Source organism: Undibacterium sp. Ji83W (genome assembly GCF_049340385.1).
In the GTDB taxonomy this organism is placed as follows: domain Bacteria; phylum Pseudomonadota; class Gammaproteobacteria; order Burkholderiales; family Burkholderiaceae_D; genus Undibacterium.
Genome location: NZ_JBMPOZ010000030.1, coordinates 1 through 54,242, shown reverse-complemented (window position 1 = coordinate 54,242; position 54,242 = coordinate 1). Strand labels below are relative to the sequence as shown.

General features: G+C 49.4%; 62 protein-coding genes. 8 read left to right on the top strand and 54 right to left on the bottom strand.

Going from position 1 to position 54,242, the window contains the following annotated elements:
* Positions 1 to 383: 383 nt before the first annotated feature.
* The 14 genes from ACO0LD_RS29475 to ACO0LD_RS29410 form a co-directional block, all read right to left on the bottom strand.
* The gene (locus tag ACO0LD_RS29475) at positions 384 to 1,340 is read right to left on the bottom strand and encodes an alpha/beta hydrolase family protein (RefSeq protein WP_423012679.1); all 957 of its coding nucleotides are present in this window, start codon (positions 1,338 to 1,340) and stop codon (positions 384 to 386) included.
* A 121-nt stretch (positions 1,341 to 1,461) separates the two neighbouring features.
* Positions 1,462 to 2,190, bottom strand: coding sequence for an ABC transporter ATP-binding protein (locus ACO0LD_RS29470; RefSeq protein WP_422976243.1), 729 nt, complete (start codon positions 2,188 to 2,190; stop codon positions 1,462 to 1,464).
* A 10-nt stretch (positions 2,191 to 2,200) separates the two neighbouring features.
* Positions 2,201 to 4,150, bottom strand: coding sequence for an ABC transporter permease subunit (locus ACO0LD_RS29465; protein WP_423012677.1), 1,950 nt, complete (start codon positions 4,148 to 4,150; stop codon positions 2,201 to 2,203).
* 9 nt (positions 4,151 to 4,159) lie between these two features.
* Positions 4,160 to 5,050 carry a branched-chain amino acid ABC transporter permease gene (locus tag ACO0LD_RS29460; protein ID WP_423012674.1) on the bottom strand — a complete coding sequence of 297 codons (891 nt, stop codon included), beginning with the start codon at positions 5,048 to 5,050 and terminating at the stop codon, positions 4,160 to 4,162.
* A gap of 150 nt (positions 5,051 to 5,200) precedes the next feature.
* Positions 5,201 to 6,358, bottom strand: a complete 1,158-nt coding sequence (locus ACO0LD_RS29455; RefSeq protein WP_423012672.1) for an ABC transporter substrate-binding protein — start codon at positions 6,356 to 6,358, stop codon at positions 5,201 to 5,203.
* Positions 6,359 to 6,752: 394 nt separating this feature from the next.
* Complete coding sequence (locus ACO0LD_RS29450) at positions 6,753 to 7,454, bottom strand: DUF4197 domain-containing protein (RefSeq protein ID WP_423012670.1); 702 nt, start codon at positions 7,452 to 7,454, stop codon at positions 6,753 to 6,755.
* A 166-nt stretch (positions 7,455 to 7,620) separates the two neighbouring features.
* On the bottom strand, positions 7,621 to 8,772 hold the full coding sequence (locus tag ACO0LD_RS29445; RefSeq protein WP_423012668.1) for a deoxyguanosinetriphosphate triphosphohydrolase: 1,152 nt from the start codon (positions 8,770 to 8,772) through the stop codon (positions 7,621 to 7,623).
* Positions 8,773 to 8,777: 5 nt separating this feature from the next.
* Positions 8,778 to 10,424: a bifunctional shikimate kinase/3-dehydroquinate synthase AroKB gene (gene aroKB, locus ACO0LD_RS29440; RefSeq protein ID WP_423012683.1), complete on the bottom strand. Its 1,647-nt coding sequence runs from the start codon at positions 10,422 to 10,424 to the stop codon at positions 8,778 to 8,780.
* Between the two features lie 160 nt (positions 10,425 to 10,584).
* Positions 10,585 to 12,960: a beta strand repeat-containing protein gene (locus ACO0LD_RS29435; RefSeq protein ID WP_423012666.1), complete on the bottom strand. Its 2,376-nt coding sequence runs from the start codon at positions 12,958 to 12,960 to the stop codon at positions 10,585 to 10,587.
* Positions 12,961 to 13,035: 75 nt separating this feature from the next.
* Entirely contained in the window at positions 13,036 to 15,186 is a 2,151-nt protein-coding gene (gene pilQ / locus ACO0LD_RS29430; RefSeq protein ID WP_423012664.1) for a type IV pilus secretin PilQ, read from the bottom strand.
* Positions 15,183 to 15,722, bottom strand: coding sequence for a pilus assembly protein PilP (locus tag ACO0LD_RS29425; protein WP_423012662.1), 540 nt, complete (start codon positions 15,720 to 15,722; stop codon positions 15,183 to 15,185). The genes pilQ and ACO0LD_RS29425 overlap by 4 nt, the downstream gene beginning before the upstream one ends.
* The gene (locus tag ACO0LD_RS29420; RefSeq protein ID WP_423012660.1) at positions 15,719 to 16,372 is read right to left on the bottom strand and encodes a type 4a pilus biogenesis protein PilO; all 654 of its coding nucleotides are present in this window, start codon (positions 16,370 to 16,372) and stop codon (positions 15,719 to 15,721) included. Before ACO0LD_RS29420 ends, ACO0LD_RS29425 begins: the two co-directional genes overlap by 4 nt.
* Positions 16,373 to 16,409: 37 nt before the next feature.
* Positions 16,410 to 17,096, bottom strand: coding sequence for a PilN domain-containing protein (locus ACO0LD_RS29415; RefSeq protein WP_423012658.1), 687 nt, complete (start codon positions 17,094 to 17,096; stop codon positions 16,410 to 16,412).
* On the bottom strand, positions 17,096 to 18,175 hold the full coding sequence (locus ACO0LD_RS29410) for a pilus assembly protein PilM (protein WP_423012656.1): 1,080 nt from the start codon (positions 18,173 to 18,175) through the stop codon (positions 17,096 to 17,098). The genes ACO0LD_RS29415 and ACO0LD_RS29410 overlap by 1 nt, the downstream gene beginning before the upstream one ends.
* Positions 18,176 to 18,489: 314 nt before the next feature.
* Here ACO0LD_RS29410 and ACO0LD_RS29405 point away from each other — a divergent pair, with 314 nt between their 5' ends.
* Positions 18,490 to 20,802, top strand: a complete 2,313-nt coding sequence (locus ACO0LD_RS29405) for a penicillin-binding protein 1A (RefSeq protein WP_423012654.1) — start codon at positions 18,490 to 18,492, stop codon at positions 20,800 to 20,802.
* 14 nt (positions 20,803 to 20,816) lie between these two features.
* On the opposite strand, the gene cyaY is transcribed toward ACO0LD_RS29405, so the two are convergent.
* Positions 20,817 to 21,128, bottom strand: coding sequence for an iron donor protein CyaY (gene cyaY, locus ACO0LD_RS29400; RefSeq protein ID WP_423012652.1), 312 nt, complete (start codon positions 21,126 to 21,128; stop codon positions 20,817 to 20,819).
* A gap of 62 nt (positions 21,129 to 21,190) precedes the next feature.
* On the opposite strand from cyaY, the gene lptM reads away from it, so the two are divergent.
* Positions 21,191 to 21,316: an LPS translocon maturation chaperone LptM gene (lptM, locus tag ACO0LD_RS29395; RefSeq protein ID WP_423012650.1), complete on the top strand. Its 126-nt coding sequence runs from the start codon at positions 21,191 to 21,193 to the stop codon at positions 21,314 to 21,316.
* On the opposite strand, the gene ACO0LD_RS29390 is transcribed toward lptM, so the two are convergent.
* The 6 genes from ACO0LD_RS29390 to ACO0LD_RS29365 form a co-directional block, all read right to left on the bottom strand.
* Positions 21,307 to 21,936 carry a 1-acyl-sn-glycerol-3-phosphate acyltransferase gene (locus ACO0LD_RS29390; RefSeq protein ID WP_423012648.1) on the bottom strand — a complete coding sequence of 210 codons (630 nt, stop codon included), beginning with the start codon at positions 21,934 to 21,936 and terminating at the stop codon, positions 21,307 to 21,309. The genes lptM and ACO0LD_RS29390 overlap by 10 nt on opposite strands.
* Positions 21,937 to 22,064: 128 nt before the next feature.
* A complete protein-coding gene (locus ACO0LD_RS29385; protein WP_423012646.1) occupies positions 22,065 to 22,691 on the bottom strand; it encodes a sulfite oxidase heme-binding subunit YedZ in 627 nt (208 codons plus the stop codon).
* Positions 22,692 to 22,704: 13 nt separating this feature from the next.
* The gene (gene msrP, locus ACO0LD_RS29380; protein WP_423012644.1) at positions 22,705 to 23,685 is read right to left on the bottom strand and encodes a protein-methionine-sulfoxide reductase catalytic subunit MsrP; all 981 of its coding nucleotides are present in this window, start codon (positions 23,683 to 23,685) and stop codon (positions 22,705 to 22,707) included.
* A 109-nt stretch (positions 23,686 to 23,794) separates the two neighbouring features.
* Positions 23,795 to 24,943, bottom strand: coding sequence for a c-type cytochrome biogenesis protein CcsB (ccsB, locus tag ACO0LD_RS29375; RefSeq protein WP_423012642.1), 1,149 nt, complete (start codon positions 24,941 to 24,943; stop codon positions 23,795 to 23,797).
* 51 nt (positions 24,944 to 24,994) lie between these two features.
* Positions 24,995 to 27,190 carry a cytochrome c biogenesis protein ResB gene (locus ACO0LD_RS29370; RefSeq protein ID WP_423012640.1) on the bottom strand — a complete coding sequence of 732 codons (2,196 nt, stop codon included), beginning with the start codon at positions 27,188 to 27,190 and terminating at the stop codon, positions 24,995 to 24,997.
* 349 nt (positions 27,191 to 27,539) lie between these two features.
* Positions 27,540 to 28,238 carry a c-type cytochrome gene (locus tag ACO0LD_RS29365; RefSeq protein ID WP_423012638.1) on the bottom strand — a complete coding sequence of 233 codons (699 nt, stop codon included), beginning with the start codon at positions 28,236 to 28,238 and terminating at the stop codon, positions 27,540 to 27,542.
* A gap of 218 nt (positions 28,239 to 28,456) precedes the next feature.
* On the opposite strand from ACO0LD_RS29365, the gene yihA reads away from it, so the two are divergent.
* The 6 genes from yihA to sbcB all read left to right on the top strand — a co-directional run bounded on the left by yihA (position 28,457) and on the right by sbcB (position 34,984).
* Complete coding sequence (gene yihA / locus ACO0LD_RS29360) at positions 28,457 to 29,251, top strand: ribosome biogenesis GTP-binding protein YihA/YsxC (protein WP_423012636.1); 795 nt, start codon at positions 28,457 to 28,459, stop codon at positions 29,249 to 29,251.
* 187 nt (positions 29,252 to 29,438) lie between these two features.
* Positions 29,439 to 30,476 carry a porphobilinogen synthase gene (gene hemB, locus ACO0LD_RS29355; RefSeq protein ID WP_423012634.1) on the top strand — a complete coding sequence of 346 codons (1,038 nt, stop codon included), beginning with the start codon at positions 29,439 to 29,441 and terminating at the stop codon, positions 30,474 to 30,476.
* 14 nt (positions 30,477 to 30,490) lie between these two features.
* A complete protein-coding gene (locus ACO0LD_RS29350; RefSeq protein WP_423012681.1) occupies positions 30,491 to 31,162 on the top strand; it encodes a lysoplasmalogenase in 672 nt (223 codons plus the stop codon).
* Positions 31,163 to 31,172: 10 nt separating this feature from the next.
* Positions 31,173 to 32,423, top strand: coding sequence for a sterol desaturase family protein (locus ACO0LD_RS29345; RefSeq protein ID WP_423012632.1), 1,251 nt, complete (start codon positions 31,173 to 31,175; stop codon positions 32,421 to 32,423).
* Entirely contained in the window at positions 32,404 to 33,498 is a 1,095-nt protein-coding gene (locus tag ACO0LD_RS29340) for a magnesium transporter CorA family protein (RefSeq protein ID WP_423012630.1), read from the top strand. The genes ACO0LD_RS29345 and ACO0LD_RS29340 overlap by 20 nt, the downstream gene beginning before the upstream one ends.
* Before the next feature lie 49 nt (positions 33,499 to 33,547).
* Complete coding sequence (gene sbcB, locus ACO0LD_RS29335) at positions 33,548 to 34,984, top strand: exodeoxyribonuclease I (protein WP_423012628.1); 1,437 nt, start codon at positions 33,548 to 33,550, stop codon at positions 34,982 to 34,984.
* A 265-nt stretch (positions 34,985 to 35,249) separates the two neighbouring features.
* Here sbcB and ACO0LD_RS29330 read toward each other — a convergent pair whose 3' ends face one another.
* The 33 genes from ACO0LD_RS29330 to tuf all read right to left on the bottom strand — a co-directional run.
* Complete coding sequence (locus ACO0LD_RS29330) at positions 35,250 to 35,891, bottom strand: peroxiredoxin (RefSeq protein WP_423012626.1); 642 nt, start codon at positions 35,889 to 35,891, stop codon at positions 35,250 to 35,252.
* Positions 35,892 to 35,990: 99 nt separating this feature from the next.
* The gene (gene dsbD / locus ACO0LD_RS29325) at positions 35,991 to 37,835 is read right to left on the bottom strand and encodes a protein-disulfide reductase DsbD (RefSeq protein WP_423012624.1); all 1,845 of its coding nucleotides are present in this window, start codon (positions 37,833 to 37,835) and stop codon (positions 35,991 to 35,993) included.
* Complete coding sequence (gene cutA / locus ACO0LD_RS29320; protein ID WP_423012622.1) at positions 37,832 to 38,161, bottom strand: divalent-cation tolerance protein CutA; 330 nt, start codon at positions 38,159 to 38,161, stop codon at positions 37,832 to 37,834. The genes dsbD and cutA overlap by 4 nt, the downstream gene beginning before the upstream one ends.
* 248 nt (positions 38,162 to 38,409) lie before the next feature.
* Positions 38,410 to 38,805, bottom strand: a complete 396-nt coding sequence (gene rplQ / locus ACO0LD_RS29315; RefSeq protein ID WP_110255935.1) for a 50S ribosomal protein L17 — start codon at positions 38,803 to 38,805, stop codon at positions 38,410 to 38,412.
* Between the two features lie 125 nt (positions 38,806 to 38,930).
* Entirely contained in the window at positions 38,931 to 39,908 is a 978-nt protein-coding gene (locus ACO0LD_RS29310; protein WP_110255934.1) for a DNA-directed RNA polymerase subunit alpha, read from the bottom strand.
* A 104-nt stretch (positions 39,909 to 40,012) separates the two neighbouring features.
* Positions 40,013 to 40,636: a 30S ribosomal protein S4 gene (rpsD, locus tag ACO0LD_RS29305; protein ID WP_422948925.1), complete on the bottom strand. Its 624-nt coding sequence runs from the start codon at positions 40,634 to 40,636 to the stop codon at positions 40,013 to 40,015.
* 249 nt (positions 40,637 to 40,885) lie between these two features.
* Positions 40,886 to 41,290: a 30S ribosomal protein S11 gene (gene rpsK, locus ACO0LD_RS29300; RefSeq protein WP_110255932.1), complete on the bottom strand. Its 405-nt coding sequence runs from the start codon at positions 41,288 to 41,290 to the stop codon at positions 40,886 to 40,888.
* Between the two features lie 31 nt (positions 41,291 to 41,321).
* Positions 41,322 to 41,687 carry a 30S ribosomal protein S13 gene (gene rpsM / locus ACO0LD_RS29295; protein ID WP_186950499.1) on the bottom strand — a complete coding sequence of 122 codons (366 nt, stop codon included), beginning with the start codon at positions 41,685 to 41,687 and terminating at the stop codon, positions 41,322 to 41,324.
* A 28-nt stretch (positions 41,688 to 41,715) separates the two neighbouring features.
* Positions 41,716 to 41,829: a 50S ribosomal protein L36 gene (rpmJ, locus tag ACO0LD_RS29290; RefSeq protein WP_014004415.1), complete on the bottom strand. Its 114-nt coding sequence runs from the start codon at positions 41,827 to 41,829 to the stop codon at positions 41,716 to 41,718.
* Positions 41,830 to 41,862: 33 nt separating this feature from the next.
* Positions 41,863 to 42,081, bottom strand: a complete 219-nt coding sequence (infA, locus tag ACO0LD_RS29285; RefSeq protein WP_005663428.1) for a translation initiation factor IF-1 — start codon at positions 42,079 to 42,081, stop codon at positions 41,863 to 41,865.
* Positions 42,082 to 42,104: 23 nt separating this feature from the next.
* Positions 42,105 to 43,442, bottom strand: coding sequence for a preprotein translocase subunit SecY (gene secY / locus ACO0LD_RS29280; RefSeq protein ID WP_423012620.1), 1,338 nt, complete (start codon positions 43,440 to 43,442; stop codon positions 42,105 to 42,107).
* 25 nt (positions 43,443 to 43,467) lie between these two features.
* The gene (gene rplO, locus ACO0LD_RS29275) at positions 43,468 to 43,899 is read right to left on the bottom strand and encodes a 50S ribosomal protein L15 (RefSeq protein ID WP_110255929.1); all 432 of its coding nucleotides are present in this window, start codon (positions 43,897 to 43,899) and stop codon (positions 43,468 to 43,470) included.
* Positions 43,900 to 43,927: 28 nt separating this feature from the next.
* Positions 43,928 to 44,107: a 50S ribosomal protein L30 gene (gene rpmD / locus ACO0LD_RS29270; protein ID WP_110255928.1), complete on the bottom strand. Its 180-nt coding sequence runs from the start codon at positions 44,105 to 44,107 to the stop codon at positions 43,928 to 43,930.
* Positions 44,108 to 44,117: 10 nt separating this feature from the next.
* Positions 44,118 to 44,636: a 30S ribosomal protein S5 gene (gene rpsE, locus ACO0LD_RS29265; protein ID WP_423009068.1), complete on the bottom strand. Its 519-nt coding sequence runs from the start codon at positions 44,634 to 44,636 to the stop codon at positions 44,118 to 44,120.
* 12 nt (positions 44,637 to 44,648) lie between these two features.
* Positions 44,649 to 45,011 carry a 50S ribosomal protein L18 gene (gene rplR / locus ACO0LD_RS29260; protein WP_110255926.1) on the bottom strand — a complete coding sequence of 121 codons (363 nt, stop codon included), beginning with the start codon at positions 45,009 to 45,011 and terminating at the stop codon, positions 44,649 to 44,651.
* Positions 45,012 to 45,023: 12 nt separating this feature from the next.
* Entirely contained in the window at positions 45,024 to 45,557 is a 534-nt protein-coding gene (gene rplF, locus ACO0LD_RS29255) for a 50S ribosomal protein L6 (RefSeq protein ID WP_423012618.1), read from the bottom strand.
* A 10-nt stretch (positions 45,558 to 45,567) separates the two neighbouring features.
* Positions 45,568 to 45,963 carry a 30S ribosomal protein S8 gene (gene rpsH / locus ACO0LD_RS29250; protein WP_110255924.1) on the bottom strand — a complete coding sequence of 132 codons (396 nt, stop codon included), beginning with the start codon at positions 45,961 to 45,963 and terminating at the stop codon, positions 45,568 to 45,570.
* Positions 45,964 to 45,977: 14 nt separating this feature from the next.
* Positions 45,978 to 46,283 (bottom strand): 30S ribosomal protein S14, encoded by a 306-nt coding sequence (gene rpsN / locus ACO0LD_RS29245; protein WP_110255923.1) that lies wholly within the window; start codon positions 46,281 to 46,283, stop codon positions 45,978 to 45,980.
* Between the two features lie 7 nt (positions 46,284 to 46,290).
* The gene (rplE, locus tag ACO0LD_RS29240; protein WP_423012616.1) at positions 46,291 to 46,830 is read right to left on the bottom strand and encodes a 50S ribosomal protein L5; all 540 of its coding nucleotides are present in this window, start codon (positions 46,828 to 46,830) and stop codon (positions 46,291 to 46,293) included.
* A 4-nt stretch (positions 46,831 to 46,834) separates the two neighbouring features.
* Entirely contained in the window at positions 46,835 to 47,149 is a 315-nt protein-coding gene (rplX, locus tag ACO0LD_RS29235) for a 50S ribosomal protein L24 (protein ID WP_110255921.1), read from the bottom strand.
* A gap of 9 nt (positions 47,150 to 47,158) precedes the next feature.
* Positions 47,159 to 47,527, bottom strand: a complete 369-nt coding sequence (rplN, locus tag ACO0LD_RS29230; protein ID WP_006464924.1) for a 50S ribosomal protein L14 — start codon at positions 47,525 to 47,527, stop codon at positions 47,159 to 47,161.
* A 238-nt stretch (positions 47,528 to 47,765) separates the two neighbouring features.
* Entirely contained in the window at positions 47,766 to 48,038 is a 273-nt protein-coding gene (gene rpsQ, locus ACO0LD_RS29225; protein ID WP_110255920.1) for a 30S ribosomal protein S17, read from the bottom strand.
* A complete protein-coding gene (gene rpmC, locus ACO0LD_RS29220; RefSeq protein WP_110255919.1) occupies positions 48,038 to 48,229 on the bottom strand; it encodes a 50S ribosomal protein L29 in 192 nt (63 codons plus the stop codon). Before rpmC ends, rpsQ begins: the two co-directional genes overlap by 1 nt.
* 12 nt (positions 48,230 to 48,241) lie before the next feature.
* Entirely contained in the window at positions 48,242 to 48,661 is a 420-nt protein-coding gene (gene rplP, locus ACO0LD_RS29215; protein ID WP_423012614.1) for a 50S ribosomal protein L16, read from the bottom strand.
* A 2-nt stretch (positions 48,662 to 48,663) separates the two neighbouring features.
* Positions 48,664 to 49,497, bottom strand: a complete 834-nt coding sequence (gene rpsC, locus ACO0LD_RS29210) for a 30S ribosomal protein S3 (RefSeq protein ID WP_186953127.1) — start codon at positions 49,495 to 49,497, stop codon at positions 48,664 to 48,666.
* 9 nt (positions 49,498 to 49,506) lie between these two features.
* Positions 49,507 to 49,839, bottom strand: a complete 333-nt coding sequence (gene rplV / locus ACO0LD_RS29205; RefSeq protein WP_174244915.1) for a 50S ribosomal protein L22 — start codon at positions 49,837 to 49,839, stop codon at positions 49,507 to 49,509.
* Between the two features lie 6 nt (positions 49,840 to 49,845).
* Positions 49,846 to 50,121 carry a 30S ribosomal protein S19 gene (gene rpsS, locus ACO0LD_RS29200; protein WP_110255916.1) on the bottom strand — a complete coding sequence of 92 codons (276 nt, stop codon included), beginning with the start codon at positions 50,119 to 50,121 and terminating at the stop codon, positions 49,846 to 49,848.
* A gap of 10 nt (positions 50,122 to 50,131) precedes the next feature.
* The gene (rplB, locus tag ACO0LD_RS29195; protein ID WP_186950513.1) at positions 50,132 to 50,959 is read right to left on the bottom strand and encodes a 50S ribosomal protein L2; all 828 of its coding nucleotides are present in this window, start codon (positions 50,957 to 50,959) and stop codon (positions 50,132 to 50,134) included.
* Positions 50,960 to 50,961: 2 nt separating this feature from the next.
* On the bottom strand, positions 50,962 to 51,276 hold the full coding sequence (rplW, locus tag ACO0LD_RS29190) for a 50S ribosomal protein L23 (RefSeq protein ID WP_422989131.1): 315 nt from the start codon (positions 51,274 to 51,276) through the stop codon (positions 50,962 to 50,964).
* Entirely contained in the window at positions 51,273 to 51,896 is a 624-nt protein-coding gene (gene rplD, locus ACO0LD_RS29185; RefSeq protein ID WP_186953126.1) for a 50S ribosomal protein L4, read from the bottom strand. Before rplD ends, rplW begins: the two co-directional genes overlap by 4 nt.
* Positions 51,897 to 51,899: 3 nt before the next feature.
* A complete protein-coding gene (gene rplC, locus ACO0LD_RS29180; protein ID WP_186953125.1) occupies positions 51,900 to 52,556 on the bottom strand; it encodes a 50S ribosomal protein L3 in 657 nt (218 codons plus the stop codon).
* A 223-nt stretch (positions 52,557 to 52,779) separates the two neighbouring features.
* Positions 52,780 to 53,097, bottom strand: coding sequence for a 30S ribosomal protein S10 (gene rpsJ / locus ACO0LD_RS29175; protein WP_110255911.1), 318 nt, complete (start codon positions 53,095 to 53,097; stop codon positions 52,780 to 52,782).
* 132 nt (positions 53,098 to 53,229) lie between these two features.
* A partial coding sequence (tuf, locus tag ACO0LD_RS29170) for an elongation factor Tu (protein ID WP_423011573.1) occupies positions 53,230 to 54,242 on the bottom strand: 1,013 nt, incomplete at its 5' end.

Below are 54,242 nucleotides of genomic sequence, written 5' to 3'. Positions count from 1 at the left end.
TTGTTCTTTCACCATCTTTACCACTTCTAGTTTGAGTGGTGTGTCGAAGTGCTTTTTCATCATGTTGAGGCCTCTTTGAGATTGAGTTTCCTCTTATTTCACTGTCCTGGCAAATTAGACCACTACAGGAACCCCGCAGGGGCGGCTACGCCTGGGTCGCCTTTCTTTGAATTCTTTCTTTGGCGACGCAAAGAAAGAATTTCGGCTGCCGGGCCGAGACCCGGCTTGTATCCACGAAGGGCAATCACTTTAGTCAAAGTACGGCATATAACAAACGACACGGCATGCCAGAAACGCCACTGGATTCCAGCCAAAAACACGCTGGAATGACGTAATTAAAGGTGCTGAAAATTTAAAAGCTGACAGCTTCTGATAAGCGCGTATCACTTCAACTCAAACGCCTTCTTATCCCCCTTAAACCACCCCACCAAACCCGCAATAAACTCTTGCGCCCCATTTCTCTCGGCAGTCCTCAAACCATGACTGGCACCAGGAAACTCCACAAACTGAAAATCCTTTTCGGGATGCGTCAAGAAATAATCCCGCAAGGCATGCCCCGATTCTATCGGCACACTTTCATCCTTCTCCCCCATTGCCGCCACCATGGGAATATCCAGGCTTGCGTACACACTCAAAGGATCTGAGAACAGATGTCCAGACCAATACGCATAAGGATGTCCAAAGAATTCTTTCCTGAGATTTTTGCCATCTTTCCTGATCTCAGCATACACATGCAAAAAATAGTCGCGTGAAAATGGCTTGGCATAAGGTTCCACGCCGCGGTCTGCAAAGATCAAGAATTCTTCACTCTGCTTCAAGCCACCACTACCCGCTGTTGCCAGCCAGCCGATTTTCTTGCTATCTCTGGCGATGTAAGGAGCGATAGCTCCACCCTCAGAAAAACCCAGCGCAGCAATGGACCGCGCAGGCATTTTTTTCAGTTCAGGCTCTTGTTCGATGAATTTCAAATGATCCGACAAGCGCTGATCAAATTTGTCTGCTGCCTGAAATTGATTACTGCATTTGCTACCGTCGGCGTTTTTGATGACACCAGGTTTTTCCAGATAATAGACATTGACGGCTGCGGGGTAACGTTCAAAAAATAGGGGCAGGCGCGCAGAAAAATCATCGCAACCTGAGCCACTGACCAGGAGTATGGGCGGGCCAGGATTTGCTGCGGCAGCATCAGATAAATGATAGTAACGTCTTTGCTTGCCATCGATTTTTATGCTGTGTTCTTGCAGTACAGGTGCAGCCATCGCGGAAGCGCAAAAGAGTGCAATGGAAGCCAGAGCGATATGGCGGATATGCGAAGAAATGGAATTGATATGCATGGGCATGCGTGACTTTCTTAAAATGAATCAAGAAAATATCACAGCCCTGCCAGCATTGCGATAAAAATAAAAATGGGGAGCAAGCTCCCCATTCCTTAAATTTGCCAAACTTGCGCATGCGATGCCATCAATGCTGTGCACCACCACCCAGGTAAGCTGCCTTCACTGCCGGATCATTTTGCAAGCTGGCCGCTGGACCATGCACGGATATCTTGCCGTTTTCCAGCACATAGCCATAGTCAGCCACGGCTAAAGCAGCTGCCGCAAACTGCTCCACCAACAGCATGGTGGTGCCCTGCTCTTTCAGGCGCACGATAATACGGAAGACTTCATCGACCAATATCGGTGCCAGGCCCATCGAAGGCTCATCCAGCAAGACCACGTCAGGATTGAGCATGACAGCTCTCGCCATGGCCAGCATTTGCTGCTCACCACCAGACAGGGTGCCAGCGAGCTGGTTCTTGCGTTCTTTCAAACGCGGGAATAATTCCATGGCTTTTTGCAGATCGCTTTCTATATCGCCACGCGGACGGCTGCGGGTGAAACGCGGGAAGGCACCGAGCAAGAGATTATCCGTCACCGACATGGTGGCAAACACACGCCTGCCTTCTGGTGAATGCGCAAGACCTGCCCTGGCGATCTTGTGAGAATCGAGGCCGGTAACATCTTTACCGGCCAAGGTAACCGTACCTTCTTTAGGTTTCAACATGCCGGAAATCGCGCGCATGGTGGTGGTCTTGCCAGCACCATTGGAACCGATAAGGGTGACGACTTTACCCTTGGGCACTTCCATGGAAATACCATGCAAGACTTCGACCTTGCCATAGGCTGCATGCAGATTTGAAATAGTTAACATTGCTCTCTCCTTATGCAGCAGCAACTTCAGTGGCATCAGCTACGCTGCCACCCAGATAGGCTTCAATCACTTTGGGGTCGGCCTGTACGGCTGCCGGTTTGCCCTCTGCAATTTTTTGACCAAAATCCAGTACAGTCACAGTATCGCAAATCGACATGACTACATCCATATGATGTTCGATGAGGATGATGGTGATGCCATGTTCACGTATCTTGCGGATGATGGCGATCAGGTCCTTGATGTCAGGCGCAGTTAAACCAGCAGCAGGTTCATCCAGCAGCAAGAGCTGTGGGTTGAGACCCAGCGCGCGGCCAATTTCGAGCAGGCGTTGCTTGCCGTAGGGCAGATTACGCGCCTCTTCATTAGCCAGGTCAGCCAGGCCGACAAATTGCAAGATGCTGGCTGCACGCGCTCTTGCCTGCTGTTCCTCACGCAGATAGCGCGGCGTATGCAACATGGCATCCCCCACATTGCTGCGGAAGGTGCTGTGCAAACCGACCAGGATATTTTCTGTTGCCGTCATCTCGCCAAACAATTGCACGTTCTGGAAAGTACGGGCCACACCACCCAGGGCAATCGCAGACGGGGTACTGCCAGAGATGACTTTGCCGGCAAACTCCACCACCCCATCAGTAGGTTGATAAATACCGGTCAGCACATTCATCATGGTACTTTTGCCGGATCCGTTAGGGCCGATCAAACCATGTACCGTACCTTTATGGATTTGCAGATCAACCTGGTTCAGCGCCTTCAAACCACCAAATTGCATAAGAATTTTCCGACCTGTCAGCAAGACACCCATGCGGGCATCGCTGGCATTGACGATGGCATTGCCAGCATTGCTCTCGGCGCTTTCTGCATTGACAATGAGATGCTGCTGGCCCTTACCCATCAAACTGTTGACGAAACCGACGATGCCGTCCTGCAGGTAATACACGACAAACAAGGTCATCAAACCAAAGATGGTCAGACGCCAGTCGGTAATGTTTTCCAGCTTGTAGGAGAACAGGGCCATGGCCACAGTCGCGCCAACTGGCACGATGAGTTCCCTGACTGTCTTGCGTTGTTTGGCGATGGCCGCGCCACCTGCGATGACGGCGATCACTGCAGCGACAGTAGCGATCTTGCGGAACAGTTCTATATCAGCCAGCAGCGATGGCAACATGACGACGATCAGGGCACCCAGCAATGAGCCGGTACGTGTCTTGCGCCCGCCCATGATGACTGCCAGCAGGAACATGATGGTCAGTTCAAAGTTGTAGGTATTCGGTGAAATATATTCTTCCGAATACGCATACAGGCTGCCTGCCAGGCCAGCCAGTGCGGCACTGATGACGAAGGCAATGACTTTGTACTTGTAGACTGAAACACCCATGCAGTCAGACGCAATCGGGCTGTCACGCAAGGCCTGGAAAGCACGGCCATAGTGAGAGCGTAAAACGCGGTGAACCACGATCAATGCCAGCACCAGCATGATGGCAACCAGGTAGAAGAAACCAACCTCACCCAGCTTTTGCCCAAAGATCACAGGCTTGGTGAGCTTGATGCCCATCGGCCCCTCAGTCAGGAAACTCATTTCATTAATGAGGATCTGGATGATGGTGCCAAAGGCCAGCGTCACCATGGCCAGGTAAGGCCCGGTCACACGCAAGGCAGGCAGGGCCAGCAAGGCACCAAATACAGCGGTGACGGCGATACTGCAAGGAATGGCGACAAACACCGACATGCCGAGCTTGAACACCAGCACGCCCGTTGTATACGAGCCTATGCCAAACAAACCGGCATGGCCGAGTGAAACCTGGCCGGTGTAACCGACCACGATGTCCAGGCCAAACAGGAGGATGGCGTAGATCAGTATGGTTTCAGCCAGATGCAGGTAGTAGGGATTGTGCATTACCACGGGTGTCAGCGCCAAAGCGCCAATACCGAGGACGGAGAGTGCGAGAGTCTGCTTATTCATTTCTGGACCTTACACTTTCTTGATGGCAGCTTTGCCAAACAAACCGGCAGGTTTGACGGCCAGCACCAGCAGCAATAACACCAGGCCTGGTACTTCCTTGTAGCCAGTGGAGATGTAGAAGCCAGTCAGGGTTTCAGCAATGCCCAGGATCAGGCCGCCGACGATGGCACCTACACCAGAAGTCAGGCCACCGATAATCGCCACGGCAAACGCTTTCAAACCCAGTGCCGAACCCATGGTGGCGCCAGTCAGAGTCAGCGGTGCCACCAGTACGCCTGCAAAGGCGGCGGTAGCAGATGACAGTGCATAAGAGAAAGTGATGACCATGCTGGTATTGATACCCATCAGGCCAGCCGCATCCCTGTCGTTCGATGTTGCGACGACAGCTTTACCGTAAATTGATTTGCGGTTGAAAAACTCAACCGCCAGCATCATTGCCAGTGCGCCGATGACAACCACAACCTGCATGGCTTGCACATTCGCACCCAGCACCTGGAATGGAGCAGCGGACAAAGGAGACGGGAAAGTCAGATCATCCTTGCCCCAGATATTTTCTGCGACATTTTTAAAGATGATGGCGAGTGCAATGGTGGACATGATCCAACCAAATTCTGATTTGATCTTGATGGCTGGACGTACCCCTATCCATTCCACCACCATGCCTTGCAAGCCACCAAAGAGCAAGACTATCGGTATCATCACCCAATAATTCATATAGGGGCCACCGTGCACATTGCCGACTACGCTAAGACCAACCAGGGCACCGAGCATCAGCGCTTCGCCCTGACCAAAATTCAGGGTACCTGAAGTTGCAAATGTGAGTTGATAGCCGAATGCGATGACAGCATAAATCATCCCCAGGGCAATGCCGCTGAAGACGAGCTGAAGTAATATTTCCATTTTGTTTCACCCGTGGAGTGCAGCCTGCCAGGGCTCTCCAAAACATATTGGGGAACCTGGCGGCTGTCTGTCTAAATAACAAGCCCAGCGCCATGCAGGCGACTGAGCTATGGGCTGGTTTAGGGCAAGAACACGTGCTGTGCCCTGCCTTTATTTAGCCTGGACGATCTGGCCAGCTTTGGCCAGGCCCATGACAGGCATGCCAGGTTTGATGGCTTCATGATCGTCATGCGTGAAAGGCTTGTTATAGGTGGTGATCACGCCCTCCACTTTTTCATTCAGATTTTCCAGTGCTTCGCGCACTTTGACACCATCCGTGCCACCAGCTTGTTTGATGGCCGCAGCCAACAGGTAAATCGAATCATATCCCTGTGCGGCAGAGACGGCGGAAGGCATGCGCTCAACCTTGTAAGCCTTTTGATAGGCTTCGATGAAGGCCTTGCGCTTAGGTGTATTCGGGTCTTGGATGAAGGTTTGTGGCATGGTCGCACCATCGCCATTTTTGCCAGCGTTGTCGAGGAAATTGCCCATGGACAAAGTCCAGCTGCCGATGATAGGTACTTTCCAGCCCAGTTTTTCCATGCCGTTGGCGATCTGTGCCAATTCAGGGCCTATGCCATAGGTCAGCACGGCTTGTGCACCACCCTGCTTGGCTTTCAACAACTGGGCTGTCATGTCGACATCCTTGATATTGAATTTTTCCACAGCAACTGGCTTGATGCCTTTGGCACCCAGGGTTTTTTCCAGATCTTCACGGCCCAACTGGCCATAATTGGTGGAGTCAGCCAGGATGGCGACCTTGGTGAATTTATTCTTGACCACGGCTTCATCAACGATCATGGCAGATTGTATGGTGTCATTGGCTGCCGTACGGAAGATGTAATTGTCCTTGTGTTCAGGTGTGACAAATTGCTTGGTCACCACGCTGCCTGTGGCAACATTATTCAAGACAGGGATTTTTGCTTCCTGATAAAAACGCTGGGAAGCGAGCGCTACACCGGTATTGATATAACCAACTGTGGCGACCACTTTTTCTTTGTTGATCAGTTCTTGTGCTACCTGCACGCCGCGTTCATTTTTTGCTTCATCATCACGTTCGACCAATTGCAACTGTCGGCCCAGCACACCACCTTTGGCATTGATTTCACTCACGGCGAGTTTGACGCCGTCACGCATGGATACACCCATAGGGGCAGAACCACCAGTGAAAGGACCGGCGACACCGATCTTGATAGGCTCTGCTGCATTGCTTGCAGCGGCCAGGCCCAGAACTATGGATGCGACTAGGGTTTTGACTTTGTATGACATCTTGGTCTCCTGATTTTTTATGTGAGTACTTCAAAAAATAAATTCATGAATTACCGACATAAGTTATCAGGAAACCGGAAAAATCTCAGGCTCCATTCTACTTAAGTAAAACTACGCAAATATTCGAAGGGGTCAGCTTGGCGCTATGGGCAGAGGGGCTTAAAGCCTTGTGCAGCAATGGTTTTCAGCATCTGCGAGCATTTTTTGAGAGGCAAAAACGCGACACTGAAATGTAACGTGAGGAAACTCTTTCAAGCCGTCGATGAAAGATTTTCATCTGAACAGTAGTGGATATGCGAATTTAAGACAAAACTGCCGTAGAAAAAAGCAGACTTTTCATTTGATGCCATAACACCGGGCAGGCAGCTACACAGCCTGCCCGGTTTATTTCTGCTTACTTCAACAGGTTGAATACTTTGCTGATGGCTTTGCTGCCAGCACCCAATGGGTCCTGGCGTATGGCCTTTTCTTCTTCAGCTATCATCAAGAACAAGGCATCCATGGCTTTTTGGGTGACATAACCTTCTACCGTTGCCTCTTGCTTGGCGACTGCACCAAACTTTTGTGCCTGGCCCATGACGGCATTATATTTGGCCGACAAGCCTGCCTTGTCAGTCACGCCTTTGACCATGGGCAGAAATTTTTCGCTTAAAGGCGCAGAAGTTTTTTCCCTGAAGAAATCTGTGACTGAAGTTTCACCACCAGTCAGGATATTTTTTGCATCAGTCAAAGACATGGACTTGACGGCATTCACCAGCAAGGGCTTGGCCATGGGTACAGCCGCTTCTGCCGCGCGGTTCATGGAGACTACCAGTTCATCGAGTTGCTGGCCCTTGCCTGTCATTTGCAAAATCGGGCGGGCTTTTTCGAGTATGGACGGAAGTTGTATCTTGACCTTGTCATTATTCAAGAAGCCACCATCAACTCCCAGCTTGCTGACAGCAGCGGATGAACCCTTGTCCAGCGCCGCTTTCAAGCCTGTACTGGCGTCCTGATTGCTGAGATCAGCAAAAGAAATAGCGTGCGCCGCTGCAGTGGCGAATACCAGGCTACTGGCAACCAGCAGGCGGGCAAATAAAGTTGAAATGGATGGCATGGTTTCCTCCTGATAAAGAATTGCTATTCTATACAATGCGCAGTCTATATCCTGAGTTTGAAAGTTCAAATTATGTAAATACACAATTTGCCTGAGCATGCAGAGAAAAAATATCGAGCAAATCAGGATGACCCAGGAGGTAGACTCAAGAAATAGTCAAGCAGCCCTAGATTTCATCCACCATGTATAAGCGCCTGTGTTCGCGCATGGCATAACGGTCTGTCATACCGGCGATGTAGTCGGCAATTTTTCTGACTTGCAAATGCTGGCTTTGCTCTTCCTGATCCGCCTGGCGAACCTGATAATCTGGCGGCAGCAAATTCGGCTGGACATGCAAGGCATCAAATAATTCGGTGATGGTACGCCTGGCTTTGAAGGTCATGCGGTTGACCTGGTAATGGCGGTACAGGTTTTCAAACAGAAACTGCTTCAGGGTTTGCGCTTCCTGATACATGCTGTCCGAAAAGGCGATCATCCTTTCCATGTTTCGCACCTCATCGACTGAGCCTGGCTGGCAGTCCTGGATCTTTTGCGCTGAGGTCTGTATCAAATCGACGATGAGGGTATTGATCATGCGGCGTATGGTCTCGGCGATGCCACGGCGGCCACTGATGCCGGGATAGGTGGCATCGACAATCGCACGGTGACGCGCATAAATGTCCACTTCCAGCATCTGCGACTCCAGTAACAAGCCGGAGCGCAGACCGTCATCGATATCATGATTATTGTAGGCAATGGAATCGGCCAGGTTGGTGACTTGCGCTTCCAGCGACGGGCGTTTTTTATCGATAAAGCGCTGCCCTACATCCCCCAGCAATCTGGCATTCGTGATGGAGCAATGTTTGAGTATGCCTTCGCGGGTTTCATAAGTGAGGTTGAGGCCATCAAAAGCCCCATAGCGCTCTTCCAGCTCATCGACTACACGCAGGCTCTGCAGATTATGTTCAAAGCCGCCAAAGGGCTTCATGCAGGCATTCAGGGCATCCTGACCTGCGTGCCCGAAGGGAGTATGGCCAAGATCATGCGCCAGCGAGATAGCCTCAACCAAATCTTCATTCAAACGCAGGTTGCGGGCAATTGAGCGGCCTATCTGTGCCACTTCCAGGCTGTGCGTGAGACGGTTGCGGAACAGGTCGCCTTCATGATTGACGAAAACCTGGGTCTTGTATTCAAGACGGCGGAAAGCCGTACTGTGGATAATGCGGTCACGGTCGCGCTGGTATTCGCTGCGCGAGGAAGATGGCTCTTCAGTGTAACGCCGCCCTCGCGAGCTGGCAGATTGTGCAGCATAAGGGGCGAGGTGAGCGTCTGTGTGCATGTTGCTTAACCGGAGATGCAGCTACGCAGGGTTTGCAACAAAATCTCTTTGGGTACCGTGGAGATGTGCGCCTGGCCCAGAGGTTTTAACAAGATAAATTTAATTTTACCGCCTTCATTTTTCTTGTCGACTTCCATCAATTCGAGCCAGCGGTCTTCACCAAGGTCGGGAGCCACACCTGGCAAACCAGCCGCTTCGACTACTTGCTTGATACGTGTCTTGGTCACGTAATCGATATAACCCAGACGGCATGATAAATCAGCGGCCATGACCATGCCACAGCCTACCGCTTCGCCATGCAGCCATTTGCCATAGCCCAGGCCAGATTCGATAGCGTGGCCAAAGGTGTGGCCAAAATTCAGGATGGCACGCAAGCCGCCTTCGCGCTCATCCTGGCGTACGATGTCAGCCTTGATTTCGCAAGAGCGCAAAATCGCATGCGTCAATGCCTTGGGATCTTTGGCGCGCAAGGCCTCCATATTGGTTTCTATCCAGTCAAAAAACACGGGATCAATGATCGCACCATGCTTGATGACTTCGGCCAGTCCGGCGGAGAGTTCATTGTCGGGCAGGCTCTGCAGGCTGCCGATGTCAGCTATCACTGCTTCGGGCTGGTAAAACGCCCCTATCATGTTCTTACCCAGAGGGTGATTGATACCGGTCTTGCCACCTACCGATGAATCGACTTGTGACAACAAGGTCGTGGGTATTTGCACAAAAGGCACGCCGCGCATATAGGCTGAGGCGGCGAAGCCTGTCATGTCACCGATGACACCACCACCCAGGGCCAGCAAGGTGGTTTTTCTATCGCATTTATGTTCGAGCAGGGCGTCAAATATCAGCATCAGGCTGGCCCAGTTTTTTTGCTCTTCGCCATCGGGCAACACCACGGACAACACTTCCTTGCCAGCGGCGCGCAATGCGGTTTCCAGTGTATCAAGATACAGAGGTGCTACAACGGTATTGGTGATGACGACGGTTTTCTTACCCTTGATTTTCGACTGCAAAAACTGACTATCAGACAACAGTGAAGTGCCTATGGCAATGGGATAACTGCGTTCACCCAGGTCCACGTTCAGGAGCGCGGTGTTGGTACTCGTGCTGGTGGTGCTTTGGTCTGACATATTTGTTTTGCTATGGCTAAGTAAGGCCTCAGGAATGTCGAATAATTTTTCCTGGGCTAATTTGTCCAGTACGGTTTGCACCAGAAATTGTACATTGGGCCTGCCGGTCTCAATGCTGATATGGGCAACTTCCTGATAGAGGGGAGCGCGCTGGGATTCCAGCTCTTCGAGTTTCTTGCGCGGGTCTGCAGTGCGCAAAAGAGGGCGATTCTTGTCGTGACGGGTACGCTGCAAAATGCTGTGTATACCTGCACGCAAATAAATGACAATGCCGCGTTCATGCAAATACTTCCTGCTCTCTGCATTCAACACGGCACCACCACCTGTAGCTAAGACTATGTTTTCTTGCCCAGTCAGGTCACGGATCACGTCCGCTTCACGCTGTCGAAAACTGGCTTCGCCTTCAATCTCAAAAATCACGGGAATCGAGACACCTGTACGTGCCTCAATTTCGTGATCAGTATCAATAAAACGTTTATTGAGTTTTTTTGCCAGAGCCCGGCCAACCGTGGTTTTACCAGAGCCCATCAGGCCTACGAGAAAAATATTCTTCAAAACTGTTTACCTGGCATAAGACTTTTGCTGACTTCCCCTGAGCATTCAAGCCCAGGGGAATATTACCAGTTTGAAGCAAACAAACAGCTATTTCGTAGAAATTTTCCGCTTCAGACCAATCTGTCAGATCGCATTAACAGCCAGCAGCACCATTCAAGTCCTTGATGGTCATGACACTGGTTGTTGTTATATTCAAACTATCCTTGACTGTAATAGTCACTGCTGTATCAGCTGCCACACAACGTGTACCCTGAGTACCCAGGCTCACATTCACAGTACGGCCAGTGAATGTAAGCGGGTTCAAAGGATCAGGACTGGTACCTGCAACAGCGGACAAAAGCGTGTTGTTGGTAAATACCTGGAATGGTCCATTGCCACCTGAAATAGTCAGAGGAATAATCGCGTTATTTGTCTCATTAATATTCCACACTGTTGGACTCAGGAACATGCTGGATGTTTGAGCAACAACTGTAATGGCGACAGAAGAAACCGTACCTTGAGCATCAGTGACAACAACGTTTGCAGTACCTATCCTTGCCAACAAGACAGTAATATTACCCGCGCTAGTCAGCGTCGCACCAGATGTAACAGTTGCATTACCCGGTACACTAGAAACTGCCGTGTATGGTGCGCTACCGCCATCAACCCTGATGATAACAGCATCACCAACAAAACCGCTGATTGATGATGGCGCAACAGAGAGTGCTGAGTTAGTACCCGATATAACGTTGACAATAATAGTAATTGGTGCTCCGACACTATCAACCAATCTGACTGTGGCAGCACCTGGGGCAACACCAGTGATGGTCATCGTCCCACCTGTTACAGCGACCGTTGCAACCGCAGTATTGCTGCTAGTCGCTGCATAAGGTGCAGTACCACCACCAACCAAGTAAGTCGGTGCTGAACCAGGCGCAATAGTGACCGTAGCAGGTGCAGAAGTATAAAGAGCAACTGTCGCTCCAGAACCAACACTGACAACAATGGTAACCGGAGCACCGGCAGCATCTTTAACAACGATGTTGGCCGTACCTGTCGCCAACGCAGTAATGGTGAAAGTACTACCAGTCAGTGTTGCCGTCGCAATCGAAGTATTGCTACTAGAGATTGAGTAAGGCGCAGTACCACCACCAATTTGGTAAGCGGGACTGGCACCAACTGCGATAGTTACTGCAGCAGGCGCAGTAGTGAACAGGGCATTTACGGCACCAGAGCCAATTGTCACATTCACATTGAGAATGGCACCAGCAGCATCACGTAAAACTACAACTGCTTTGCCTGAACCTACACCAGACAAGATCAGACTATTGCCAGATGCAGATGCTGTAACGACCGAGGTATTACTACTAGTCGCAGTGTAAGGAGCGCTTCCGCCACCTAATATATAAGTACCACCACCACCTGCAACCAAAGTAATATCAGAAGGTGCTGTTGTGTAGAAAGCTGCGCCAGAACCAACTGTGACTGCAATTGGAACGCTAACACCCAGACTATCTTTAACGATAACTGAAGTTGAACCAGCAGAAACACCACTGATGGTAAATTTGTTACCGTTAATACCTACCCCGGCAATCTGAGTATTGGCGCTGGTTACAGTGTAGACCTGGCTACCACCACCAATAGTAAATGTCGGGCTGGATGTACCTATGCCAACAGTCAATGCAGCCGGTGCAGAGGTGAACAGCGCTGCCGTTGAGCCTACTGTGACCTTTATAGTGACATTACCAGCCGCTGCGTCACGAAGAATGACGTTAGCTGTACCAACGCCGACACCAGTAATCGTCAATTTTGTGCCTGAGATATTGGCCGTTGCAACAGCAACATTGCTGCTCCCTACGTTATAGGGGCCATTACCACCGCCAACTACATAGGTTACAGCCGCACCAACACCCACATTGATATCAGTGCCGGCGGTAGAAGACAGTACGTCCACTGAACCGATAGTAACGGTGATACTTACCAGCCCGCCAATAGAGTCTCGTACACTCACCGTAGCTTTACCTCCGCTAACGCCGACGATAATGAAACGGTTACCCGAGACGACTACGTCCGCGATCTGATTATTGCTGGAGCCAACGGTGTATACAAGGCTACCACCACCTATCGTATATTCAGACGATTGGGCACCGACAGCTACTGTCACTGTCTCTGGCGCATTAGTAAACAGTGCAAGTCCACTACCAACAGTCACCTCTATTGAGACAGCAGCACCCGCGGCATCTTTTACCGTCACGATTGCTGTACCGCCGCCGCCGCCTTTGATCGTCAAGGTCTTGTCAGAAACCGTGACGATAGCAGCACCATTACTACTGTTTGCAGAGTAACCCGGAACACCACCACCGATGGTGTACGTTTGGGTTGCCCCCGGGGATATGGTTATTTTTTCGGCAGCTGTCGTAAACAGCTTGGCACCGTTACTTGTATTGCCAGCAGAACCACCGCCGCCGCCACAAGCTGTCAGGCCTATCATTAAGATCAGTGCGAATAAACCGCGAATATACTTCATCATGAAACACCTATATTTTTTACGAATTCGGAAAATCGGTTTGCCATTCAATGACATGCATCTCAAGCCCAGAACTCTTTATTGTTTGTTGCTAAATTTCTCTGCGACAATCTTGGGAGTAATAAAAATCAGCAATTCAGTTTTGTCATTCGTGCGACCTGTAGTTTTAAACAAATTGCCAAACAATGGAAGGTCACCAAAGAACGGTATTTTTGTCACACTATCACGTTCAGTTTGTTGGAATATACCACCCAACACCACTGTGCCGCCATTTTCAACCAGGACGATAGTTTTTACTTCCTTGGTATCAATCGCAAAGCCTGCCCTGGTTTCTTGACCAACGCTGTCTTTATGAACATCAACATCCAGGATCACATTTCCATCCGGGGTGATTTGCGGGGTAACTTCCAGTCTCAAAGTAGCCTTACGGAAGAAGATTGACGTGGCACCGCTTGAAGTGGCGACCTGGTACGGTAATTCTGTACCTTGTTCTATCGACGCTTTCAATTGGTCAGCAGTCACAACGCGTGGACTTGACACTATTTTACCCTTGCCATCTGCTTCCAGGGCTGACAATTCCAGATTCAGGAAACGGTTAGCGGCGGAGGAAAACAGACTGATTGCCAGACTACCTGCATTCAAACCATTAATACCAGCTGCAGGCAAGCTCACAAATTGCGTATTTGGGATAAAGCTTTGATCAGTAACTTTTGCTTGCAGTGTTTGCTCACCAACGCCCAGGTAGTTACCAGTAAGAGCAACCCGCTGATTTCCCGCCAGCTGGTAACCAGTATTACCGCCACTCAGGCCACGCAAATCCGCAAAGCCCAGTTTGGCACCAAGATTTTTACTGAACTTATCATCGGCTTCAACAATACGCGCTTCTATCAATACCTGTCTTGAAGCAATATCAGTTTTAGCAATCAATTTACGGACTTCCTCCAGTTTGGAAGGAATATCAGTAACAAACAATTGATTGGTGCGAGGTTCAATTACTGCGCTACCACGCTTGGACAAAATGCGGTTGGTACTACCACCATCCACACCAAAGACCAATTTAAAAGCTTCAGCTTTTTGATAGTTAAGCTGGAAAGATTCCGTTTTTACAGGCTCAAGGTCAGCGATCTGTGCTTTTTGCTCAAGTTCGAGTTTTTCTTTGGTTAATAACTCTTCTTTTGGAGCGATCCAGATAACAGAACCATTTTTACGCATATCCAAGCCCTTGGACTGCATGATGATATCGAGTGCCTGATCCCATGGCACGTCTTTCAAGCGCAAAGTAATCGTCCCATTCACAGTGTCACTGGCAATAATATTGAGGCTGCTGACTTCGGCAATAATCTGCAAAATGGCACGAATTTCAATATTCTGGAAGTTGAAAGACAAGCGCTCACCACGATAGCCTTGCGTACCCTGTGTCAGCTTGTTCGGGTCTTCCTTGATAGGTTTTACTTCGACCACAAACTGGGTGTCACTCTGGTAAGCACTATGTTCCCACAAGCCGGTAGGCTCAATGACCATGCGGACATTTTCACCATTTGGCGTAGTAGTGATCAATTGCACAGGTGAACCATAATCAGCTACGTCAAGACGACGGCGCAAAGACTCTGGCAAACTGACCTTGAGGAAATCCACAATGATTTTTTGCCCTTGCTGACGGATATCAACGGCAACCTGATCCAGCGGCAAATCAATGACGACACGGCCTTCACCTGCTGCACCACGACGGAAATCGATATCACGCAAAGCGCGTTTCGCCGCAACTGCTGGCTGTACATTGACTGGCAAACCTTGGGAATTGACTGCAGTTGCAACACCACCAGAAGCATCAATCGTTACAATCAAAGAATTGCCGTCAATGACAGTTGCATAATTGAGTGACTTGTTGAGATTGAAAATCAGACGGGACCGCCCAGTTGCCTCGATCAGATTAATTGCCCTTAAATCGCCCATATTCATTTCGAACGACGATTTACCTGTGTTATTGCTGACATCTGCAAAATCGATGGCGATCCGGGATGGATTGGCAATGGCAAAACCCAAAGGAAGTTTTTCCAAAGGTTTTTTCAAGGTGATCTTGACGATAATGTTCGCCCCTTGCTGGTTGGCAGTTAACGATTCTATCGAATTCGTCTGGGCAAAAGCCGCACTGCAAAAACCAAGCAACGCAAATAAAATAAATTTGACCACTTTGGCGCCCCTTATACTTGTATTTATCAACGCATTCATTTCTTTGCCTCCTGCAACTCTAACTTGGCTTGTCGCTCAGTCCAATCACCTGCCGCATCCTGAACCGTTTCTTTGATTTCGATATCGCTCTCCGAAATTTTTGTAATCAGCCCGAAATTCTGGCCTAAATAAGACCCTAGCTTGACTTGATATACCGTCTTATCTACTTGCACGAGGGCATATACCATCTTGTTTTTCTCAATTGTGCCCACCATCTTCAAGCTATCCATGGGGAATGATTCAAGTGCCTCCCTCGGTCTGTCCATGTTGGGTTTGAGCCCATTACTTGATTCAGCTTTGAGGCGAGCAAGCACCGCAAGTAATTTGGCGGGATCAAAGGGCTCAATACTTTCTTTGCCACCGTAAGCAAATGGTACGTAAACTTTCGGAGGACTAAGTTTGGGAATGATGGCTTTCGCCTGTTTTTGCTCTGCATCCATCCAGGCACGCAATTCTGTTTCCTGGCCATCCCCGCAAGCAGATAAGGAGAGCGCCAGGAATAAACAAAGCGTCGGTCTAATGACGATGTTCTTCATTTTTTAGGCTCCTTTTTCTTCTTCTCAGCCTGGTCCAGAACTTCGTCCCTATTCAAGTAGCGGAATGTTTTCGCTGTTACGTCAAGTATCAAAACACCATCAGCATTACGAATGATATTCAAATTATTCAAAGTAACAATCCTTGGCAACTTTGCAATGTCAGCAACAAATTGCCCTAGATCGTGATAATTACCCTGAATCTTGATGGCAATCGGTAACTCTGCGTAGTAATCTTTTACGGCTGGCAAACCTGGAATGAAGGAGTCAAAAGCCAATCCACGTCCTTGCCCAGCCTGATTAATATCAGCCAGCAAAGCCGCCATTTCTGCCTGACTAGGCAATTGTTTCTCCATGGTGGCAACATATTGCTGCACCAGCTTGCGTTGTTCTTTCAAGGCGTCAAGATTAATCGCCTGTTGCAGCTTTTGTTTGTATTCACCCCTGAGTTTGACTTCTTCAGCCTGGCCAGTTTCTATGGACGTCATCTGACCATCCCATTGGAAATACCAACCCAATGCGACCACGACAATCAAGACACCCATTGCAGAAGCAATACGTGGCGCAAGTGGCCACAGGCCAGGGTGCAATCCATTCAAGCCTTGAAATTGAGCGCCAACTGACTGGCCAATTTCATTCAGATTAATCGCCATTTACAATCTTCCGTTGCATTGCATAAATAATCACACACTATGGTTTCTTGCTAACATCAGCAGCTTGTGAAGCGGGTACCTGCGCTTGCACGGCTGAAGCAGGTGCCGCAGATCCAAGTGCAGCAGCCGAAGCGGCAGCTTGTGAAGCAGCTTCTTCTCTCTCACGTGGGCGCTTGATGTTCACATTCACCTTAAATTCAAATACTTTTTTCGCATCCCTGCCCTGCCCCAGACCAGTGGAGTGAATATCATTCAATTCTGGTTTGTACATCCAATCCGATTTATTACCCAGATTGCGGATAAATTCAGCAACCCTGTCCTGGGACTGTGCGTAACCACCTAAAATGACTTTCTGGCCATCCTGATTCAGTTGCTTCAGGTAGACTCCTTCAGGAGTCAGCTTGACCAATTCATCCAGCAAATACACAGGCTGATTACGATCACCCTGCAAATCTTCAACAGCTTGCTGACGTGCTTTCAAGCCATCAATTTCCTGCCTTAAGGTAGCGATTTCTTTGATGCGGTCATCAAGCTTGGCATTCTCTTTTTTGATAAATTCATTTTTGTCAGTCTGAATTGACAGTTCTCGCGCAAAGTAAGCACTGACAACAACCACGACCAAAGCACCCGCTATCGCAGCCAACAGCAACAGACCATAAAAATCACTTTTCAGCTGCTTGCGCTTTTCTTCCCTGTGCGGCAGGAGATTAATCTTGATCATCATCAGCCGAATCTCCGTAATGCCAGCCCGCAGGCAACCATATAAGCGGGAGCATCAATGCGCAAAGCTTTCTCGTTGACGCCTGAACCGAGCTCCATCCCTTTAAACGGGCTGACAACCGCAGTAGAAATCTTGGTACGCTCAGCAATGATGTCAACTAGCCCAGGTATCACTGCACAACCACCGGACAAGTAAATTTGATCCACGCGAGTGAATGGTGTCGAGGTGAAAAAGAATTGTATGGCACGGGTTACTTCCAGTGCGGCGCTCTCCAGGAAGGGCTCCAGCAATTCCATTTCATACGTATCAGGCAAGTCGCCACTTTTCTTTTTCTGTTCAGCCTCTTCCAAGGAAAGGCCATAATTTCTGACAATATCCTGAGTCAACTGGGCACCACCAAACTGCTGCTCACGTTCATAGATGACGTCGCCATTGAGCATGATGAAAATATAAGTCCGTTTGGATCCTATCTGGAATATCGCGTAAATCTGATCCTTGCCAGCATTTGCTTGCTGATCGACCAGACGCGACACGGCAGCACGCGCAGCATAGGATTCAATATCCATGACTTTGGCTTGCAAGCCCGCTGACTGTATGATGGCCACGCGATCTTCAATTTTTTCTTTTCTAGACGCAGCGAGCATCACTTCTATATCTTCTTCCGCATTGGCCGCCGGCCCCAGTACACAGAAATCCAGGCTGACTTCATCCATGGAGAAAGGAATGTACTGACTGGCTTCGGACTCGACCTGCACTTCGAGTGCCTGCTCGGTCAAGGTCCCGGCGAGTATAATTTTTTTTGTAATGACGGCAGATGCCGGCATTGCCATTGCTACGTTTTTGGCCGAGGTTCCGCTTTTCTTGACGAGTTTGCGGACTGCCTCAGTCACTTGTTCAATATTCTCGATATTGCCATCCAACACCGCCCCTTTGGGCAGTGGTTCAGAGGCATAACGCTCAAGTCGATAAGACTTGTTGCTTCCTTCCGAAAGTTCAACAAGCTTGATATCGAGAGAACTGATATCCAGACCAAATAGTGGCGGATTTTTTCTGCCGAGCAACGAAGCCAGATCTAAAGCCAAGAATATCCCCTCACGATTACATCATCATTTCAATTTACACAAAATTACATGTGCGAAACATTATATTGCCAAAAGTAAATTCTCTTTAAAAACCGCTATTTACAAGACAATTATCCAAGCTTACATGAAATCCTAGCAATAAGACTGGCATTGGTAAAGCAATTTCCGCGCAGCACTACCCTTATGCGTTGCCAAATATCCACGTACATTTCGAATATTCTGAAAATTTGCTTACAAATCCACTTATCTACTGACAGTCTAATGCTCATGGAAGGCGGCTATAATGTCTGCTGCCTTATTTACAATTAGCCCCTATGTCAGATCAAAACCTAGAACCCGACAATCAACCTGAGCCAAAAAAGCGCACGGCCGGAAAGCTTTTCGCCCGCATTGTACTCGGAACTACGGGTGTTTTATTCGGATTAGTTGTAGCAGGAGCATTAATTATCGGTTTTGCACTTACAATGGCTTATCCAAATCTGCCAGAACTGGATTCGATCACCAGCTACAAACCCAAAATGCCACTGCGGGTTTTCTCGGCGGACAATATGCTGATCGCCGAGTTTGGCGAAGAGCGACGCAATGTCGTGCGCTTCAAGGACATCCCGGAGATCATGAAAAAAGCCGTACTGGCGATTGAGGATGATCGTTTTTACGAGCATGGCGGGGTCGATTACCAGGGCATTACCAGGGCAACAATACATAATCTGACTGGTGGCGCCAAACAGGGTGCGTCCACCATTACCCAGCAAGTTGCCAGGAATTTCTTCCTCTCAAGTGAACAAACCTTCAAGCGCAAGATTTATGAAATCCTGCTGGCCTGGAAGATAGAACAAAATCTGACCAAGGATCAGATTCTGGAAATTTATATGAACCAGATTTATCTGGGACAGCGCGCCTATGGCTTTTCCTCTGCCGCACAAATCTATTTTGGCAAGGAATTGAAAGACGTCACCATCGCAGAAGCGGCGATGCTGGCTGGCTTGCCAAAAGCGCCATCAGCCTATAATCCGGTCGCCAATCCCAAACGCGCTACTGTCAGACAGCAATATATCTTGCAAAGGATGCGCAATCTTGGCTACATCACCGAGGCGCAATACGAACAAGCCAAGAATGAAGAACTGATCACCAAAACCAATAGTAATGAATTTGGCATCCATGCCGAATATGTTGCAGAAATGGCGCGCCAATTGGTGTATGAGCAATTTAAGGAAGAGACCTACACACGCGGCCTGAACGTTTACACCACCATTACCAAGAGTGACCAGGACACTGCCTATCTGTCCTTGCGCCGTGGTGTCATGGATTATGAAAAACGCCATGGCTATCGCGGGCCAGAGGCCATCATCACGATACCTGAAGGCAAGGAAGCTGCTGAAGATGCTATAGAGAAAGAATTGGCCGACCATACAGACAGCGATGATTTACAAGTCGCCATGGTGCTGGAGGCCACGCCCAAGCTGGTGCGAGCCGTTTTGTCTTCAGGCGAAGAAATCCGTATTGAAGACACCGGCCTGACTTTTGCCGCCAGTGGCCTGTCAGTCAAAACCCCGGCAAACAAACGCATACAGCGCGGTGCCGTGATACGGGTCGTGCTGGAAGGCAAAAGCTGGAGCATTACCCAAATGCCTGAGGTACAGTCAGCCTTTGTTGCCGCCAATACAACAGACGGTGCCATCCGCGCCCTGGTCGGCGGTTTTGACTATAACCTGAATAAATTCAACCATGTGACCCAGGCCTGGCGTCAGCCTGGCTCCAGCTTCAAACCCTTCATTTATTCAGCCTCGCTGGAAAAAGGTTTGTCACCATCCACCATTATCAATGATGAACCGATCAGCTTTGATGCGGGCCAGACGGGTGGCCAGGCGTGGGAACCGAAGAATTATGATGGTAAATATGAAGGGCCAATGACCATGCGTCGCGGCCTGACCAAGTCCAAAAACATGATTTCTATCCGCATCCTGCATAAGATAGGTGCGAAGTATGGTCAGGAATACACCAGCCGCTTTGGTTTCCTGCCTGAAAAAAATCCGCCTTACCTGACCCTGGCTCTGGGTGCTGGCGCTGTCACGCCCTTGCAGATGGCCGGTGCCTATGCCGTGTTTGCGAATGGTGGTTACAAGGTCAATCCCTACCTGATTTCCAAGATTACCGATAGCAATGGTCAGGTGCTGGTACAGACCAAACCCGACATGGCTGGTGATGAAGTTAATCGCGTCATCGATGAACGCAATGCCTTCCTGATGGACAGCATGATGCGCGATGTCGTAAAAATGGGTACGGCAACCAAGGCGCTGATCTTGAAACGCCCGGATATCGCAGGCAAGACAGGTACCACCAATGATTCTTTCGACGCCTGGTTTGCCGGCTATCAATCAAAAGTAGTGGGCATAGCCTGGATAGGTTTTGATCAGCCAAGAAATCTGGGCAATAAAGAAACCGGTGGTGGTCTGGCCCTGCCCATCTGGATAGGCTATATGCAAAAGATCCTGAAAGAATTCCCGATTGAAGAGAGACCAGTCCCCAAAGGCATCATTGCTGCTGACGGTGATTATTATTATGCTGAAAACCCACCGGGAGCTGGCGTGACTACGCTCGCGCCACCGATGAGTATCATAGAAGAATAGCTCTATAGCTGTGCTTAGCGACCTTGTTCTTGTGCCACACGGGACAAGGTTGCAAACAATTCTGAGCCATCACGGGTATTGAGCCAGTGCTGGCCGTCATATTTGTAATGGAAGCCACCACTGCGTGCGGCCACCCACATCTCTTGCATCGGCGCCTGGCTGTTGACGATGATTTTTGAGTTGGTGTCGATAAATTCCACCGTCAATACATTGCCGCTGCGACTGCATTCGACATCGTATTCATCGTTTTCAAAGGCTAGTTCAAATAATTGCTCGACTTGCTGCAAGCAGGCATCTGCCAGTACCAGAAATTCAGATTCAGTCATGCTACACTCCAGCGTCTTTATATGTAAAAACGCCATTCTATACGGTGTTCAGGGAATACAAGATGCGCAAACTGATTAGCCTATTTTTCATCATGTCTTTATTGACTGCCTGCGGCCAGAAGGGCCCGCTGGTCATGCCAGCCAAGCCTGCTCCTGCAACACCTGCCAGTGCACCATCTCAACCCTGAGAACTTCCCTCATCGGCACGTAGTGCGATCGGGCCAGCCCGCGCTGGAACGCAGCCTTGCACTCCCTGAAAAATCGCCGCGATATTGGCCATGTCCTGCTCGCGTTCGCCTGTCAGTTCCAGGTAATCGACCAGAGCCACTTCGCGTTTGACGAAGTCAAACGAGGCACAACCCAGCGGCACTTTTGCCGTCGTTGCTATATGATAAAAACCGCTGCGCCAATAGGGCTTGTGGCTGCGCGTACCTTCAGGCGTAATCGCCATCCAGTACCAGTCAGACTGATTGATTTTCTCTGCCAGACGGGCAATTGCCCCGGTTGATGTGCCTCGCTCCACCGGTTCTCCACCGAGATAACGCACTAAACGACCAATAGTCGCCCCCGTTGCGCCTTCAAACAGGGAGGATTTGGCAATAAAGTGAAAAGGCATGCCTATCGCCAGCTTGGCCAGCACGCCAACCACGAAATCCCAGTTGGAAGTATGCGGATAGACAATGATGACACCACGTGGCCCGGGCAAAGGACGGTAACGCACGCGCCAGCCATACAAACCCAGGATGTTGATCGCGAGACGCTGGGTAAGTGTCGCAACCGTCTTCTTTTCGAGTAAATAGTCTTCCATGTTTTACGCAATGGGCAGGTCTGTGCCTGCATTCTTCAAAAACGCGATTATGCCGTGAAGAAATATGCGCTGTAAAACAAGATCAATGTGCGCCCGCAACATGAAAAGTGGGCAATTGCAGGCGAGGCTCAAGCTCTGGTGACAACGACAGGGTCACGCCCAAACCAGCGCCACCAAAGACGTATCATGAGCAAGCCAGCAACGATGAGTCCAAACAGCACAGGCTGGGAAAAATCATGCTTGCCTGCTTTCATCCAGAAATAATGCAGCACACCCAGCGGCGCGATCAGGTAGATCAATTTATGCAACCACTGCCAGCGTTTGCCGCCTAGCCTTTTGATCATGCCATTGGTACTGGTCGCAGCCAGAGGGATCAGCAAGACAAAGGCGATAAAGCCAATGGTGATAAAGGGGCGTTTGATGACATCCTTCCACATTTCTGCCACATCAAAGAAATGGTCAAACCAGAGGAAAGTCATGAAATGCAGGAAGGCATAAAAGAAGGCGTACACGCCCAGCATGCGGCGGCAGCGGATAAGCCAGGGCATATGCAACAGCTTGCGCAACGGTGTCACCGCCAAGGTCATGCACAGGAAATACAGGGTCCAGTCACCGGTATTGCGGGTGATGAATTCAACTGGATTGGCCCCCAGTTTATCCAGAAATACAAAACTGACCAGCCGGATAAACGGCAACAGTGCCAGGATGAACAAGACTATCTTGAACTGGGAAACCTGCTTATTGGTAAGCAACATAGCGGCGGTAATCCTAGAAAAACTTTTTCAAGTCCATGCCGGCATACAGCGGTGCCACTTCGCTGTAGCCATTGAACATCAGGGTTTTGCGCTTGCGGGCAAACAAGCCATCTTCACCGATGCGGCGCTCAGTCGCCTGTGACCAGCGCGGGTGATCGACATCCGGGTTCACATTCGAATAAAAACCATATTCGCTGGCTGCAGCAATATTCCATGCCGTACGTGGTTGTTCTTTGACGAAGCGGATCTTGACGATGGATTTGGCTGACTTGAAACCGTATTTCCATGGCAAGACCATGCGTACCGGTGCACCATTCTGGTTGGGCAAGACTTCGCCGTACATGCCAAAGGTCAACAAGGCCAGTGGATGATTCGCTTCATCCATGCGCAGGCCTTCTACATACGGCCATTCCAGCACAGGGCTGCGCAAGCCCGGCATTTGCTTTTTATCTTCGAGCGTGACAAATTCAATGTACTTGGCATTGCCCGTCGGTTCGACTTTTTTAATCAGGTTGGAAAGTGAGTAACCTGTCCACGGAATCACCATGGACCAGCCTTCAACACAACGCAAGCGGTAGATACGCTCTTCCAGCGGGGCCAGTTTCATCAGGCTGTCCAGATCCAGCGTCATTGGCTTTTTGACTTCGCCTTCTATGCTGACAGTCCAGGGACGTGGCTTGAGCGTGTGAGCAGTCACTGCCGGATCAGCCTTGTCGGTGCCGAACTCATAGAAATTATTGTAAGTGGTTGCATCTTTGTAGGCGGTCTTCTTTTCCACCAGGGCATAGGTAGAATTCAGATTGGCAGCCAGTTTTTGTGCGCCAAGGTTCTGGGCAAAAGCGGCGCGGTTAGCCATTTCAAACAGGGCTGTGCCAGCGATGGAACCCAGCGCCATCTTGCGGATGAATTCACGACGCGCCTCAAACACGGCGCGTGGTGTGACTTCAGAAGAGAAAGGCAGGTCTATGCCATTGGGACTACGTTTGATCAGCATGGTGGGCTCCGTTGTTGAGACTGGCGTAACAGCAATTTGACATTGCCATTGCGCCCTAGTTTCTCATGAGTCGCCGTTTCCTGCTAATCCTTACAAATTACCTCAATAATTATAGAGTGCCGTATGAATGCAGGCCGGACAGGAACATGTTCACGCCCAGAAAAGCAAAAGTGGTCACTAACAAACCCACCAGCGCCCACCAGGCAGCAACCTGACCACGCAAGCCCTTCATGAGGCGCATATGCAGCCAGGCTGCATAATTAAGCCAGACGATCAGCGCCCAGGTTTCTTTCGGATCCCATGACCAGTAGCCGCCCCAGGCTTCAGCTGCCCACAGGGCACCAAGAATGGTGGCGATAGTGAAGAAGGCAAAGCCGACCGCAATTGCCTTGTACATGATGTCGTCCAGCACTTCCAGCGCAGGCAGCCTGTCCTTCAGATAGCCTTTGGATTTGAGCAAATAGGCTACAGACACCATGGCTGCCAGGGCAAAAGTACCATAGCCGATAAAATTGGCCGGTACATGGATCTTCATCCACCAGCTTTGCAGGGCAGGCACCAGAGGCTGGATTTCTGCAGCATCACGGCTGACGGTGTACCACAGCAGGAAGCCGACAGCGGCTGAGATGACCAGCATGACAAAAGGCCCCAACTGGCGAGTACGGTATTGCTGTTCATAATACAAATAGAACATCGCCGTAATCATCGAAAACAGGATGAACACTTCATATAAATTTGATACCGGGATATGACCAACATCCGCACCGATCAGATAAGACTCATACCAGCGTACCAGCATGCCCGTGAAGCCCATGACCACGGCAGACCAGCACAAGACTGAACCGACGGATGCACCAAAATCAGAACGGGCAATCAGGCCGCCCCAGTAAAACAGGGTGGACAGGAAAAACAAGGTACTCATCCACAAGATCGCCGACTGGCTGGACAACAGGTATTTCAGGAAGAATTTCTTGTTCGCCATATCCAGCGAACCGCCATATAACTGTATCGCGAACAGGCTCAGTACAGCCAGTATCACCAGCAAGGGGCGTACCGGCTTCCAGTGCCAGCCCAGCCATGCAAATGTCGGTGCGGCCAGCAAGACGATGGCTTTTTCATAGCCATCCATATACGCACCAAAACGGCTGAAAGCAAACAAGGATGCCATGCACAAGGCCACGGCATATACCCAGTCAGCGATACTCAGTCGTTTAAAAAATCCCTGATAGGGTGTGTAATTCTGTGTCACTTCCATCATATATCCCCAGATGCTTGGGCCATCAGGCCCCATGCTTCATAGTGTAGTCGATTACGCTGCATTTCGTGGCGTATCTGCCGGTGCTGCCTGTGCAGCTTGTATTTCCAGCCCAGGCTGCGTACTCAGTTGCCGCAAATGCATTTTCAATTGCTCAAACTCTTTTTCAAAGTCCAACGTCTTGCGCTGTGAACTCAAGGCCATCAGTGCATGTGTACCTGCACCATCATCTTTGATCCAGACCCAGAGACGGCGCTCACGGATATAGAACATGGAAAACACGCCCAGCACCAGGAACAAACAACCCAGATACACCACATTCTTGCCGGGTGAACGTGTCACCTGCAATACCGATGCCTTGACTTCGTCAAAGCCGGTGAGCTGCAAATACACAGGTGCACCGTAGAAAGAAGCATCAGACAATGCTCCTATCGCCAGTTGCAGGAAACGCGCATGTTTTTCATCCAGTTCATAGACGGGCAAGCCTTCTTTCTCGCGTGCCACCATCCACAGTTCCCACATACTGCCGTTCAAGACCTTGATAAAGCCTTCGGCAACTTTCTCTTGTTCTGCCTGCGGCACTTTTTCCAGTAATTTGGAAATCGCTGGCAGGCCGGATAATTTCTCGTCACCGGCAAAAGCATCCAGGCTGATTTTGGCAGAAGTTGCCCACAGATCAGTTTTTTGCGCACCGCTGCTTTGATTTCTCTTGACCGCATGCTCCGCAAAGCGTGTTACTGCCAGGGCACGCATTTCAGGATTTTGCACTGCCGCGCGCATACGCATCCAGTCCTTGATGCTGTCTTCATCATCTGCCGGTATGCGCAGATAGCGAAAGGCTTCACTGGGGGAGTCGCGTGTGCCTGCCAATATCATGTAGTCACCATTGATCTGCACAGGCTGCATGTAGTTATGAAATTCCCTGGCCTGGCCAGTTTTATCGCGCAATTTATATTGCAGGCTGGGGCCGACGTTTTTCAAATCTTTGTTATTGGCATTCTTGGCGGCTGACCCCAGGTGTTTGTCCAGGTCAGCGGTGAATTTTTCATTCAGGCTCTGGTTGGGATTCACCGCCCTGACATCACTGCCATTGCGGGCCATATTCTCTACGTTGAAGGGCCGGAAACCTGACCACTCTATCGTAAAGTCATTGCCGGTACCTGGCTTCAAAGCCGTGCTGCCACCCACTTCACCTGTCATGGTCAGGGTGCTGACATCCGGCCCCAGCATAGGATAAGCCTTGACCTGCAAGCGGCTGCCACCATCTTCAAAACTTGATTGATAGACAGCAATGCCTTTGTAAATCAAAGGTTCATTGACCTTGATGGTAGAAGCAAAGGACTTGCCGGTTTCATGGTCGGTGACTTCCACATCACTGGCAAACAGCTTGGGCATGCCGGTGGAGTAAAAGTCGATGGTGAATTTTTTCAGCTTGATGGTGAAAGGCAAGTCTTGTATCAACACACCCGTTGCTTGCGGCAAAATGGCGGTGCTGCTGCTGGCCCCCTCAGGGATCATGGTGTTGCCACGGAAGGTAGGGGTATGAGGTGACAAGCGATGCTGGGCAGGGATTTTGGCAATAATACCGCTGCCATCAAAAGGCACCTTACCCATGAACCACTGTTGAAAGCGGATGGAAAGATCGGAATCCAGCATGCCGCCGACTAAAATGATGACAATCGCACTATGGGCAAAAATATAACCCCATTTGTTTGCTGCGCCTTGTTTGGCCGCAATCAGGGTCGCACCGTCTTTTTCAACGAGCTTGAAGCGATAACCGACACGTGCAAGGTGAGCCAGGATTTGTCCAGTCACTTTCGCTCTGGCATTATTACTATGCCATTCGGAACGATGATGGAAATTACGCAGGGATTGCTCGCGCACGGTATCGCGCCAGCTGCGCATGTCCTTCAGCATCTTGGGGGCATTGCGTATCACACACAAAGAAGTCGAGGTTACCAGCGTACCCAGAATAAGCAGGAACCACCAGGCAGAATACACGGCATACAAGCCAAACTTGTCAAAAATCTCAAACCAGAAAGGGCCAAACTGGTTGACATAATTTGGCATAGGCTCGTTTTGCTTGAGCACCGTACCAATGATCGCTGCAATCGCAATGAACGCCAGCAAGCTGATGGCAAAACGCATGGAAGACAGCAATTCCACCGCATCCGCCAGCCAGGCGCGCCGGGTTTTTAGCTGTATGCCGCCAGTATCTGCAGGCTGATCGCCTTCTGTCTTGTTTTCCATACTCTCTGCTTATTACTAGTGATATTACTTTTGAGATGACTGATGAAGCTTGCGCAAAATGAATGTGGCAGATGTTAGAGGAAACATCCTTGTCAGGAAGTGTTTTATATCAACATCCGGGCGCAACGAATAGTACACGCTTCATCAAAAATTGGCTGAAACACCATCAGGCAGTTTCATAGCTGCGTCCATCATGAAAAAAGGGGATGGCTATCGCCACCCCCTCCTCAACTACTTATTCTTAATCAGGACTTACGCAAACTTGTCCCAGCAAGGCGCAGCGACGAAGACAGTACTTTAGTACGGCTAGGAGCTGCAACGTAGCTGGGGCGGGTTTGCGTGAGTACTGTTATTTCAAGCCTGCGACATAGTCTGCAACAGCTTTAATTTCATCTTCAGACATTTTCTTGGCGATAGTCATCATCTGTGCGCTGTTTTGACGGGCACCAGTGATTTTTGCGCCATCCTTGCGGGAACCGTTCTGGAAACCAGTCAGCTGGGCAATAGTGTAATCCTGATGCTGCCCAGCGATACGTGGGAATTGTGCAGGGATACCAGCGCCATTCGGGCTATGACAGCCTGCGCAGGCTGGAACATTTTTCTCAGCGATACCACCGCGATAGATTTGCTTGCCCAGTTCAACGATGTCTTTGTTTTTTGCAGTACCTGGTTTGGATTTTTGCGTAGACAGGTAAGCTGCAACGTTTTTCATGTCATCTGCAGTCATGGCCTTGGCAAAAGTAGTCATGATGGCATTTTTACGTGTATCACCAGTAAAGTCTGTCAATTGCTTGACCAGATAAACCTCATGCTGCGCAGACAATTTAGGATTGGCAGCAATGGTGGAATTACCGGCAGCGCCATGGCAGGATACACAGGCAGTGATGCCACGTGCTGCATCGCCGTTGGTATACAGTGCTTCGCCTTTGCTTGCATCAGCTTTGGCTGGTTTGGCTACTTCATTAGCGTAGACAGAAGAGGCAAAAGAAGACACCGCCAGGACTGCGACGCTGATGGACTTAGTAAACGATAAAAAAGCACGGTTCATTCAAACACCCTGAGACTAAATAATGGAAATCTGCCCTATTGGCGACACATTTGCAGCGAATTGAGACGTAAAAAGGCACTTTTTGGCAACAAAATACGTTCAATACTGGTCTGTGGGCATGGTTTTAATCGCTGCCCAAGACCTAACCCCTTATTGTACAATAGCTTTCGGGCGTTTTTACTGCCTTATGTTGCATTTTTCCATTATTCCTTTCCTCTATGTCTATCCTCTGGCAAGCCCGCTTCTTCACTACGGTGAATCATCTGCGCGATCTCCCGCGCACCCACGTGCCCGAAATTGCTTTCGCTGGCCGTTCCAACGCTGGCAAATCGACCGCAATCAATACCCTGTGCAATCAGAAAAAACTCTGTTTTGCCTCAAAAACACCGGGCCGCACACAACATATTAATTATTTTTCCATTGGTGGCGCCCATGTAGGCCAGCATCGCAAAGATGAAACCAGGGTCGATGAAATTCGCGCCCTGTTAGTCGATTTGCCAGGTTATGGCTATGCTGAAGTGCCGGGTGCGGCCAAACAACACTGGAACCAGTTACTCGGCGCCTATGTACAAAGACGCACGCAACTGGCAGCCCTGGTCCTGATCATGGATGCCCGCCGTCCATTTACTGATCTGGATATACAGATGCTGGAATGGTTTGCACCAACTGGCCGCCCTATCCATTGCATTTTAACCAAGGCCGATAAACTTAATCGCAGCGAATGTACTGATGCCTTACGTAAAGCCAAGGCAGTGCTCGACAGTTACGTTGATGATGAAGGCCCTCTCTTCCCCTTCAGCCTGCAATTGTTTTCTGCACTGAAGCGCATAGGCATAGAAGAAGCCGATGCAGCAGTACAGCATCTGGTTGGTCTGGATAGAGACCCTATCGTTGATACTGGCGATAATGCTGGTGAAACCGATGCAGAGGCCGATGTAAATACAAACGCCAACGCAGATACAGCGGACGCACCTGCAGAAGCCCAGGCAAACAAGCCGGCTGACGTAGAATAAAAAAACCCCGGCAAAATAGTCTTCTTGCCGGGGTAATAACACCGTTACGAATAGGGACGCACGGTGCCCGCTCAGGGAGGAGAAGCGGTAGGCGTGGAGTAGATCCAACCTATGCATTAAGATGTTGCAACTTAAAAAAAGTTTCATTAACCTGCATAAAATTCTTTTCATTGATTTTCATCTGACCATGTCATCCACTAAGCCATCCACCAAGCCATCTCATCCATCAGCACATTTCCCTGCAATACGTATGCGCCGCATGCGTAAAGATGCGTTTTCGCGCGCATTGATGCGTGAAAACATGGTCACTGCTGCTGACTTGATTTACCCCGTTTTTGTCATCGACGGCGTTAACCAAAGTGAAAAAGTTTCATCCATGCCTGGCGTAGAAAGAGTAACGATAGATTTGCTCCTGGGAGTGGCCGAAGATTGCGTCGCCTTGGGCATACCGGTGCTGGCGCTATTCCCCGCCATCAACCCGCATTTGAAAACCCCAGATGGTATAGAAGCGACCAATCCCAAAGGTTTGATCCCGCGCGCAGTACGTGAACTGAAAAGCCGCTTCCCTGAACTGGGTATACTGACTGACGTGGCACTCGATCCCTATACCAGCCATGGTCAGGACGGTTTGCTGAATGCGGACGGTTATGTCCTGAATGACGAAACCACTGCCATGCTGGTACGCCAGGCATTGGTGCAGGCGGAAGCCGGTGTCGATATCGTCGCTCCCAGCGATATGATGGATGGCCGCATAGGTGCGATCCGTCATGCACTGGAAGCGAATAATTTCATCCACACCCGCATCATGGCTTACTCGGCCAAATATGCCTCGGCATTTTACGGTCCTTTCCGCGAAGCCGTGGGTTCTGCCGCCAACCTGGGCAAGAGTGATAAAGCCAGTTACCAGATGGACCCGGCCAACAGCGATGAAGCCTTGCGTGAAGTTGCGCTGGACCTGGCCGAAGGTGCCGACATGGTCATGGTCAAACCAGGCATGCCTTACCTGGATATCGTGCGCAGGGTCAAGGATGAATTCAAGGTGCCGACCTTTGCCTATCAGGTCAGTGGTGAATATGCGATGATCAAGGCAGCAGCACAAAATGGCTGGCTTGATCACAACAAGACCATGATGGAATCCATGCTGGCCTTCAAGCGTGCCGGTGCCGATGGCGTCCTGACTTATTTCGCCCGCGATGTTGCGCGTTTGCTGAAACATACTGGCTGATCGCCGTGTCTGCGATGTTGCGCGCTGCCCTCATCTTCATTTTTGCTGCGCTGGCAATTGCTGGTGCAGAATGGGGAAAAGAGATAGACAGTGCGCAATATCTTCACTATATTTTCAAACCGCTAACAACGCTCGCCATCTTCTTTTTTGCCTGGCGCAGCAAGCCTGTCATCAGTGCCACCTATCAAAAAGCCATACTGGCAGGCATCATCTTCTCCCTGATTGGTGACATCTTTTTGATGTTACCTGGCACAGTATTTCATCATGGTTTTTTGTGCGGCCTGCTGAGTTTTTTACTGGCTCACATTTGCTTCCTGCGTGCACTGATCAGTGACAGTCGCTTTGCCGGAAAACCACTGGCCTTCGTCTGCATCGCCGCACTGGGCATTATCAACCTGTTGATATTGTGGCCGGGTTTGCCGACAGCTTTACAAATCCCTGTTATTGCCTACGTCAGCCTGCTGCTTTGCATGACGGCGCAAGCCATCAGCCGTGGCCTGCAATTGCGCAGCATGTCTGGCCACCTCGCATTAATTGGTGGCCTGTGCTTCATGTTGTCAGACACATTGCTCGCCTATAACCGCTTCTATGCACCAATTGCACATTCTCCTTTACTCATCCTCAGCAGCTATTATCTGGCGCTGTGGCTGATTGCAGCTTCGGTCACGTCATCCCACACTGAATAAGGCCAGGATCATGCATGAAAAAATCATTACCTTTGCCAGCCCGGTTTTTTTCATCCTGATCGCCCTTGAGTTTATCGTGGCGCGCAAGCGCCAGCGTCATTTGTACCGCATGAATGACTCACTCAATAGCCTGAGTCTGGGTGTCATGAGCCAGATCATAGGGGCGTTTTCCAAGCTGTTTTCGATAGGCATGTATGCGCTGGTTCTCAAGCATCTTTCGCTGTTCAGCCTGCCATCGAATAGTGCCTGGGTATGGATAGCCGCATTGCTGCTCTACGATTTTTTATACTACTGGCTGCACAGGATGGGGCACCAGACCAATTTGCTATGGGCTGCCCATGTGGTGCATCATCAGAGTGAGCAATACAATCTGAGTACGGCATTGCGGCAAACCAGTACCGGGCCTTTGTTTGGCTGGATATTTTATTTGCCGATGGCGTTGATAGGTTTTCCACTGGATGTATTTATTGCAGTTGCCCTCATCGATTTGCTTTACCAGTTCTGGGTGCATACCGAGCAGATAGGCAAACTGGGCTGGTTTGACCGTGTGTTTGTGTCGCCATCAAATCACCGAGTTCATCATGCTGTCAATGATATGTATCTGGACAAGAATTTTGGTGGCATCCTCGTCATTTGGGACAGATTGTTTGGCACTTTCATAGAAGAGCGCGATCACGTAGCCATCGTCTACGGCACGCGCAAGCCACTGCGTAGCTGGAACCCTTTATGGGCCAATCTGGAAGTGTATGAGCAAGTCTGGCGCGATTCCTGGCAAACAAAAAACTGGCTGGATAAATTGCAGATCTGGTTGCGCCCACCAGGTTGGCGTCCTGCCGATGTGATGGCGCAATCTGCGTCTGCAGCATTCGATTTGCACAGGCCCATTTATGATCCGGCCATGAGCAAGGCTACGACCTGGTATTGCATAGTGCAATTCATCTTGCTGTTGCAAGCGGCGACGCATTTCCTGATCGTATATAAAACCATCAGCGCCCTGAATGCCAGCATCTACGTCGCTTGGCTGGTGATGGGTCTGTGGTGCATAGGCGGCTTGATGGAAAGGGGCCGTATTTATCTGTTGCCTGAGACTGTGCGTATACTGTGCATCTTATTGATGAATTTATTTACCGCCAGCTGGTTTTATTCCTTTGAGTTAAGCACACCAGTACAGGCATTACTGACTGCCACTTGCCTCATTTCACTAGTTGGACTCTGGCTTATTTTTTCACGACAAAAGACGCATGGACATCTTCCACATTAACGATACGCAGACACTGCAAAATCCTGAGCAACCAGAAGCTTTGGTCAATACAGGTGGTTTTTTATGGCTGGATGCCAGCCATGATGAAGTCGCTGCAGACCCGATCGCCTGGCGTAATCGTGTCGAAGCGATTACGGGCACACAGATTTATGAATTGCATCTCAAGGATGTCAGCAATCTCTCGCACCCTTCTTATTTTGATGCAACCGAAGAGTATGAATTGGTGGTATTTCGCAAGCTGACACTGACGGAAGCAAATGGCGACAACAAGAACGGCGTGAAGCGCAAGATACCTGCAGCATTGAATAAACTGGCGACCACACCTGTCTCGTTTTTGCTCATGCAAAATGTCCTGATTACAGTACGCCCGGCACAGAGCCGCACGGTAGAACTGGCACGCCAGCGCCTGCTCGATTATAAATCACGGGCAGAAAATAATACCCACGGCAGCCGCCTGCCAGTCTCACCAGAAGAGCTGATGCTGCGCCTGCTCAATTCCATGGTTGATCAATACCTGGAATTGCGCCAGCCGCTAACCCAGCAACTCGACCGTTGGCAACATGCCTTGCTCGACCCACGCCGCCCTTTCAATAACTGGCTGGCCTTGCTGGATTCACGTGTGGAATTGCGCAAGCTGGATAATCTGTGTGAAGAACAGCGCGATGCCATGCAGGAATTGCGCGACCATATCGTCGATACCCATGATGGCAATAGCCGCGCCAAAGATTTGCTTTTGGTGCGCACCAATGATGTGATGGAACATATCAGCCGCGTGCTGAACCATGCGCGTCGTCTTGAAGCATCGCTGGAATCTGCAGTGCAAATCCACTTTGCAGCAATGGCACACAGAACCAGCGAAATCATGCGCACCCTGACTGTGATCACCGCCCTGTTCATGCCACTGACACTGATCACAGGCATCTTTGGTATGAACTTTGAAGTCATGCCACTGCTCAAGCATGCATCCGGCTTTTGGTACACCATGGGTGCGATGGGTGTCATCGTCGTGCTCTTGCTGATTTATTTCCGCAGCCAGCGCTATTTGCAAGACCAGGCCAGCCGCAGGATAGAGTAAATCGCGAAAATTTCCCTAGTTCAGAACATACAATAAAATTTAGATACCAATGCAAGAACACACTTTTCTCTGGCATGACTATGAAACCTTTGGCGCAGTTGCCCGCCGCGACAGGCCAGCGCAATTTGCCGCCATACGCACGGATGCTGATCTCAATGAAATCGGCAAGCCAGTCATGCTGTACTGCCAGCCCGCCAATGATTTCTTGCCTGATCCACAGTCTTGCCTGATCACCCATATTACGCCGCAAACCTGCCTGGAGCGCGGCATACCTGAACATGAATTTGCGGCAAAGATAGAGCAGGAACTGGGCAAAACCGGCACCATAGGCGTGGGCTATAACACCATCCGCTTCGATGATGAAATTACCCGTTTCATGTTCTGGCGCAACCTTATTGACCCGTATGCACGCGAATGGCAAAACAATTGTGGCCGCTGGGACATCATGGACATGGTGCGCACCTGTTATGCGTTGCGCCCTGATGGTATCAACTGGCCACTCAATGATGAAGGCAAGCCCAGTTTTCGCCTTGAACACCTGACCAAAGCCAATGGCATTGCGCATGAAGCAGCACATGATGCGCTGTCAGACGTGCGTGCCACCATCGCCCTGGCCCGCCTGATACGCGAGCGCCAGCCCAAACTGTTCGACTTTTGTTTTGCCCTGCACAAGAAAGACAAGGTCGCGGCGGAAATCGATATGCCCGATCTGAACAAAGCTTTTTTACATGTATCTGGCATGTTCCCGGTTGAGCGTGGCTGCCTGGCAGTCATGTGGCCGCTGGCCATGCATCCCAAGAACAAAAATGAAGTCATCGCCTGGGACCTGTCTCATGACCCGTCGGAGTTGGCTGGACTGGATGCAGAGACGATACAGCTACGCATGTTCAGTAAAAGCGATGCCCTGCCTGAAGGCGTACAACGCCTGCCTGTGAAAAGCATACACATCAATAAATCACCTATCGTCATCGGCAATCTGAAAACTTTGTCAGCGCCCATGGCTGAGCGCTGGAAGATAGATATGCATATAGCGCAGGAGCACATTATCAAAGCAGTCGCTCTGCCCGCCTCTGCCAAAGCGATATGGGAACAAGTGTATGCCCGCCCTGAAGCTGCGGCAAGCGATGTGGATGAAGACTTGTACGGTGGCTTTGTCGGTGCCGGTGACCGTCGCCTGTTGAATGATCTACGCCGTATGAATGGCGTGCAACTCGCCAAGGCCAGCACCAGTTTCCAGGACCCGCGTCTGGCTGAATTACTGTTCCGCTACCGCGCCCGCAATTTCCATGACAGCCTGAGCATGGAAGAGCAGGAAACTTGGGAAGAGCACCGCGCTGCACGTTTGCTCGATGGTGCAGGCAATGCCAGGACTGTGGATATGTATTTCAATGAAATAGATACTTTGTCAGAAACAGCAGATGAAGCGGCAGAAGAGATTCTGGGTGCTTTGTATGACTATGCTGAAATGATCGTACCGTCACGATAGTTTCTATTTTTCACGCAGAAAAACAAAAGCCACGAATCAATCGTGGCTTTTGTTTTTTTATACTGATGCACTACATGAGTTGCGCAAAATTGTCCCAGCAAGGCTATCGCTTTCAGGAAACATCTCTTGCAAGAGATGTTCGTTGCGTCGGTGGACAACATGTTGTCCAAAACCCCGACTGTACCGTCAGCGACGAAGACAGTACTTTAGTACCGAATTTACTAAGTGCCGGAGCTGCAACGCAGCTGGGGCGGTTTTGCGCAAGTCATGGTTTATTTGGCTGTGGCGTAACTCGCAGATACGGGCGCGCAGCAGTATAGCCCTTAGGATATTTTTGCTTGATCACATCTTCATCCTTGATAGACAGCGGGATGATCACGTCATCACCATCACGCCAGTTGCCTGGAGTGGCGACGGTGTAGCCATCTGTCAATTGCAGGGCATCGATGACACGCAGGACTTCGTCAAAATTGCGGCCTGTGGTCAGGGGATAAGTGATGATGAGGCGGATTTTTTTATTCGGGTCGATGACGAACAAGGAACGTACAGTCACAGTCTCTGACTGGTTAGGGTGGATCATGTCATACAGTGCAGCAACTTTTTTGTCAGCATCTGCAACGATAGGGAAACCGACTACCGTATTTTGCGTAGCTTCAATATCCTTGATCCATTGCAGATGGGATTCTGCACCATCAACTGACAGAGCAATCGCTTTTACATTGCGCTTGTCAAACTCTGGTTTGAGTTTTGCAGTCAGGCCCAATTCTGTTGTGCAGACTGGCGTGAAGTCAGCTGGATGGGAAAACAAAACTACCCAGGAATTACCTGCCCATTCATGAAATTTCAAAGACCCGATAGAGGAATCTTGCTCAAAATCAGGGGCGATGTCACCTAAACGCAAAGTCATATTTTTCTCCAAAAAGACACAAGACTTTGAATATAGCCCCTCTGCTGCGCTTACTCAAGGATAGTTTTATTGCATGCTTATACATTCTAAGAATATGCTTTATTTTCCTTCAGCACGATTCAAGGATTGCAGGAATTTATCTGCATTCTGATAACCGATGACGCGCTGCCCGGGGATTTCTTTACCCTGTGCATCAAAGAAGATAATGCCTGGCGGACCAAACAAGCCAAAGCGTTTCAGCAAGGCTTTATCGTCGGCATTATTGGCAGTGACATCGACTTGCAGCAAGAGCATATTGTCGAGTTTGGCTTTGACTTTAGCTTCGGGGAAAGTCAGTTTTTCCATCTCTTTGCAAGAGACGCACCAGTCGGCATAGAAATCCAGCATGGCTGTCTTGCCTTTGGATTGAGCCAGGGCAGCATCGAGTTCAGCAATACTGCGTACACGGGTAAATTTCACATGTTCCGTACTGCCGCCATACAAGTGGGCAACAGGAGAAATTACATCACGGCCACCAGTTGCAACGCCCAACAACTGTATTGCACCAACCAGGAAACAAATCACCGCAACCACTTTATTGAACATGCCGCTGCGCTGAAAAATAAACTGATACACACCAAAGCCAATTAATAAAATCGCCCAGGCCAGCATCTGTATCCAGACAGGAATGACGGGGCTGACCATCCATATAGCCAGAGCCAGCATCAATACGCCAATAAAACGTTTAACGCTTTCCATCCATGCACCGGCTTTTGGCAACAAACTTCCGGCTGACAAACCCAGTAACAATAGAGGGGTCCCCATTCCTATAGACAACATGAACATGGCTGACCCGCCTACGGTCATATCCCTGGTCTGGCTTATATACACCAAAGCGCCTGCCAGCGGCCCTGTTACGCAAGGACCGATGATGAGTGCTGAAATAATCCCCATGATAAAGACACCAAACAGCTTCCCTATCCTGCGATTTTTTGTCTGCCCTTCAGACAAGACCGTCAGCTTCGTTTGCAATGCTGCTGGCATTTGTAATTGATAGACGTTGAACATGGACAACGCGAAAATCACGATAAAAAATGAGAAGGTTCCCAGTACGGCAGGTTTTTGCAATTCGGCAGCCAGACTTTCGCCAGCGAGGGCCGCAACGATACCAAATATCGTGTACAAGACCGTGGTACCCAGCACGTATGCCAGGGAAAGAAGGAAGCCCCGGCTACGGGTAACGCTGACACCCTCGCCAACAATAATGAAAGAAAGTATGGGCACCATAGGCCATACGCAGGGAGTCAATGACAGTGTCAGACCGAGGAAATAGGCCAGGGGCAAAATGACCCATAGCTTGCCGCCCTTGAGTGCCTTGCTGATGCCTGAACTGTCATCATCAGATGATTCACTTGCGGGTTTGCCTGTAACTATTTCTGAACCGTTTGCAGATGTCGCTGCTACGGTGGCTGATGATGCGCCAGCAATCTGCAATTTAATCGGTGTTTCCAGTGGTGGATAGCATAGCCCGCCATCGGCACAGCCCTGACGCCCAACATTAAGTGTGAAATCTGCTGCGGCCTGCACGGGTATGCGTACCACCAGGGATTTACGGTAAGTCTCTACTTCCTTTTGAAAGGTTTCATCAAACTTGACTTTGCCCTTGGGCATGTCGATATCGCCGAGTTTGGCATCATCGGAACTGAATTTGAAACGTTCGCGGTAGAGGTAATAACCATCGGCTATGGTAAAAGTCACCTCTGCCATACCTGGCTCTGCCATTCTGGCGGATACCTTGAAAGCTTCTTCAGGATCGAGGAAGTCTTCTGCGCTGGCAAAGGGAGCCAGTAGCGAAGCAAACAGCATGGCAAACACCACGGCACACAAACGCCATAGCTGTGATATACGGAAGTTCTGTGGCCGGGCTGGCATGTGTGCAGAAAACAGTGGCGTTGAGGTGTTCATGGCGTTTCGGTTTCTTTTCTCACCCAGTCCAGATAAGCCGGTAGTCCGGCCACCAGGGGGATGGCTATTATTTCGGGTAGATCATAGGGATGCTGGGCGAGGATCAGTGCTTCCAGCCTCGAGTAGCAGGCTTGCCGGGTCTTGATCGTCAATTGCACTTCAGTATCAGCCTGTTGCTCACCATCCCAGTTGTAGATGGACAATATATCAGCAGAAATGTTCACACAGGCAGCCAATTTTTCAGCGACGACCTGGCTGGCCAGTTTTTTGGCTATTTCGCGGTCTGGCAAATTAGTTAATACCAGGATCAGATTGTCATTATCCATCGCTATTCCCTCGGCTGGCTGTGCCATCCAGCTTTAAAACCTGCATGATGTTTGGTCGGGCACAAAACGAGCGCATTACAGCCTGGAGCAAAAATAAATGCCCTGCCAGTGCATTGCTTGAGAGTGTATATAAGCAAGACCTTAAACATATCCAAAAGCACGCATCCATAAGCAAGAAGCCGTTCAGTTTACACTGAACGGCTTCTTTAAGTTTTAAGCAGTCTGGGCATGACACCCAAATATGCTAATTACTCAGCAACTGGTGCATCAGCTGCATCTACGCCTTCTGGACGGTCCAGCAGTTCAACGTATGCCATAGGAGCATTGTCGCCGACGCGGAAACCCATTTTCAGGATGCGCAGGTAGCCGCCGTTACGATTTGCGTAACGTGGGCCGAGTTCAGCAAACAGCTTGACTACCATTTCGCGATCGCGCAAACGGGAGAAAGCCAGACGCTTGTTAGCCAGTGTGTCTGTTTTACCCAAAGTCAGAATCGGCTCGATAACGCGGCGCAGTTCTTTGGCTTTTGGCAAAGTTGTTTTGATGGCTTCGTGACGCAACAGGGATACTGTCATGTTGCGCAGCATTGCCAGACGGTGGGAAGAAGTACGATTCAGCTTACGTAAGCCGTGACGATGACGCATGGTATTTCCTTTCAGATTTAAATGCCAGCTCTTCTATCGATAAGCAAACTTATCGCGGGCCGGTAATTATTTTTACTACGGTTAAAAAACGGGCAGGCTGTCTCAGCCCACCCGTTGGGACAAAATTATTTTTCCAGGCCAGCTGGTGGCCAGTTTTCCAGTTTCATGCCCAAAGACAAACCACGGGAAGCCAGAACTTCCTTGATTTCGTTCAAGGACTTGCGACCCAGATTTGGTGTCTTCAACAGTTCGTTTTCGCTACGTTGGATCAGATCACCAATGTAGTAAATGTTTTCTGCTTTCAGGCAGTTGGCTGAACGTACTGTCAGTTCCAGATCATCGACTGGACGCAACAGGACAGGATCAACTGCAGGTGCGCGGGATGGAGCTTCAGCAGCCGCTTCAGTACCTTCCAGGGCAGCGAAGACATTCAATTGATCAACCAGCACGCGGGCGGATTGACGAATTGCTTCTTCAGGGGAGATAACGCCATTGGTCTCAATATTGATAACCAGTTTATCCAGATCAGTACGTTGTTCAACGCGGGCAGATTCCACAGCGTAAGAAACACGGCGTACTGGAGAGAAAGACGCATCCAGTATCATACGACCGATGGTTTTGTTCGCATCTTCAGACAAGCGACGAACGTTACCTGGCACATAGCCACGGCCTTTTTCTACCTTGATCTGCATGTCCAGCTTACCGCCGGCTGTCAGATTGGCGATAACGTGATCCGGGTTGATCAGTTCTACGTCATGCGGCAGATCGATGTCAGAAGCCAATACAGCGCCTTCGCCATCTTTTTTCAATGTCAGTGTGACTTCATCACGGTTGTGCAACTTGAAGACTACGCCTTTCAAGTTCAACAGGATGTCGACGACGTCTTCTTGCACGCCATCGAGGGAAGAGTATTCATGAACTACACCGGCGATCACAACTTCAGTCGGTGCATAACCAACCATAGTGGACAACAGTACGCGACGCAATGCGTTGCCCAGTGTGTGGCCATAGCCACGTTCAAACGGTTCCATCACGACTTTAGCGTGACCGGCACCCAACATTTCCACATCGATAATACGTGGTTTTAACAGATTGTTTTGCATGAATGTCCTTTTCAATACCCTCGGTTCGTTACACCGATAAGGCTGACGGCATTAAAGAAAAAAGCCTGCCTGTAATAAAACAGGCAGGCGGTGAAACTTGAATATTAACGAGAATACAATTCAACGATCAGGGATTCGTTGACATCGTGAGCGATATCGCTACGATCTGGCATGGACTTGAAAGTACCTTCCAGTTTTTTCGCATCAACAGCTACCCATGTAGGCATGCCGGATTGTTCTGCCAGAGACAGCGCTTCAGCGATACGAACTTGTTTTTTAGCTTTTTCACGAACAGCGATCAAATCACCAGCTTTAACCTGGTAAGAAGCGATGTTGACAACGATACCGTTGACTGTGAATGCTTTGTGGCTCACCAGCTGACGTGCTTCAGCGCGTGTGGAGCCGAAGCCCATACGGTAAGCAACGTTGTCCAGACGGGATTCCAGCAATTTCAACAGTGTTTCGCCTGTGTTGCCTTTTTGACGGTCAGCTTCAGCGAAGTAGCGGCGGAACTGACGTTCCAAAACGCCGTACATACGTTTAACTTTTTGCTTTTCGCGCAATTGGTTACCGTAGTCAGAGGTACGAGCACCAGAAGTGCGACCATGTTGACCTGGTTTTGCGTCCAGTTTGCATTTGGAGTCCAGGGAGCGACGTGCGCTCTTCAAGAACAGGTCCGTGCCTTCGCGACGGGAAAGTTTTGCTTTTGGTCCGATATAACGTGCCACGATATTTTCCTTGTAAATGACGTAATGTTTTCTACACTACGCTAGTCTGATCTACCTGCGAGCAGACGGTGGTCTTAACAACAAAGGCCAAGCCTTTGATTAATTTGTACTACTCTAGAATTTCCACAACACAAAACCCGCCAACGGAATGGCGGGTCTGCATTCTAACGGAGATTCCGCAAGAATGCCAGCAGAGAATAAATCTGCTTGCTTAAGGCGCTTAAATAACCAGCGTCTTAGTGTTCCAGCTTAGATACGACGACGCTTTGGAGGGCGGCAGCCGTTATGTGGAACTGGAGTAACGTCTTGAATCAGGGAGATCTTGATACCCAGATTGTTCAAAGCGCGTACTGAAGATTCGCGACCTGGGCCTGGGCCTTTGATACGAACTTCCAGATTTTTGATACCGCATTCAACGGCCACTTTACCAGCTGCCTCTGCTGCAACCTGCGCTGCAAACGGAGTAGATTTACGTGAGCCTTTAAAACCAGCACCACCGGCAGTTGCCCAAGACAACGCGTTGCCTTGACGATCAGTGATCGTGATGATGGTGTTGTTGAAAGAAGCATGAACGTGAGCAATACCTTCTGCAACGTTCTTCTTAACTTTCTTACGCGCACGTGCTGCTGCGGCGTTATTTTGAGCTTTTGCCATAATGTTTTCCTTGGATCCGGGCTAGCCTGGATTATTTCTTCAAAGATTGCGCTGCTTTACGTGGACCCTTACGAGTACGCGCATTTGTACGTGTACGTTGGCCACGGCAAGGCAAGCCTTTACGATGACGGAGACCACGGTAGCAACCCAAGTCCATCAAGCGTTTGATGTTCATGGACAGTTCACGACGCAAGTCGCCTTCGACGATAAATTTACCGATTTCGTCGCGAAGCTTCTCGAGTTCGTTGTCATCCAGATCTTTAACCTTTTTATTGGTCAAAACACCTGTTGCGTCACAGATTTTCTGTGCGCGTGGACGGCCAATACCATAGATAGCTGTTAAGCCGATTACGGTATGCTGATGATTTGGGATATTAACCCCTGCGATACGTGCCATTCGTTATTCCTCGTTCAATAACGTTAAATTAACCTTGGCGCTGCTTATGGCGTGGTTCTGTGCATATAACACGAACAACACCCTTGCGCTTGATGATTTTGCAGTTGCGGCAGATCCGCTTGACTGATGCGAGAACTTTCATTTTTGCCCTCTTTCCTTCTAGTTCATTTTAAATTTACTTGGTACGGAACACTATTCGCGCCCGGCTCAAATCATAAGGCGTCAATTCCACTGTCACCTTATCACCTGGAAGAATACGAATATAGTTCATTCGCATCTTCCCTGAAATATGGCCAAGTACAACATGCCCGTTTTCCAACTTAACTCGAAATGTTGCATTCGGAAGATTCTCAAGAATCTCGCCCTGCATCTGTATAACGTCGTCTTTTGCCATTCGATCTGCTGTCCCCTGGGCGATTACCTTGAAGGAATTCCGCCCTTGAAATTTGCTTTACGAAGAAGCGATTCATATTGCTGGGACATAACATAGTTCTGTACCTGCGCCATAAAGTCCATGGTAACCACCACGATAATCAGCAGAGACGTTCCGCCGAAATAAAATGGTACTTTCCACTTCGCAATCAAAAATTCTGGCAACAGACAAACCAGCGTAATGTAAATCGCACCTGCTAGCGTCAAACGCATCAAAATCTTGTCGATGTAGCGTGCGGTCTGGTCACCAGGACGTATCCCGGGAACAAAAGCACCACTCTTCTTCAAGTTGTCTGCGGTTTCCTTGCTGTTGAATACCAAAGCGGTATAGAAGAAGCAGAAGAAAATGATCGCTATTGCATACAACAAGGCGTGTATAGGTTCACCAGGCGCCATCGACGCTGCCAGATCCTTCAGGAAAGTGATAAAACCACTTGTTGAAGATTCTGCACCCTTGGTAAACCAGCTGGTAATCGTCGCCGGGAACAAGATGATGGAAGAAGCGAAAATTGGAGGAATTACACCAGCCATATTCAACTTCAGTGGCAAATGACTACTTTGACCACCATAAATCTTGTTACCAACCTGACGTTTTGCATAGTTCACCAGTATCTTGCGTTGACCACGCTCGACATACACTACCGCAAACGTTACTGCAGGTACAACAATACAGATAACCAGTGCAGCAAAGTTACCCATTTGACCGGTACGGACCAGTTCAAACAAATTACTCAAGCCACCAGGCAAACCTGCTGCGATACCGGCGAAAATGATGATCGAAATACCATTTCCCAGACCGCGCTCAGTGATTTGCTCACCTAACCACATCAGGAACATGGTGCCCGTCACCAGCGACAATACCGTCGTTAAACGAAATGCCATGCCAGGATCGAGTACCAGACCGGCCTGACCTTCCAGACCAAATGCGATAAAGTAACTTTCGATTAAGGCCAGAACCACAGTGCCATACCGCGTAAATTGCGTGATCTTTCTACGACCGGACTCGCCCTCTTTTTTGAGTGCTTCCAGCTGCGGAGAGACTATCGACATCAATTGCATGATGATAGACGCAGAAATATACGGCATGATACCCAGCGCGAATACAGTGAATCTTTGCATCGCACCGCCAGAGAACATATTAAACATACCCAGCAAACCACCCTGGTTTTGTTTGAACATATCTTCCAGCACTTTGGCGTCTATACCCGGTACAGGAACATGTGCACCAATCCTGTAGACAACCAGTGCCGCCAGCAAGAACCAGAGTCGCCCCCAGGGAAACCCGCTTGCAGCACTTTTAGCTTGTTGTGGAGATGTTGCCAATTAATGCTCCGGTTGTCTGCTTTAATTAAGCGATTGTGCCACCAGCAGCTTCGATTGCAGCTTTAGCGCCTTTAGTGACGATCAAGCCGTTCAAAGAAACTTTCTTGGTGATAGCACCAGACAAGATCACACGGACTACACGTGCAAGCTCAGAAACTACGCCGGCTTGTTTCAAAGCCAAAACGTCGATCTCTGTCACTGGCAGGTTTTCCAGATCTGTCAGGCGAACTTCTGCTTTGTACGGTGTTGCCAGTGATTTAAAACCACGTTTTGGCAAACGACGTTGCAGAGGCATCTGACCGCCTTCAAAACCGACTTTATGAAAGCCGCCTGAACGGGATTTTTGGCCTTTATGACCGCGACCCGCTGTTTTACCTAAGCCTGAACCGATACCGCGACCAACACGACGTTTGTAGTGTTTTGCGCCATCAGCTGGCTGGATTGTATTCAATTCCATAATTTGCTCCGATCGCAAACCTGACGGCTTACGATACAACCTTCACAAGATACGAGACTTTATTGATCATGCCGCGTACGGATGGCGTGTCTTCCAATTCGGAAACTGAATTAACACGACGCAGACCCAGGCCACGTACAGTTGCACGGTGATCCTGGCGTGTGCCGATCAAACCTTTAACCAATTGCACTTTTACTGTCTTAGACATGAGGTGCTCCTTAACTGAGAATTTCTTCAACAGTTTTGCCACGCTTCGCAGCGATTTCAGATGGAGTACTCATCTTGGCCAAACCGTTCAAAGTTGCACGAACCATGTTGTATGGATTTGTGGAGCCGTTGGATTTCGCCACGACGTTTACAATACCCATTACTTCAAAAATCGCGCGCATTGGACCACCAGCGATAACGCCAGTACCTTCTTTTGCTGGAGAAATCATGACGGAAGACGCGCCGTGCTTGCCAGTAACGGTGTGTTGCAGAGTACCGTTCTTCAAAGTCACTTTGATCATCTTACGACGTGCTTCTTCCATCGCTTTTTGCACTGCAACTGGAACTTCTTTCGATTTCCCTTTGCCCATACCGATACGGCCATCGCCGTCACCAACGACTGTCAGCGCTGCGAAACCCATGATACGACCACCCTTGACCACTTTGGTCACACGGTTGATCGCGATCATTTTTTCGCGCATGCCATCATCCGGCTTGTCGGCTGCTGTTTTTGCTTGCATTTTTGCCATGACAAATTTTCCTTAGAACTTCAAGCCAGCTTCACGGGCTGCTTCTGCAAGCGCCTTGACGCGACCGTGGTAACGGAAACCGGAGCGGTCAAACGCAACTTCGGTAACCCCTGCTTTGATTGCCTTCTCTGCAACACGTTTGCCGATCAAGCTCGCTGCAGCAGCGTTGCCGCCTGCACCAGACTTGCCAGCCAACTCTGCACGTACTTCTGCCTCTACGGTAGAAGCCGATGCCAACACTTTGGCGTCTGGGCCAATGATGTTTGCATAGATGTGCAGGTTTGTGCGATGCACGGCCAGGCGGTTCACTTTGAGTTCTGCGATCTTGGCACGGGTTTGACGTGCGCGGCGCAGACGTGATTGTTTCTTGTCCATCGTCAACCCCTATTACTTCTTCTTGGTTTCTTTAATCACAACCACTTCGTCCGCATAGCGAACGCCTTTGCCTTTATAAGGCTCTGGACTGCGGTATGCACGAACTTCAGCAGCAACCTGACCAACTTTTTGCTTGTCAATCCCTTTAATCAGGATTTCAGTAGGAGTTGGTGTTGTGCATGTAACGCCAGTTGGCATTGCGTGAACAACCGGGTGCGAGAAACCAAGAGACAAATTCAATTTGTCGCCTTGAGCTTGCGCTTTATAACCAACACCGACCAGGTTCAGTTTCTTTTCGAAACCTTTAGTGACGCCGTTAACCATGTTGTTGACCAGGGCACGCAAGGTACCGCTCATCGCATTGGCTTCACGACCATCATTTGCTGGGGAAAAACTCAAAGTACCGTTGTCGTTCGCAACTGTCACCAAGCCATTCAAGGATTGAGACAATACGCCCTGCGGGCCTTTAATTGTAATCTGCTCTGTCGAAATGGTGACTTCAGCACCTGCCGGCAAAGCGATTGGCATCTTACCTACTCGAGACATCTTTCACTCCTTAGGCGACGTAGCAAATCACTTCGCCACCGACACCGGTTGCGCGCGCTTTGCGGTCAGTCATAACGCCTTGTGGTGTGGAAACGATCGCCACTCCCAAACCGTTCATGACACTTGGGATCTCGTCTTTACCTTTGTAAATACGGAGACCTGGACGTGAAACACGTTCCAAGCGTTCAATCACAGGACGTCCTGCGTAATATTTCAAGCCGATTTTTAATTCGGACTTACCTGCAGTTTCAGAAACTGCGAAATCTTCAATGTAACCTTCGTCTTTAAGTACGTTCGCAATTGCGATCTTTACTTTAGAGGACGGCATCGCGACGACAGTCTTTTGAACAACTTGTGCGTTACGGATGCGGGTCAGCATATCGGCGATAGGATCGCTCATACTCATTGCTTATTCTCCTATTACCAGCTGGCTTTAGTCATACCCGGGATTTCACCACGCATGGCGACTTCACGGAGTTTAATACGGCCCAAACCGAATTTACGGAATGTTCCACGTGGGCGACCTGTCAATGCGCAGCGGTTACGCTGACGAGTCGGATTGGAGTTACGTGGCAATGCCTGCAACTTCAGACGGGCAGCGTACTGCTCTTCTTCAGTCTTTGATTGGTCATCAATGATGGCCTTCAATTCGGCACGCTTACCAGCGAATTTCTTCACCAGGTCTGCACGCTTTTGCTCACGATTAATCAGTGCCAGTTTTGCCATGGCGACCTCAGTTTCTGAACGGAAATTTAAATGCGGCGAGGAGTGCTTTCGCTTCGTCGTCGGTCTTTGCTGATGTCGTGATACTGATATTCATACCACGCAACGCGTCGATCTTGTCGTATTCGATTTCAGGGAAAATGATCTGTTCCTTGACACCGATATTGTAGTTACCACGACCATCAAACGCACGACCAGAAACGCCACGGAAGTCACGTACACGTGGCAGAGCCACTGTGATGAAACGGTCCAGGAATTCATACATCTGAGCGCCACGCAAAGTTACCATACAACCAATTGGATAACCTTCACGGATTTTAAAACCAGCGATCGCTTTGCGAGCTTTGGTAACTACTGGCTTTTGACCAGCAATCTTGGTGAGGTCACCTACCGCATGCTCGATAATCTTTTTGTCTGCAATTGCTTCAGACAAACCCATGTTCAGGGTGATTTTCAAGATACGTGGAACTTCCATAACTGATTTGTACGCGTACTTTTCAGTCAGTTCACCAACGATTTTATCTTTATATATTGCTTGTAGACGGGCCATGATGTTATGCCTTCACAACTTCGCCAGTCGACTTGTAGATACGGACTTTCTTGCCATCCACTACCTTGAAGCCTACACGGTCTGCTTTGCCAGACGCTGCATTAAACAATGCAACATTCGACACATGAATCGGCATCACTTTATCCACGATGCCACCTACTGCGCCAGTCATTGGGTTAGGCTTAACAGCTTTTTTAGCAACGTTAATACCTGCAACAACAACGTAATCGCTATCGATGCAAACTTGCACCTGACCGCGCTTACCTTTGTCTTTACCCGTCAAGACGATGACTTCGTCGTTTTTACGAATTTTGTTCATCACGACCCCTTACAGCACTTCTGGAGCCAAAGACACGATTTTCATAAAGCGCTCAGTACGCAGTTCGCGTGTTACTGGGCCGAAAATACGAGTACCGATAGGCTCAAGTTTTGCATTCAACAATACTGCAGCATTGCCATCAAATTTGACCAACGAGCCATCTTGACGACGAACACCCTTAGCTGTCCTCACGACAACGGCGTTGTAAATTTCACCTTTTTTTACACGACCGCGCGGAGCAGCAGACTTAACAGTGACTTTAATTACGTCACCAATACCCGCATAACGACGCTTGGAACCGCCCAACACTTTAATGCACAAAACTTCGCGCGCACCAGTATTGTCAGCCACTTCCAGCCGGCTTTCTGTTTGAATCATAATGTTCTCTTTCCCAACTTAATCCACACAACTTGCGCAATGCAAATTTGTAGTCAGTCTTGGTCCCGCCAGCTAACCCCTACATAACCTACAATGCACGAGCCAACTGATTAGGTGGACGATTTTTTAACACTTTCACAACAAGAGGGCGTTATGAAAGACATTTAGGCTGCCACTCGCATACTTTGCAAATGACAGCCCATTATTATTACACCAAAAAACGATTTGTGCAATAAATTTATACTACTTGTGCGACTTGAACCACACGTGTCACTGTCCAAGCTTTAGTCTTGGAGATAGGACGACCTTCTTGAATTTCAACGGTGTCGCCGGCCTTTGCCTGGTTCGCTTCATCGTGTGCGTGGTACTTGGCACTACGTACGATGATCTTGCCATACAAAGGATGCTTGACGTGACGTTCAACAACCACTGTTACGGTTTTGTCCATCTTGTCGGAGACAACCTTGCCAATCAATGTGCGCTTCAGTGCGACTTTAACTTGATCGTTCATTATTTGGCATCCTTCTGGTTCATGACGGTTTTCACACGTGCGATGTCACGACGAACTTTCTTCAATTGAGAAGTATTAGTCAGCTGTTGCGTAGCGATTTGCATACGCAGGCTGAATTGAGCCTTCAACAATTCATTCAGTTCTTTGGTCAAAGCCGCCTGATCCTTACCTTGGAGTTCAGATACTTTCATTTACAACTCCTATTATTGGCCGACTTGACGGACGACGAACGTTGTCAACAGCGGCAATTTAGCTGCAGCCAAGCGGAACGCTTCGCGTGCCAGCGTCTCATCGACACCATCCATTTCGTACAGCATTTTGCCTGGTTGAATCTCGGCAACGTAGTACTCAGGATTACCTTTACCATTACCCATACGGACTTCCGCTGGTTTCTGGGAAATTGGCTTGTCCGGGAAAATGCGGATCCAGATACGGCCACCGCGTTTAATGTGACGAGTCATTGCACGACGCGCTGCTTCAATCTGACGCGCTGTGATACGACCACGACCAATTGCCTTCAAGCCAAACTCACCGAAGGAAACTGCTGTACCACGAGTATGCGAGATACCCTTGTTACGGCCTTTCTGTTCCTTGCGATATTTTCTGCGTGCTGGTTGCAGCATGATTATTCTCCTGCTTTCTCAGCCGGGGCTGCAGCGTCAGCTTTTGCGCGTACGCGCTTGGCTGCTGGGGCTGCTGCGCCGGTCGTCGGTGTTTGTCCTTCTGGACGCTTGGCGCGTGGACGGCTATTTGGCTTGCCATCATCACGACGTGGACCGCGACGTTTTTTGTCGTCTTCCGGTGTCGATTCGATAACAGGCGCATCGCCATTTGCCAAACGATCGCCTTTGTAGACCCATACTTTTACGCCAATAATGCCGTAAGTTGTGGATGCTTCACCAAAGCCGTAGTCGATGTCAGCACGCAGAGTATGCAGAGGCACGCGGCCTTCACGATACCATTCTTTACGTGCGATCTCGATACCGTTCAAACGACCACCAGACATGATCTTGATACCTTGAGCGCCCAAACGCATTGCATTTTGCATCGCACGTTTCATGGCGCGACGGAACATGATGCGTTTTTCCAGCTGTTGAGCGATAGAATCAGCGATCAGTTGAGCATCGATTTCTGGCTTGCGAATTTCTTCGATGTTGACGTGAACTGGCACGCCCATCAATTTCGACAATTCAGCTTTCAATACTTCAATATCTTCGCCTTTTTTACCGATCACAACGCCTGGACGGGAGCTGTATATCGTGATGCGTGCGTTTTTAGCAGGGCGCTCAATAACGATGCGGCCTACAGACGCGTTTTTCAGTTTCTTCTTCAGGTATTCACGTACCTTCAGATCTTCGATGAGCATAGTGGCAAAGTTACCATTGCCAGCATACCAACGAGAAGACCAGTTACGTGTTACTGCCAAACGAAAACCGGTTGGATGTATCTTCTGTCCCATCGTGACTCCTTAGTTACCAACGGTCACATAAATGTGACAGGATTGTTTAGAGATACGATCACCACGACCCTTAGCGCGTGCTGTGAAGCGCTTCAGAATCGCACCTTTTTCGACATAGATAGTCTTTACTTTCAGCTCATCGATATCCGCGCCATCATTGTGTTCGGCGTTTGCAATTGCAGACTCCAACACTTTCTTGATGATCGCAGCACCTTTTTTAGGGCTGAATGCCAGGATATTCAATGCCTGATCTACTTTTTTACCGCGAATCAGGTCAGCCACCAGGCGACCTTTTTGCTCAGACAGACGCACACCGCGCAAATTTGCTTTAGTTTCCATCATCGGTCCTTATCTCTTAGCCTTTTTATCGGCTGCGTGACCCTTGAACGTACGGGTCAGCGCGAATTCGCCGAGCTTGTGACCAACCATGTTTTCGGAAACATAAACTGGTACGTGTTGCTTACCGTTATGAACCGCAATGGTCAAACCGATGAAGTCCGGCATAATTGTCGAACGACGGGACCAAGTCTTGATTGGCTTTTTGTCTTTAGTCGCTTGCGCGGTTTCGACTTTCTTCACCAGGTGGGCGTCGCAAAACGGCCCTTTTTTCAATGAACGTGTCATGTTTTATCCCTTATTTCTTGCCACGGCGTGAGACGATCATCGAAGTAGTGCGCTTGTTGCGACGAGTCTTCTTACCCTTGGTTTGCTGACCCCATGGTGATACTGGGTGACGGCCGGCTGCGGTTTTACCTTCACCACCACCGTGCGGGTGATCGACCGGGTTCATGACCACACCGCGAACGGTAGGACGAACACCACGCCAACGCATTGCACCAGCTTTACCGATTTTGCGCAGGTTATGCTCACCGTTGCCTACTTCACCGATAGTCGCGCGGCATTCGATATGAATACGACGAACTTCACCGGAGCGCAGACGAACCTGAGCGTAAGTACCTTCGCGTGCCATCAGCACAACGCCAGCACCAGCTGTACGTGCAATCTGAGCACCCTTACCTGGCAGCATTTCTACGCAATGCATAGTTGTACCGACCGGGATGTTGCGGATAGGCAAACAGTTACCAGATTTGATCGGCGCTTGCGAACCGTTCATGACCTGATCACCAGCTGCCATACCTTTAGGAGCAATGATGTATGCACGTTCACCATCCGCGTAGCACAACAATGCAATGTGTGCTGTACGGTTAGGATCGTATTCAATACGTTCTACTTTTGCAGGGATACCATCTTTGTTGCGTTTGAAGTCAACCAGACGATAATGCTGCTTGTGACCACCACCGATATGACGGGTAGTGATGTGACCGTTGTTATTACGGCCAGCAGTTTTTGATTTCTTTTCCAACAAAGCAGCGAACGGACGACCTTTGTACAGGCCTTCTGTCACTACCTTCACCATACCACGACGACCTGGTGAGGTTGGCTTCATCTTAACGAGTGCCATGCTTATGCCCCCTCAGTGAAGTTAATTTCCTGACCTGGCTTCAAGCATACAAAAGCGCGTTTTGTATGATTGCGGCGGCCATTAAATTTACCGGTACGTTTTTGTTTACCTTGGCGATTTGCTACCTGTACAGATTCAACTTGTACTTTGAACAGCAATTCGACGGCAGCTTTGATTTCTGGCTTGGTTGCATCTGGCATAACCAGGAAAACCACTTGCTCATTCTTTTCAGCAACCATAGTTGCTTTTTCAGAAATCACAGGAGCCAGCAACACCTTCATCAGGCGTTCTTCGCTATGTTTGACTGGTGCGCTCATGCCAGCATCTCCTCAATCTTTGCCAGTGCTGGCTTGGTGATCAACACTTTCTTGTAGAACACCAAAGAAACTGGATCAGCATAACGTGGTTCAACAACCAGTACGTTTGCCAGGTTACGCGCTGCCAACATCAGGTTTTCATTGAATTCGTCAGTGATGATCAGGACGGAATCCAGGCAACCCATTGCCTTCAGTTTGTCGGACAACAGTTTTGTTTTAGGTGCGTCAACAGTAACGTCGTCAACCACATTCAAACGACCTTCACGAGCCAACTGGGACAGAATCGAGCAGATACCTGCGCGATACATCTTTTTGTTAACTTTGTGAGAGAAATTCTCATCAGGCGAGTTCGGGAATATACGACCACCGCCACGCCACAATGGAGAAGAAGACATACCAGCACGTGCACGACCAGTACCTTTTTGACGCCAAGGCTTCTTGGTTGTGTGATGGACTTCTTCACGATCTTTTTGTTTGCGATTACCGCTACGAGCATTGGCTTGGAATGCAACGACGACTTGATGAATCAAGGCTTCATTGTAGTCACGACCAAAGATAGTATCAGGAGCGGCTACATTCGACGCTGCTTGACCTTGTTCGTTTAGGAGCTTCAGTTCCATGGATTAGGCTCCCTTCTTGGCTTTAACTTTAACAGCAGGAGATACAATCACCTGACCATTTTTTGCACCCGGCACGGCACCCTTCACCAGCAACAACTGACGCTCTGCATCTACGCGAGCGATTTCCAGATTTTGCACAGTGCGAGTTGCATCACCCAGATGACCAGTCATGCGCTTACCAGGGAATACACGACCTGGATCCTGCGCCATACCGATAGAACCAGGTACATTATGCGAACGGGAGTTACCGTGAGTTGCACGACCAGAAGAGAAGTGATGGCGCTTGATAGTACCGGCATAGCCTTTACCAATCGTTACACCTTGCACATCCACTTTTTGACCAGCTTCGAACATACCAACAGGCACGACATCGCCTGCTTTCATTTCAGCAGCTTTAGCAGCATCAATACGGAATTCTTTTAATACAGTACCAGCTTCAACACCTGCTTTTGCGAGGTGACCGGCAGCCGCTTTTGTTACGCGGGATGCACGGCGCTGACCGAAAGTTACCTGAACAGCGGAGTAACCGTCTGTTTCAGGAGTTTTGACTTGCGTCACGCGGTTGTTGGACACGTCCAAAACAGTAACAGGAATCGAATCCCCATCATCTGTAAAGATGCGCATCATGCCAACCTTGCGACCAACTAGGCCCAAGCTCATTTGTTTTCTCCATTCTCACCTACGATTGGGTGAGGCTGATGTTTAAAAAACTTAAACGAATAGGCCAGCCGAAGCTGACCTACATCTAAGCCTTCGATTATAGCCCGCAAATTTTTTATTTACAAGACTATTTATTTGAATTTTCGAAAAATTGTGGTATGTCGAATTTTCAGTATTTTTCTGAAAACACTAATTTGCATCAGTATTTTCAAATCAATAAGAATTATTGCAATTTGATTTCTACGTCAACGCCAGCTGGCAGATCGAGCTTCATCAACGCGTCAACTGTTTTGTCAGTTGGGTCAACGATGTCCATCAAACGCTGGTGAGTACGGATTTCGAATTGATCACGGGAAGTTTTGTTCACGTGTGGGGAACGCAGTACGTCGAAACGCTGGATACGTGTAGGCAAAGGAACCGGGCCTTTAACAACTGCGCCAGTGCGCTTGGCTGTTTCTACGATTTCCAGAGCGGACTGATCGATCAGTTTGTAATCGAAAGCCTTCAGACGGATACGGATTTTTTGATTTTGTGTGGACATGTTCATTCCTATAAAGAGCGAGCCAGGTACGGCAGAGCCGCCGGCATATTTAATAAAGAGCGAAAACTAAATTGGCTGCCGCATTAAATTCAATACGACAGCCAACTAGTATACTACAAATTACGGCAGATATTACTCGATGATTTTAGCAACAACGCCAGCACCGACTGTACGGCCACCTTCACGGATAGCGAAGCGCAAGCCTTCTTCCATCGCGATCGGGTTGATCAGTTTTACAGTGATAGAAACGTTATCACCTGGCATGACCATTTCTTTGTCTTTCGGCAACTCGATCGAACCAGTTACGTCCGTTGTACGGAAGTAGAACTGTGGACGGTAGTTGTTGAAGAATGGTGTATGACGGCCACCTTCATCTTTGGACAGAACATAGATCTCGCCTGTGAAGTGCGCATGTGGCTTGATCGAACCTGGTTTTGCCAACACTTGACCACGTTGGATATCTTCACGCTTGGTACCGCGCAGCAATACGCCGACGTTATCGCCTGCTTGACCTTGGTCGAGCAGTTTGCGGAACATTTCAACGCCAGTACATGTTGTCTTGACTGTGTCTTTGATACCGACGATTTCGATCTCTTCGCCAACTTTGACGATACCGCGTTCGATACGGCCAGTAACTACTGTACCGCGACCGGAGATGGAGAATACGTCTTCTACTGGCAACAGGAAGGCGCCGTCAACAGCGCGTTCTGGTGTTGGGATGTAGGAATCGAGAGCATCAGCCAGTTTCATGATGGCTTCTTCGCCCAGGGGACCTTGGTCGCCTTCGAGGGCCAGTTTAGCGGAACCTTGAATGATAGGCAGGTCGTCGCCTGGGAATTCGTATTTGGACAGCAATTCACGAACTTCCATTTCAACCAGTTCCAGCAACTCAGCGTCATCAACCATGTCGCATTTGTTCAGGAACACGATGATGTATGGAACGCCAACTTGGCGGGCCAACAGGATGTGTTCACGCGTTTGTGGCATTGGGCCGTCAGCTGCGGAGCAAACCAGAATAGCGCCGTCCATTTGAGCCGCGCCAGTAATCATGTTTTTAACATAATCAGCATGGCCTGGGCAATCAACGTGGGCGTAGTGGCGAGCAGCTGTTTCGTACTCAACGTGGGCTGTATTGATTGTAATAC

What these genes read in the sequence shown, in the direction of transcription:
- ACO0LD_RS29475 (WP_423012679.1), bottom strand. Translation starts at nt 1,340, where the DNA reads ATGCCCATGCATATCAATTCCATTTCTTCGCATATCCGCCATATCGCT.
- ACO0LD_RS29470 (WP_422976243.1), bottom strand. Translation starts at nt 2,190, where the DNA reads ATGTTAACTATTTCAAATCTGCATGCAGCCTATGGCAAGGTCGAAGTC.
- ACO0LD_RS29465 (WP_423012677.1), bottom strand. Translation starts at nt 4,150, where the DNA reads ATGAATAAGCAGACTCTCGCACTCTCCGTCCTCGGTATTGGCGCTTTG.
- ACO0LD_RS29460 (WP_423012674.1), bottom strand. Translation starts at nt 5,050, where the DNA reads ATGGAAATATTACTTCAGCTCGTCTTCAGCGGCATTGCCCTGGGGATG.
- ACO0LD_RS29455 (WP_423012672.1), bottom strand. Translation starts at nt 6,358, where the DNA reads ATGTCATACAAAGTCAAAACCCTAGTCGCATCCATAGTTCTGGGCCTG.
- ACO0LD_RS29450 (WP_423012670.1), bottom strand. Translation starts at nt 7,454, where the DNA reads ATGCCATCCATTTCAACTTTATTTGCCCGCCTGCTGGTTGCCAGTAGC.
- ACO0LD_RS29445 (WP_423012668.1), bottom strand. Translation starts at nt 8,772, where the DNA reads ATGCACACAGACGCTCACCTCGCCCCTTATGCTGCACAATCTGCCAGC.
- aroKB (WP_423012683.1), bottom strand. Translation starts at nt 10,424, where the DNA reads ATGGGCTCTGGTAAAACCACGGTTGGCCGGGCTCTGGCAAAAAAACTC.
- ACO0LD_RS29435 (WP_423012666.1), bottom strand. Translation starts at nt 12,960, where the DNA reads ATGATGAAGTATATTCGCGGTTTATTCGCACTGATCTTAATGATAGGC.
- pilQ (WP_423012664.1), bottom strand. Translation starts at nt 15,186, where the DNA reads ATGAATGCGTTGATAAATACAAGTATAAGGGGCGCCAAAGTGGTCAAA.
- ACO0LD_RS29425 (WP_423012662.1), bottom strand. Translation starts at nt 15,722, where the DNA reads ATGAAGAACATCGTCATTAGACCGACGCTTTGTTTATTCCTGGCGCTC.
- ACO0LD_RS29420 (WP_423012660.1), bottom strand. Translation starts at nt 16,372, where the DNA reads ATGGCGATTAATCTGAATGAAATTGGCCAGTCAGTTGGCGCTCAATTT.
- ACO0LD_RS29415 (WP_423012658.1), bottom strand. Translation starts at nt 17,096, where the DNA reads ATGATGATCAAGATTAATCTCCTGCCGCACAGGGAAGAAAAGCGCAAG.
- ACO0LD_RS29405 (WP_423012654.1), top strand. Translation starts at nt 18,490, where the DNA reads ATGTCAGATCAAAACCTAGAACCCGACAATCAACCTGAGCCAAAAAAG.
- cyaY (WP_423012652.1), bottom strand. Translation starts at nt 21,128, where the DNA reads ATGACTGAATCTGAATTTCTGGTACTGGCAGATGCCTGCTTGCAGCAA.
- lptM (WP_423012650.1), top strand. Translation starts at nt 21,191, where the DNA reads ATGCGCAAACTGATTAGCCTATTTTTCATCATGTCTTTATTGACTGCC.
- ACO0LD_RS29390 (WP_423012648.1), bottom strand. Translation starts at nt 21,936, where the DNA reads ATGGAAGACTATTTACTCGAAAAGAAGACGGTTGCGACACTTACCCAG.
- ACO0LD_RS29385 (WP_423012646.1), bottom strand. Translation starts at nt 22,691, where the DNA reads ATGTTGCTTACCAATAAGCAGGTTTCCCAGTTCAAGATAGTCTTGTTC.
- msrP (WP_423012644.1), bottom strand. Translation starts at nt 23,685, where the DNA reads ATGCTGATCAAACGTAGTCCCAATGGCATAGACCTGCCTTTCTCTTCT.
- ccsB (WP_423012642.1), bottom strand. Translation starts at nt 24,943, where the DNA reads ATGATGGAAGTGACACAGAATTACACACCCTATCAGGGATTTTTTAAA.
- ACO0LD_RS29370 (WP_423012640.1), bottom strand. Translation starts at nt 27,190, where the DNA reads ATGGAAAACAAGACAGAAGGCGATCAGCCTGCAGATACTGGCGGCATA.
- ACO0LD_RS29365 (WP_423012638.1), bottom strand. Translation starts at nt 28,238, where the DNA reads ATGAACCGTGCTTTTTTATCGTTTACTAAGTCCATCAGCGTCGCAGTC.
- yihA (WP_423012636.1), top strand. Translation starts at nt 28,457, where the DNA reads ATGTCTATCCTCTGGCAAGCCCGCTTCTTCACTACGGTGAATCATCTG.
- hemB (WP_423012634.1), top strand. Translation starts at nt 29,439, where the DNA reads ATGTCATCCACTAAGCCATCCACCAAGCCATCTCATCCATCAGCACAT.
- ACO0LD_RS29350 (WP_423012681.1), top strand. Translation starts at nt 30,491, where the DNA reads ATGTTGCGCGCTGCCCTCATCTTCATTTTTGCTGCGCTGGCAATTGCT.
- ACO0LD_RS29345 (WP_423012632.1), top strand. Translation starts at nt 31,173, where the DNA reads ATGCATGAAAAAATCATTACCTTTGCCAGCCCGGTTTTTTTCATCCTG.
- ACO0LD_RS29340 (WP_423012630.1), top strand. Translation starts at nt 32,404, where the DNA reads ATGGACATCTTCCACATTAACGATACGCAGACACTGCAAAATCCTGAG.
- sbcB (WP_423012628.1), top strand. Translation starts at nt 33,548, where the DNA reads ATGCAAGAACACACTTTTCTCTGGCATGACTATGAAACCTTTGGCGCA.
- ACO0LD_RS29330 (WP_423012626.1), bottom strand. Translation starts at nt 35,891, where the DNA reads ATGACTTTGCGTTTAGGTGACATCGCCCCTGATTTTGAGCAAGATTCC.
- dsbD (WP_423012624.1), bottom strand. Translation starts at nt 37,835, where the DNA reads ATGAACACCTCAACGCCACTGTTTTCTGCACACATGCCAGCCCGGCCA.
- cutA (WP_423012622.1), bottom strand. Translation starts at nt 38,161, where the DNA reads ATGGATAATGACAATCTGATCCTGGTATTAACTAATTTGCCAGACCGC.
- rplQ (WP_110255935.1), bottom strand. Translation starts at nt 38,805, where the DNA reads ATGCGTCATCGTCACGGCTTACGTAAGCTGAATCGTACTTCTTCCCAC.
- ACO0LD_RS29310 (WP_110255934.1), bottom strand. Translation starts at nt 39,908, where the DNA reads ATGCAAAACAATCTGTTAAAACCACGTATTATCGATGTGGAAATGTTG.
- rpsK (WP_110255932.1), bottom strand. Translation starts at nt 41,290, where the DNA reads ATGGCAAAAGCTCAAAATAACGCCGCAGCAGCACGTGCGCGTAAGAAA.
- rpsM (WP_186950499.1), bottom strand. Translation starts at nt 41,687, where the DNA reads ATGGCACGTATCGCAGGGGTTAATATCCCAAATCATCAGCATACCGTA.
- rpmJ (WP_014004415.1), bottom strand. Translation starts at nt 41,829, where the DNA reads ATGAAAGTTCTCGCATCAGTCAAGCGGATCTGCCGCAACTGCAAAATC.
- infA (WP_005663428.1), bottom strand. Translation starts at nt 42,081, where the DNA reads ATGGCAAAAGACGACGTTATACAGATGCAGGGCGAGATTCTTGAGAAT.
- rplO (WP_110255929.1), bottom strand. Translation starts at nt 43,899, where the DNA reads ATGGAATTGAATACAATCCAGCCAGCTGATGGCGCAAAACACTACAAA.
- rpmD (WP_110255928.1), bottom strand. Translation starts at nt 44,107, where the DNA reads ATGTCTAAGACAGTAAAAGTGCAATTGGTTAAAGGTTTGATCGGCACA.
- rpsE (WP_423009068.1), bottom strand. Translation starts at nt 44,636, where the DNA reads ATGGCAAAAATGCAAGCAAAAACAGCAGCCGACAAGCCGGATGATGGC.
- rplR (WP_110255926.1), bottom strand. Translation starts at nt 45,011, where the DNA reads ATGGACAAGAAACAATCACGTCTGCGCCGCGCACGTCAAACCCGTGCC.
- rplF (WP_423012618.1), bottom strand. Translation starts at nt 45,557, where the DNA reads ATGTCTCGAGTAGGTAAGATGCCAATCGCTTTGCCGGCAGGTGCTGAA.
- rpsH (WP_110255924.1), bottom strand. Translation starts at nt 45,963, where the DNA reads ATGAGTATGAGCGATCCTATCGCCGATATGCTGACCCGCATCCGTAAC.
- rpsN (WP_110255923.1), bottom strand. Translation starts at nt 46,283, where the DNA reads ATGGCAAAACTGGCACTGATTAATCGTGAGCAAAAGCGTGCAGACCTG.
- rplE (WP_423012616.1), bottom strand. Translation starts at nt 46,830, where the DNA reads ATGGCCCGTCTACAAGCAATATATAAAGATAAAATCGTTGGTGAACTG.
- rplX (WP_110255921.1), bottom strand. Translation starts at nt 47,149, where the DNA reads ATGAACAAAATTCGTAAAAACGACGAAGTCATCGTCTTGACGGGTAAA.
- rplN (WP_006464924.1), bottom strand. Translation starts at nt 47,527, where the DNA reads ATGATTCAAACAGAAAGCCGGCTGGAAGTGGCTGACAATACTGGTGCG.
- rpsQ (WP_110255920.1), bottom strand. Translation starts at nt 48,038, where the DNA reads ATGAACGATCAAGTTAAAGTCGCACTGAAGCGCACATTGATTGGCAAG.
- rpmC (WP_110255919.1), bottom strand. Translation starts at nt 48,229, where the DNA reads ATGAAAGTATCTGAACTCCAAGGTAAGGATCAGGCGGCTTTGACCAAA.
- rplP (WP_423012614.1), bottom strand. Translation starts at nt 48,661, where the DNA reads ATGCTGCAACCAGCACGCAGAAAATATCGCAAGGAACAGAAAGGCCGT.
- rpsC (WP_186953127.1), bottom strand. Translation starts at nt 49,497, where the DNA reads ATGGGACAGAAGATACATCCAACCGGTTTTCGTTTGGCAGTAACACGT.
- rplV (WP_174244915.1), bottom strand. Translation starts at nt 49,839, where the DNA reads ATGATGGAAACTAAAGCAAATTTGCGCGGTGTGCGTCTGTCTGAGCAA.
- rpsS (WP_110255916.1), bottom strand. Translation starts at nt 50,121, where the DNA reads ATGACACGTTCATTGAAAAAAGGGCCGTTTTGCGACGCCCACCTGGTG.
- rplB (WP_186950513.1), bottom strand. Translation starts at nt 50,959, where the DNA reads ATGGCACTCGTTAAGATGAAGCCAACCTCACCAGGTCGTCGTGGTATG.
- rplW (WP_422989131.1), bottom strand. Translation starts at nt 51,276, where the DNA reads ATGAGCGCACCAGTCAAACATAGCGAAGAACGCCTGATGAAGGTGTTG.
- rplD (WP_186953126.1), bottom strand. Translation starts at nt 51,896, where the DNA reads ATGGAACTGAAGCTCCTAAACGAACAAGGTCAAGCAGCGTCGAATGTA.
- rplC (WP_186953125.1), bottom strand. Translation starts at nt 52,556, where the DNA reads ATGAGCTTGGGCCTAGTTGGTCGCAAGGTTGGCATGATGCGCATCTTT.
- rpsJ (WP_110255911.1), bottom strand. Translation starts at nt 53,097, where the DNA reads ATGTCCACACAAAATCAAAAAATCCGTATCCGTCTGAAGGCTTTCGAT.